This is a genomic window from Roseovarius sp. (assembly GCF_040223625.1).
Lineage (GTDB): Bacteria > Pseudomonadota > Alphaproteobacteria > Rhodobacterales > Rhodobacteraceae > Roseovarius.
Genome location: NZ_JAVKFX010000049.1, coordinates 54877 through 108153, shown reverse-complemented (window position 1 = coordinate 108153; position 53277 = coordinate 54877). Strand labels below are relative to the sequence as shown.

Here is a 53277-nt window from a genome sequence, read left to right as displayed (position 1 = left end):
GCCGTGGAACATCGGCCGCACGCCCAGCGAAGCGGCGCCGTGGTAGTGGCCCTTGTGCGGCCCGTCGAGCACGTCGACCAGCACTGCGTAGACGCCGAATTTCGGCGGGTGGAGGCCTTCGATCGACATGTTGGCGGTGGGGTAACCCAGGTCGCGGCCGCGCTGTTCGCCGCCGATTACAGGCCCGTCGATGCGGTGCCAGTGGCCCAGCATCCGCGCGGCGTCGCGCGGGCGGCCGTCGGAGAGGGCGTTGCGGATGGCGGTGGACGAGACCTCGCCATTGTCGCCCTCCAGCAGCTCGGCGATGGTGACGCCGAAACCCATCTCTTTGCCAAAAGCCACGAGATCGGCGGCATCGCCGGCGCGGCCCTTGCCGAAGCAGAAATCGGCGCCCACCACCACGTGCGAGAGGCCCAGCCCGTCGCGGATCACCTTCTCGGCGAATTCGCGCGGCGACAGGCCGGCGAGGGCGGCGTTGAAGTTCAGCTCGTAGAGCCGTTCGACGCCGAGCTTTTCCAGCCGGTGGGCGCGCGCCTCGGGGTTCATCAGGCGGAAGGGCGGGGCATCGGGCGCGAAATACTGGCGCGGGTGCGGCTCGAATGTCAGCACGCCCAGCGGCGCGCCGATGGCGTCTCCGGCCGCGCGGGCCTGCTCGATCACCGACTGGTGGCCGATATGGACACCGTCGAAATTGCCGATGGCGACGGAAGCGCCGCGGTCGGCCGGGTCGAGATAGGTGAAGTCGCGGATGATGCGCATGGCGTTTGCGTAGCCCCATGCGGGCGCGGGTGCAAGCCGCGATCCGGTGCGGATGGCGCTTGCCTCGGCGTCGGGGCGCTGCCAATCTGCCGGCCATGGACAGCGACAGGACATTCCGCCGCGCGACGACGCTCGACGAGCTTGACGCGATCACCGGGTTCTCGACCGACGAGGGCCAGCGGATCGGCCGCGCCTATCGCCCTGATCCGAGCGATATCTTCATCTCGCCCTATGCCAAGTGCGGTACGACATGGATGCAGCAGGTGGTGCACGGGTTGCGCTCGGGCGGGTCGATGGCGTTCGACGAGATCACGGAAGTGGTGCCGTGGCTCGAGCTGGCCCATGATATGGGGGTCGACGTGAACGCCCCGCAGGTGGCCGCGCCAAGGGCGTTCAAGAGCCACCTGGGCTGGGACGAGATTCCGAAGGGCGGGCGGTATATCGTGGTGTTTCGCGACCCGGTGGATGCGATGATCTCGCTCTACCGGTTCTTCGAGGGCTGGTGGTTCGAGGCCGGCGCGATCAGCGTGGACGATTTCGCCGCGTATTACCTGCGGCGCGGGGAGGATTACTGGGCGCACGCGGCCTCGTGGCTGCGGCAGCGGGGGCGCGAGGACGTGCTGCTGGTGACGTTCGAGGAGATGAAGCGCAACCTGCCCGGCGTGGTGGACCGGGTGGCGGCGTTCATGGGCGGGTACGATGGCGCGACGCGGGCGGTTGCCACGGAACAGGCCGGGTTCGCCTTCATGAAGCGGCACGGGGGCCAGTTCGACGATCACCTCGTGCGGGAGGCGCGCGATGCCGCCTGTGGCCTGCCGCCGGGCGGGGCCGCGACCAAGGTCGCCTCGGGTAAGAGCGGGGCGGAGATTTCGGACGATATCCGCCGCCGGTTCGACGACCGCTGGCAGGAGGTGATGGAACGGGAATTCGGCCTGCCCACCTACAGCGCCCTCGATCAGGCGCTGCAGGGGCGTTGAGCCGCGTCAGCCCTGGTTGGGCCCGCGCAACTCGCTGATGGCGAGGCGGATGCGCTTCCAGTCTTCCGCCTCGTCCGTCTTGCCGGCCTCTTCGCAATCGCGCATCCGTTGCGCCGCTTCGGCCAAGGCCTTGTTGCCGCGCGCGCTGAACAGGGCGCGGGCGTATTCGGTGGTCTGAATGGCGTCCATTGGGATGTCCTCCATCAGGGTTGGGGCACCACCATAGCACGTATGGTGCGTGTCAGGCAAAGCTGATGGGCGAGGGGCCGCTTTTCAAGGGGCGGGGCGCGGTGTCAGTCGAACTTGCCCGAAGGCGCAAGCACCGTGGCCTCGCCGATGAGCACCTTCTTGCCGTCGACCATGCAGCGGCAGTCGAGCTGGACGCGGCGCTTGGCGTGGTCGATGCCGATCACCTCGACCTCGGCATGGACCATGTCGCCGGGGCGGACGGGGCCGAGGAACTTGAGCGTCTGGCCCATGTAGACGGTGCCGTGGCCCGGAAGCTGTTCGCCGATCACGGCCGAGATCAGCCCGGCGGTCAGCATGCCGTGGGCGATGCGGCCCTCGAAGATGGTGTCCTGGGCGTATTCGTCGTCGAGATGCACCGGGTTCCGGTCGGTCGAGACCTGCGCGAACATCTCGATATCCTCGTCGGTCACGACCTTCCGCAGGTGGCGGGTCATGCCCATCTCGATTTCCTCGATGGTGATGGTTCCGCGCGGCATGTTGTCCAACATTCGACCCTCCGAGGTCTGCGAGTGCGTAACTTTCGGACCGATTCAGGGCCGATCTGGCAACTTAATTACTTCGCGGGTGCAGAAAATCAAGGGGTAATTTGTCAGCGCAACCGGCCGATGGTGTAGGTGGGCGACACTTTTTCCATGTCGAGATAGGCCTTTAGCGCCTCGGGATCGGGCTGGTGCGTCGTCCTGGTGGCCTCGGCCGCCAGCCCGCCGGCGATGAACAGGCTGTCGAGATCCTCGCCCATGGCGCCGGCAATGTCGGTATGGGCGCCGTCGCCCACGGCGAGGATCTGGTCGTTCGAGAAATCGCGGCCCAGCTCGGCCAGCCGGCGGTGGGCGAGGTCGTAGATCGGCGGGTGGGGCTTGCCGAAATAGAGGCTTTCACCGCCCATCTCGGTATAGAGCCGGGCCAGCGCGCCGGCGCACCATTCGCGGATATCGCCGCGGTCGACCACGATATCGGGGTTGGCGCAGAGGAGCTTCATGCCCTTCTGCTTGGCGAAGAGGAAATCGGCGCGCATCTCGTCGAGATCGGCGGAAGGGTCGAACGGGCCGCAGCAGACGATGCCCTCGGCCTCGGCCAGCGGCACGCTGGTCACCTCGACCGGGTCGTCGATGATCTTGAGCGGTTCGAAGAATTTCAGGTCGTGATCCTGGCCCACGAAATAGACCTTCCGGCCCACGGCGCCGCGGAACATGGCCATGCGCGCGCTGTCGCCGGAGGTGGCGATGGTGTCCCACGCATCCTCGGGGATACCGAACTTGACGAGCTGCCTTTCCACCCCCGTGCGGGCGCGGGGGGCGTTGGTGACCAGCACCACCACGCCGCCGGCTTTCCGGTAGTCCTGCATGGCCGCCACGGCCTCGGGGTAGGCGGTGACGCCGTTATGCAGGCATCCCCACAGGTCGACGAACATCGCCTTGTAGCGGCCGGAAATCTCGGAAAGGGCGGTGATGATCTGGGTCATGGGGCCTCGGCGCCTTGGGTCTGGAGAACGGGGCCAGATATGGCAGGCGCGGCAAGGCTTGGCCAGTGCGAGTTTGCCCCGGCATCGGGGTTGCCCGGCGGCCACGGGGGCGGCCGCCGGCAAGGGTGTCTCAGTGAACCGCGACGGGTTCCATGTCGTGCTGCTTGGCCAGCACGAAGGCCAGCGCCCGGTCGCGCACCAGCGCGAGGCGTTCGCCGTCGGCATTGTGCACAGCATAGAGCGTTTCCAGCCCCATGGCCTGTTGCTGCACGTCCGCGGGCAGGTCGTCGACCTTGACCGGGCGGACATAGACGATGGCCCGTTCTTCCTCGATGGCGGTGCCGTTGTCGAAATCGTATCTGGTATCCATACCGCTTATCCCTTCTTGATGTTGATGGTCTGCACCACCGTTTCCGGCTGGGCGCGCTTCAGGTCGATGTGCAGGAGGCCGTTTTCCATCAGGGCCTCGCCCACCTCGACCCCGTCGGCCAGCACGAAAGAGCGCTGGAACTGACGCGCCGCGATGCCGCGATGCAGGAACACCCGGTGATCCGAGTCGTCCCGCTGACGCCCGCGGATGACCAGTTGCCGGTCTTCCACGGTGATCGAGAGGTCGCCCTCGCCAAAGCCCGCCACGGCGAGCGTGATGCGGTAGGAGGTGTCCGACGTCTGCTCGATGTTGAAGGGCGGATAGCCCTCGTTGCCCGACTTGGCGCTGCGTTCCAGCATGCGCTCAAGCTGCTCGAAGCCAAGCATGTAGGGGTGCGACCCCAGGGATAGCTTTGTCATCGGTGCGTCCTTTTCGATTAAGCGACCGTCCGTCTTGTGCCCGGGCCCCTTTGCGGCGACCCTGCCAAGGAAATATGGTATCAGGGTGTTCCGGGCGCAAGGGCTTTGCGAAATGCGGCTTTGGCGGTATCTTGGGATGTCTGATCTTCAGGGGAATCGGCCCGGATGAACATGTTGAGCGACCTGTCGATGAAATCCGACGAGGTGCTGCGGGTGGAGCTGGAGGAGTTTCGCCGCCAGCACCGCGACCTCGACGAGGCGATCCACGCGCTCGAGGATCGCGGCACCAGCGACCGGCTGACCATCAAGCGGCTGAAACAGCAGAAGCTGCGCCTGAAGGACCGCATCTCGTGGATCGAGGACAGGCTTTACCCGGACATCATTGCGTAACGGCAAGTGATCGGTATAGTGCGCGCTCCTGACACCGGGGCGGATCGCGAGAGGGCGCAGCATGGCCGAAATTTCCGTGGGCATCATCATGGGCAGCCAGTCGGACTGGGCCACGATGAAGAAGGCGGCCAATATACTCGACGAGCTGGGCGTGGCCTACGAGGCGAAGATCGTCTCGGCCCATCGCACGCCCGACCGGTTGTGGGACTATGGCAAGGCGGCCGCCGGGCGCGGGCTGAAGGTGATCATCGCCGGCGCCGGGGGTGCGGCGCATCTGCCGGGCATGATGGCCTCGAAGACGCGCGTGCCGGTGATCGGCGTGCCGGTCCAGACCAAGGCGCTGTCGGGGGTCGACAGCCTGTATTCCATCGTGCAGATGCCCAAGGGGTTCCCGGTGGCGACCATGGCGATCGGCGAGGCCGGGGCGGCCAATGCCGGGCTGATGGCGGCGGCGATCCTGGCGACTGGCGATGCGGCACTGGCAGAGCGGCTGGACGCGTGGCGCGAGGCGCTGTCGGCCTCGATCCCGGAGGAGCCGCAGGATGGTTGACGCATTGGCACAGGGCAGCACGATCGGCATTCTGGGTGGAGGGCAGTTGGGCCGGATGCTGGCCGTGGCGGCAAGCCGTCTGGGGTTCAAGACCTGCATCTTCGAGCCCGGCGGCGATTGCCCGGCGAGCCATGTTTCGAACTACCATTTCCAGAAGTCGTACGAGGATGAGGCCGCGCTGCGCGCCTTCGCCGAGGCGGTCGATGTCATCACCTACGAGTTCGAGAATATCCCCACTTCGGCGCTCGATATCCTCGAGCCGCTGAAGCCGGTGCAGCCGGGGCGCAATGCGCTGCGGGTGAGCCAGGACCGGCTGGTGGAAAAGGCGTTCCTGGCCGAGCTGGGCCTGCAGACCGCGCCCTTCGCGGCGGTGGACGAGGCCGAGGACCTGGCGGAGGGGCTGTCGGAGATCGGCTTTCCGGCGATCCTGAAGACGCGGCGTTTCGGCTATGACGGCAAGGGGCAGGCGCGGATCAACGCGGCCTCGGAGGCCGAAGCGGCGCTGGAGGATATGGCGGGGCAGCCCGCCATCCTTGAGGGGTTCGTGAATTTCAGCCACGAGGTGTCGGTGATCGGGGCGCGGGGGCTGGACGGCTCTGTCGCCTGTTTCGACCCGGGCGAGAACGTGCACGAGGGCGGCATCCTGCGGACCACCACGGTGCCGGCAAGGCTGTCGACCAAGCAGCGGACGGATGCGGTGCTGCTGGCGGGGCAGATCCTCAACAAGCTCGATTATGTCGGCGTTATGGGGGTGGAGCTGTTCGTGACCGAGGCCGGGCTGGTGGTCAACGAGATCGCGCCGCGGGTGCATAACTCGGGCCACTGGACGCAGCAGGGCTGTACCATCGACCAGTTCGAGCAGCATATCCGCGCCGTGGCGGGCTGGCCGTTGGGCGATGGCGGGCGCTATGCCGACGTGGTGATGGAGAACCTGATCGGCGACGACATGAAGAAGGTGCCGGGGCTCGCGCGGGAGGCGGGTGCGGCGCTGCATCTTTACGGCAAGGCGGAGGTCAAGCCGGGGCGGAAGATGGGGCATGTGAACCGGATCGTGCCGGCTCGTCCGTCCTGACGGACGGCCTCGCGAGGGGAAGGGCATCGGTGAGTGAGCAGCACCTGACAGATTTGTTGAACGGATTGCGGCGGTGTCGCTGGACCTTCGTGGAGGAGTTGCCGGGGGACGAGTATCACTACTCCGGCTATTGGATCGTGGCTCGGCCGGACGGTTCGCGACAAATGACGTTGAAGTTCTCCGGTATTAGCAAATGCGGCGGTTTTTGTCATCCGATGGAAGAGGCGTACGCCTGCGCGGTTGTCGAACACCCGGAGGTCGAGGTCTATTTCGGCCGCGCGAACGAGGCCTGGAATGACAGGCTGGCAGAGTTCCTCGAAGACGTTCGGAACCTGCCGGAATGACAGATCCACCCAATCCTGAAGCCGGGCGGCGGGCCGGGTTGTCGGGATTGGATATTTTTACCAAGAAGAAGCCGGGGGTGGGCTGGAACCAAAGCGCGCCGCGCATCGGATCGCTCCGACGGCGGCGCGCGAAATGCGTGTTTGGTCGCATCTCTTTGGGCGGTCATCGGCTCCCCAGCCTTTGCCGCCGGACAAGGGTAGTCCCGAGAAGGTTAACAAAAGGTTAGCGCGGCTGGGGCCCTGCGGCTCAGCCCAGGAAGCGCGCAGCGGCCTCGCCCCGGAGATGGGTGATCCGGCCGCCCGAGATCGTGGCGCAGATATCGCGGGTCGTGGCGTCGAGGATGACGATATCGGCGCGCTGGCCGGGGGTGAGCCCGCCGCGATCGTCGAGGCCCAGCAGGCGGGCGGGGCCGGCGGAGACGAGGGACCAGGCGCCGGCGAGGTCGCAGACCCCGCCATCGGCCAGAAGGAAGGCGGCGCGGCGCAGGGAGGGGTAGTGGTAGTCCGAGGCCAGCGCGTCGCAGAGGCCCATGGCGGCGAGGTCGATGGCGCTGACATTGCCGTTATGCGAGCCGCCGCGCACCACGTTGGGGGCGCCGAGGATGACGCCGTCGCCGGTGGCGCGGGCGGCTTCGGCGGCCTCCTGCGTTTCGGGGAATTCGGCGAGGCGGACGCCCATGGCGTGCCAGTCGTCGCGCTGGGCTTGGGTGCGGTCGTCGTGGCTGCCCATGCGGATGCCTTGGGCGGTCAGGGCTTGTGTGAGGGTTTCGAGGGCGGCGGGTACCTCGCCAATGCGGGCGTGCAGGCCTTGCATGTATTCGAGATGTTTCTCGGGGTTGCGACCGATGCGGAGGGCCTGTCCGGTCAGGCGGGGCGGGCGTTTGCCCTTTTCCAGCGCGTCATGCGGCAGGTGGTCGTTGAAGACGACGTAAGGAATGGTGAAGCGGCGGAGCATGGCCTGCATGGCGTTGTAATCGTCGAGCATGGGCGTCTCGAACCGCAGTTGCGCGATCAGCGTGGTGTCGAGCCGGGGGCGCACGTCCTCGAGGCCCGAGAAGACGCGTTCGGCGAAGTCGGGCCCGCGCATGCCGCCCTCCCAGCTGTAGAATTGGGCAAGCACGGCGGTGGTGATGCCGTTCGCGGCCAGCTCCGCCTCGGCGGCGATCAGGCCCTGGCCGATATCCTTCATCGCGCCGCGCCGGGGCGCGAGGTGTTTCTCGAACCCGTCGCCATGGGCGTCGACGAGGCCGGGCAGGACGAGGAAGCCCGAAAGGTCGACTTCACGCGGCTGGCGCGCGTCGGTGACGCGGCCGCCGGCGAGGTTGAGGTCGGTATCAGCCAACCCCTCGGGCAGCAGCACGCGGGCCCCGGTGAGGCGGAGGGAGAGGCTCATTCGCTGCCGCCCCAGAACAGGTCGCCCAGGTCCATCTGGTGATCGAAGGCGCCGGTTTCGAGGAATTCGGTGACCTGTGCGATCACCATCGGGTTGTTCATCATGAAGGTGTGGGTGACGGGCAGTTCGATATGGTCGGCCATCCCCTCCACCCGCGTCGAGGCGACCGAGACCTTGCCGTCATCCGGCCCTTCGATCAGGGTCGAGAAATAGGGGTTGAGCGAGCGGGTGCCGGCGATCACGCCCAGCTCGAAATCCACCGGCGGCAGGCTGGCGGGGAGGCCGGCGGTGCCGGTGACAAGCTCCTGCGCGGCGGGGCCGTGGATCCACTGGAAGAGCTCGACCTCGCCCAGCTCGTCGACCAGTTCCGAGCCCTGGTTGGGGGGCGCGAGCATCACCACGCGGCCGAGCCGCTCGGGCCGGTGATCCTGAAGCCAGTAGCGCAGGAGGATGCCGCCCATGGAATGGGTGACGAAGTGCACCTGCGTGGTGCCGCAGACCCGCACGGCGAAGGGGAGGGTTTCTTCCGCGAGCTGTTCGATGGTCTGTTCGGTCGAGGGATAGTCGGAGCGGAAGGTGGTGTAGCCCTGTGCCTGCAGCGCCTCTTCCATCACGATGAAGGACGCCTCGGTGCGGGCGAGGCCGTGGAGCATCACGACGCAATCGGCGAGGGCCGGGGCGGGGAGGATGAGGGCAAGGGCGGTGGCGAGCGCTTTCATGGGGATTGAGATATAGCGATCGGCGGCGTTACAACAGCCCCTGTTGCGGAATGGAGGGGCGCGGGCATGGTACGTCTGGCGGTGCGGGCGGTGATCGTCGAGGGCGGGCGGCTGTTGCTGGTCAATGCCTATCCCGGCCGGCAGAGCGCGTTGTGGTGTGCGCCGGGCGGCGGGGTGGAGATGCACAGCTCGCTTGAGGATAATCTTGCGCGGGAAGTTTACGAGGAGACCGGGCTGACCATCTCGGTGGGTGATCCTTGCCTCGTGAACGAGTTTCACAGCGAGGCGCGGGGTTTCCACCAGGTCGACGTGTTCTTTCGCTGCCGGGTCGAGGCCGGCGAGTTGACCGATGCGTGGGTTGACCCCGAGGCCGTGGTCAACCGGCGGCGGTTCTTCACGCGGGCGGAGCTGGCGGGCATCGCGCTCAAGCCCGACAGCCTGCCGGATGTCGCGTTCGGGGGCGGGTTTCGGTATGATCCGCTGGAGGAGTTGGTGAAACCATGAACAAGGCCTTCACGAAAGAGGACGATGGCGGCGGGCCCGAGCGGCTGCCCGACCTGCCGATCAGCCCGCACCCGAACCACGTCACCCCGCGCGGGCTGGCCTTGCTGAAGGCGCGGGCCGAAGCGCTGGAGGCCGAGGTGGGACGGCTGCGGGCCGGGCAGGAGGAGGCGGGCGACCTGACCCCGCTGGCGGTGGCCGAGCGGGACTTGCGCTATGTCGAGGCGCGGATGTCGAGCGCCATTCTCGTGACCCCGCCCGAGGCGCCGGAGCGGGTGCAGTTCGGCACCACCGTGACGGTGGTGGACGAGGAGGACCGGGAGGCCAGCTATACCATCGTCGGCGAGGACGAGGCGGAGCCGGAGAAGGGGCTGATCACTCATGTCTCGCCGCTGGCGCGGGCCTTGATGGAGGCCGAGCCGGGGGACGTGGTGGACTGGGTCAAGCCCAACGGCACGGTGGCGCTGGAGGTTCTGGCGGTGCGCCCGGCGGAGGGCTGAGCCGCGTCAGCGGCGGCGCAGGACGGAGACCGCGACGCCGCCGAGAACGAGGGCCGAGGCCAGCACCGTGTCGCCCTCGAGCGTTTCGCCCAGCAGCAGCATACCGCCCGCGATGGCGATCACCGGCACGGTGAGTTGCGCCACCGCCGCGACGGAGGCGTCTAGCCGGGGCAGGACGCTGTACCACAGCGCGTAGCCCATGCCGGAGGTGACGGCGCCCGACAGGATGGCGAGCGCCACGCCGGGCATGGTGACGTCGACCGTGCCGACGGGCAGGGCGAGGCCGATCACCACGCCCACCGGGGTGGCCAGGATAAAGTTGGCCGCCGTCGCCTGAAGCGCGTCGTCGGCCCGGCGCCCGGCCAGCGAGTAGATGCCCCAGCCGACGCCCGCCGCGGCCATGAAAAGCCCGTGGCGGACGCTGACCTGCACCGGGCCCGCGGGCCAGAGGAGCCAGACCAGCCCAGCCAGCGCCAGCGCCGCGCCGATCCAGCGGCGGGGCGGCATCGCCTCGCGCGCCAGAAGGCCACCGGCGAACATGGTGACCTGCACCGTGCCGAACAGGATCAGCGCGCCGAGCCCGGCATCGAGCGCGCCATAGGCCAGCGAGAACCCGTACATGTAGACCAGCAGCGCCAGCATCCCCGCCGCCCGCGCCGGCCCGCCCAGCCGCAGCCCGCCGCGCAGGATGACGCAGAGCCCGGCCAGCATCACCGCCCCGGCAAACAGGCGGATCGTGCCGAAATCGGTCGGGCCGATATGCCCGCCCGCCAGCGCCATCCGGTTGAGGATCGAGTTGGCCGCGAAGGCCACCATCGTCAGCGCGGTGAGCAGGAGGAGCCGCATCAGAGCCCGTCGAACGGTTTGGGGTAGCGCAGGGCCTGTGCGGGGGCATCCTCGCCCGGCCCGGCCAGCAGCGTGTGCTCGAGCGGGTAGGGGGAGGTGAGCCTTGCCGCGCGGTCCTTTCGGAAGCCGGCCTTTTCGTAGAATTCCTCCTGCCCCAGGACGACCACGTACTGCCCCGTCAGCCGTGCCCATTCCGCCAGTTGCCCGATCATCCGGCGGCCATGGCCGTTCCCCTGCAGGTCGGGCGCCACTGCGACGGGGGCAAGGCACAGCCAGCCCTTCGGCGCGCGGAACGGCGAGAGGGCGTAATAGCCGATGACCCGCTCGCCCATCGGCAGCACCATCTCGCCCGCCATGTCGCCGGACGTGCGCAGCGCGTCCACCAGCCGGCTTTCGTCATTGCCGCCGAAGGCCGCGTCGAGCAGGTCGCGCACGGCGTCCTCCTCTCCCGGCTGCATCGGCCGGGTGAAGCCGGGAAAGGCGGGGGTCACGGGCGGCCCGCCATGTCGGTGAAGCCGGGTGTGCCGATCTCCTCGGGATGCGCTTCCAGGTGCCGCCGCTTGATCCCGTCGGACATGGTGCGCGAGCCGTCATGGCTCCAGCCCGGGGGCATGATGCAATACATCAGCCGGTCGCGCAGGGACAGGCCCGGCTGCGTGGCGTCGCGCCAGATCGCCACCCATTCGTGAAAGGCCACGCGCAGCGGGTTGAACGTGCCGATATTGTGGACGAGGCCGTAATCGACCTTCTCCTTCTCGTATTCGGGCACGAAGGTGCCGAACAGTTTGTCCCAGACGATGAACACCCCGGCATAATTGGCATCGAGGTAACGCGGGTTGCGCCCGTGATGCACGCGGTGGTGGCTGGGCGTGTTCATCACCGCCTCGAACCAGCGGGGCATCCGCCCGATCGCCTCGGTATGGATCCAGAACTGGTAGATCAGGTTCAGCCCGCCGCAGAACAGCACCATCGCCGGGTGGAACCCCAGCAGGATCAGCGGCGCGCGGACCAGCATCATGAAGGTGAACGTGCCCGTCCATGTCTGGCGCAGGGCGGTGGTGAGGTTGTAATGCTGGCTGGAATGGTGGTTCACGTGGCTGGCCCAGACCCAGCGGATGCGGTGGCCGAAGCGGTGGACCCAGTAATAGCGCAGGTCGTCGAGCACGAAGCACAGCAGCACCACCCAGAGGCTTGTGCCGAGGTCGAGCGGCGTGATCTCCCACAGCAGCATGAAGAAGCCATAGGCGATGAAGCCCAGCACGATGCCCGAGGCCACGTTGCCCGCCCCCATCAGCAGCGAGGTCAGCGCGTCGCGCGTCTCATACCGGCCGCCGCGGCGCTTGATCAGGATCCAGACCAGCTCGGCCAGGATCGCGGCGATGAAGAAGGGCACGGCGAAGTTCACCACGTCCGGATAGGTCAGCTCTTCGGTCATGGGCTGTCTTTCCTGTTCATCAGGGTCGGCCAGAGATCGGCCTCCTCGTCGTTCAGTCTTAACCGGATGCGGGGGGCGGCGAAATCGGGAAGATCGACGCGCAGCCCGTCCTTGGTGCGGTGGATCTCGGCGCCGCGCAGGTAACGGGCGGTCGTGTCCATCCCCATCGGCCAGACCACGCCGGCGCCATGCGCCGTCTCGATCAGGGCGGCGTGGCGGTCGTGGCTCAGGATCACCCGTGTCGGCGGGGTGTCGGGATACTCTCTCAGCCACGCGCGCCGGGCGGCCGCTTCATCCTCGAGGCGCGCCAGCTCCGACCGCCCCAGCAGATGCAGCAGGATCACGATCCCGGCAATGCCGATGACGACCATCGGCAGAAGTATCTGAAGCGGCATTCATGCCTCCCGGCCCCCTCGCGTCCAGTTAAGCCAAATGCCGGGGGCGCTTGTCAAAGGGGGCGTGGCGTCATTCCGCGTCAGCCGGGTTGCGAGGGGCGCACCGGTGGCGGCGATTTCTTCAACCGCGCCTCGCGCCAGGCCAGAAGCCCCGCGCCGCACAGGATGATCGTCGCACCGATCAGCGAAACGACATCGGGGATGACGCCGAAGACCAGCGCGTCGTAGATCGCGGCGAAGACCAGCGCGGCATAGAAGAACGGCGCGACGAAGCTGGCGTCGGCCCGCGCCATGGCGTTGACGAAACAGGCCTGCGCGGCGGCCATCAGCACGCCGATCGCGGCCAGCGCCGCCCATTGCCGCGGCTCGGGCCATTGCCACACGAAGACGGCGGCGCAGGCCGAGATCAGTAGGCCGATGGCGTTGTTGACCAGCAGGATCTGGAACGGCCCCTCGCGGCCGGACAGGCGCTTGATCAGGATCATCTCCGAGCCCATGAGCACCGCCGCACAGAGCGCGAGCATGGCGCCCAGTTCGACCACCCCGCCGCCCGGCCGGGTCAGGATGATGCCGCCCAGGATGGCGATGGCCGCCGCGCTCCAGCGGACGCGGCCGACGGTTTCGCCCAGCAGCGGGATCGCCAGCATCATCGCGAAGACCGGGTTGAGGAAGCTGATCGCGGTGGCGTCGCTCAGCGGGATGAAGGCGGCCGCCGCGAACATCAGCGTCACCCCGCCCCAGCCGAGGGCCGAGCGCGCGGCATGCAGCTTCAGGTCGGGCCGGGCGAAGCGCGGGCGCATCACGGCGGTGACCGCGCCGATGGCGAGGAAGGCGAACAGGAACCGCCCGTTGGAGATCTGCAGCGCGTGCATCTCGGGGCCCAGCGCGCCGGTGCCCAGCGCCTTGGCCAGAAGCGTTGTTCCGGCCGCGAACGCGGCCGCGCAGAGGGTCAGCAGGGCGGCAAGCGCCGGGTTCTGGTCGCGCGGTGTGAACATGGTCCGGGCTTCGCGCGAAATGCCGCGAGGGTCCAGAGGCGAAATTGTGCGCGGTACAAGTTTTCCCTTTCCCCGGCGGCAGTTCGCCGGTATGACCCCGGCCATGATCGCACGCCCCGCATACGCTGCCACCCGACACCGACGCACCCGCGCCTGACGTCCGACCGCGTTCGATCCCCGGCGCCGCCCCGTGCGCCACTCTCACATCACATTTGACTCAGGGGCCCGCCTGAGCAATCAAAGGGCCTCCATACCAGAGGATATCACCATGATCCCGTCCGTTCTGCCGACCTACAACCGCGCGCCGCTCTCCTTCGCGAAGGGCGAGGGCAGCTGGCTGATCGAGGATGACGGGCGCCGATTTCTCGACCTGGGCTCGGGCATCGCGGTGAACGCGCTGGGCCATGCCCACCCCGCGCTGGTGGCCGCCCTGACCGAGCAGGCGGGCAAGCTGTGGCACACCTCGAACCTCTACCAGATCCCGCAGCAGCAGGCGCTGGCCGACAAGCTGGTCGCCGCCACTTTTGCCGATACCGTTTTCTTCACCAATTCCGGCACCGAAAGTTGCGAACTGGCGGTAAAGATGGCGCGGAAGTATTTCCATGAGAAGGGCCAGCCCGAGAGGGTCGAAATCATCGGCTTCGAGGGCTCGTTCCACGGCCGCTCCTCGGCCGGGATCGCCGCCGCCGGGTCCGAGAAGATGACCAAGGGCTTCGGCCCCCTGCTGCCGGGCTTCCGCCACGTGGCGTGGGACGATCCGGAGGCGCTGAAGGCCGCGATCACCGACGACACCGCCGCCATCCTGATCGAGCCGGTGCAGGGCGAGGGCGGCATCCGTCCGCTGTCCGATCAGGCGCTGCGCGACCTGCGGGCGCTGTGCGACGAGCGCGACATCCTGCTGATCCTCGACGAGGTGCAATGCGGCATGGGCCGCACCGGCAAGCTGTTCGCCCATGAATGGGCCGGCATCACGCCGGATATCATGATGGTCGCCAAGGGCATCGGCGGGGGCTTCCCGCTGGGCGCCGTGCTGGCCACCGAGGAGGCCGCCTCGGGCATGACCGCCGGCACCCATGGCTCGACCTATGGCGGCAATCCGCTGGGCTGTGCCGTGGGCAACGCGGTGATGGATCACGTGGCCGACCCGGCCTTCCTCGAGGAGGTGAACCGCAAGGCGGGGCTTTTCCGGCAGAAGCTGGAAGGCCTTGTCGCGAGCCATCCGGAGGTGTTCGAGGCCGTGCGCGGATCGGGGCTGATGCTGGGGGTGAAGTGCAAGGCGCTCAACGCCGACGTGGTCAAGGCCGGCTATGACGCGGAGGTCATCACCGTGCCGGCCGCCGACAACGTCATCCGCCTGTTGCCGCCGCTTACCATTTCCGAGGAGGAGATCACCGAGGCCGTCAACCGCCTCGACGCCGCCGCCACCGAGATCGAGCTCACCGTGGCCAAGCAGACCGCCTAACTTTCACTTTTCTTAATTTACTCCGGGGGTCCGGGGGCTGGCCCCCGGATGCGCCGTCATCCAAGAGACGCAACACATGACCGATTTCCTCGACATCCACAAAACCGACCCCGCCGACCTTCGGCAGATCCTCGAGCAGGCCAGCGCCATGAAGACCGCCCGTGCCGGCCGCCATCGCGGTGCGCCAGATGACGAGCAGCCGCTGAAGGACCGGATGGTCGCGCTGATCTTCGAGAAGCCCTCGACCCGCACGCGCGTCAGCTTCGACGTGGGCGTGCGCCAGATGGGCGGGCAGACCATGCTGCTGTCGGGCGCCGAGATGCAGCTGGGCCATGGCGAGACCATCGCCGACACCGCCCGCGTGCTCAGCCGCTATGTCGACCTGATCATGATCCGCACCTTCGACGAATCCGTGCTGATGGAGATGGCGGAATACGCCGACGTGCCGGTGATCAACGGGCTGACCGACCGTACCCATCCCTGCCAGATCATGGCCGACGTGCTGACCTTCGAAGAGCATCGCGGGCCGATCGACGGCAAGAAGGTGGTGTGGTCGGGCGACGGCAACAATGTCTGTTCCTCCTTCCTGCATGCCGCGGCGCAGTTCGGCTTCGACCTGACCTTCACCGGCCCCGCCCAGCTTGACCCAGAGGACGAGTTCGTGGGGCTGGCCCGCCGCGCCGGCCGGACGATCACGATCGAGCGCGACCCCTACAAGGCGGTCGAGGGCGCCGACCTGATCGTCGCCGATACATGGGTGTCGATGCATGACAGCCAGTCCACCAAGGAACGCCGCCACAACATGCTGCGCCCCTACCAGGTGAACGAGGAGCTGATGGCCCATGCCAAGCCCGATGCCCTCTTCATGCATTGCCTGCCCGCCCACCGCGAGGAGGAGGTGACCAGCGCGGTGATGGACGGGCCGCATTCGGTGATCTGGGACGAGGCCGAGAACCGGCTGCATGCGCAGAAGGCGATCATGCGGTGGTGCCTGGGCGTGTGATCAGGGCCGCCGTCACCGGGCCCGGCCGCCTTCTGGCGGCGGGGCTGCTCATCCTGATGGGGATGATGTGGGGGCTGCAATTCGCCATGCTGAAGCTCACCTCGCAGGGTGGGTATTCCGAGATTTCCGTGGTGATGATCGCGCTGGTGCTGCTGTCGGTGGCCTTCCTCGCCATCTCGCACCTGCGCGGCGAGCATATCCGCAGCCTGCGGGGCGTGGTGCCCTTCCTGCTGATCACCTCGGTGCTGGGCTATGTCATCCCGCTCTTCGCCGCGCTGACCGCGGCGGGCGAGATCAGCACCGGGCTGCTCAGCCTGATCGGCTGTACCTCTCCGGTCGTGGCCGTCATCGTGGCGCTTCTGCTGCGGACCGAGCGGGTCTCGCCCCGGCGCATCGCGGCGGTGGCGCTGGGCGTGATGTCGGTCGCCGTGATCCTCGTGCCGCAGGTCGACGCGCCGGGTTTCGGCATGGCGCCGTGGATATTGCTGGCGCTGGTCGTGCCCATCTCCTACGGGATCGAGTCGGTCTATATCTCGCGCCACTGGCCCAAGGGCATGACCGCCATGCAGGCGGTGACGGGCGAGACCCTCACCGCCGCCGTGTTGGTCCTGCCGCTGTTCCTGGCGTTCTCGGGCGGCACCCTGCCGCTGTCGGATGGCTGGACGCTGGCCGAGACCGCGATCCTCGTCTTCGTGGGGGCGGGGGTGGTGGAAAGCCTGATCTATTTCTACCTGATCCGGCACACCGGCGGGGTCTTCGTGAATTTCGGCACCTTCGTGGCGCTATTCGCCGGCATCGGCTGGGGCATCGTGCTGTTCGGGGAAAGCCATTCGGCGATGGTCTGGGGGGCGGTGCTGTTGCTGGTGGGCTCGCTTTACCTTGTCAGCCGCGAGGGGTGATCCGCCGATCCGCTTGCACGTGGCCGCGTTTGCAATAGGCTGACCGTGGCGGAGCGGAAAAAGGCGCAAGCATGGCCAAGGCACAGATCGGCGTTTACGGGCTCGGCACGATGGGCAGCGCGCTGGCGCTGAACATGGCCGAGAAGGGGGTCACGGTCGCCGTGACCAACCGCGAGACCGACTGGATTGCCGCCTTCATGGCCGAGGCGGGTGCGCTGGCCGACAAGCTGCACCCGCATGAAAGGCTCGAGGATTTCGTGGCCGGGCTCGCCAGCCCCCGGGTGATCCTGTTCATGATCCCCTCCGGCGCGCCGATGGACGCGATGATCGAAGCGGTCGCGCCCCTGCTGGCGCCCGGCGACACGATCATCGACGGCGGCAATGCCGATTTCCACCAGACCCGCCGCCGCTCGGCCGCGCTGGCGGACCGGGATATCCACTTCGTCGGCATGGGCGTTTCGGGCGGCGAGAAGGGCGCGCGGCACGGCCCCTCGATGATGGTGGGCGGCACCGAACATAGCTGGCAACAGTTGGGAGCCATCTTGCGCGCCATCGCCGCGCAGTACGAGGGGGAGCCCTGCGTCGCCCATCTCGGCCCCGACGGGGCGGGGCATTTCGTCAAGACCGTGCATAACGGCATCGAGTATGCCGACATGCAGATGATCGCCGAGATCTACAGCCTGCTGCGCAACGGCGCGGCCTGGGCCCCGGCCGAGATCGGCGCGCTGTTCGCCGAGTGGAACAAGGGGCCGCTGCGCTCCTACCTTGTCGAGATCACCGCCGACATCCTGCAATATCACGACCCCGAAACCGGCCACCCGATGGTCGATGTCATCAAGGATGCCGCCGGGCAGAAGGGCACCGGCCGCTGGACGGTGATCGAGGCCCAGAAGATGGGGCAGGCCGCCAGCATGATCGAGGCCGCCGTGGGCGCGCGGGCGTGGTCGTCGGAGAAGGAGACGCGCCAGGCCGCGCAGGACAAGCTGGGCGGCGCACGGGGCGGGCTGGAGCTGGACGGCGCGACGCTGGCCGAGGCGATGATGGCGGCGCGTGTGCTGGGCTATGCGCAGGGCTTCCGCATCCTTGCCACCGCGTCGGCCGAGTATGGCTGGCAGCTCGATTTCGCCCGGATCGCCGAGATCTGGCGGGCGGGCTGCATCATCCGTTCGGCCCTGCTCGACGATATCGCCACGGCCTGCCGCGGAGACCTGCCGCATGGCGAGCTGATCCTCGCGCCGGCCTTCACCGAAACGCTCGGCCGCACGCTGCCGTCGCTGCGCACGGTCGTGCGCGGGGCGGTGGCGCAGGGGCACGCGGTGCCCGCGCTGTCGGCGGCGCTGCAATGGGCCGACACGATGCGGCAGGGTTTCGGCACCGCCAACATCATCCAGGCCCAGCGCGACTATTTCGGCCATCACGGGTTCGAGCGGCTGGGGCAGTCGGGCCAGCACCACGGGCCGTGGTGGGACTAGGCCGGCCTCAGTTGTCCGGCGCGCCGGGGGTGCGGCGGGTGCCTTCCATGGGCGTGTTCATCCACCGGTACAGCAGCGCCTCGTAGGCGGTGAGGCGCCGGATGGCGGTGGCCTTGTCCTCGGTCTCGTCCTCAAGCCGATAGAGCACCGTCGCCCCGGCCGGCACCGCCTCGCCCTTCAGCGTGGCAAGGGTGCGGCCGACGATTTCGGCCTCGTAGGTGAGGTTGGTGAGCCGGGCGTCGGCCGTGCGCTTGTTCTCGAGCGAGTCGAGCAGGTTGACGGTGCGCTGGCGAAGGAGCAGCAGCATCCGGAACAGGTGCATCGACATCTCCTGGCTGAAGCCATCGGCCACCACCTCGCCACCCGCCTGGTTCAGCCGGATGGCGTTCCGGAGCGCCCGGTCGGTGACCACCTTCAGGTAGGGCCGGTTGTAGACCACATAGCGTTCCGAGGGCTTGCGGGGGCGGCCATCGAGCTCAACAGTGACGGCGGGGGCGGTGAGCCGGGCGGAGGCGGGCAGGCTGCGGGTCGCGCTTTCGGGTTTCGGGCTGGCCGGGGCCGGGGCGGCCAACCCGGCCGTCAGGGCGACGGACAGCAGAAGCAACACACGGTCCTTCGAAGCAGCGTTCGTCTTGATCATCGAAGTCCCCAGCCCCCACCGGGACCACGCTACAATCCGCACCGCATCCGGTCAAACGGAGACGGTCGTGGCCCGCTCAGACGAGGACGGAGTTCAGCAGAAGGAAGATCGCCGCCGACATCGCCGCCGCCGCGGGCACGGTGATGACCCAGGCGGCGATGATGGTCATGAAGTGGCTGCGCCGCACAAGCTTGCGCCGGCGGCGCTCCTCGGGCGGCAGGCGGCGGGCGGGGCCGGCGCCCACGTTCAACGTGCGGCGGCGGCGTTCCATGTACCATTCGCGGAAGAAGCCCACGCCGAACACGCCGCCCACGGCGATGTGAGTAGAGCTGACGGGCAGGCCCAGCCAGCTTGCCACGATCACGGTGATGGCGGCCGAGAGCGCCACGCAATAGGCCCGCATCGGGTTGAGCTTGGTGATCTGGCTGCCCACCATCCGGATCAGCTTGGGCCCGAAGAGGAACAGGCCGAAGGAGATGCCCAGCGCCCCGATCACCATGACCCAGAGCGGGATCGCCACCTGTCCGGCGGCGGCGCCGAATTCCGAGGCGTGGACGATGGCGGCGAGCGGGCCCACCGCGTTGGCCACGTCATTGGCCCCGTGGGCAAAGGACAGAAGCGCCGCCGACACGATCAGCGGCAGCGCGAACAGCGTCTTGAGCGAGCGGTTGCGGTTCTCCAGCCCGCGCGACTGGCGCCGGACCAGCGGCACGGTAAGGGCCCAGCAGATCAGCCCGCCTATCAGCCCGATCAGCAGGGCGGTGCCCATGTCGATATGGATGACGCGTTTCAGCCCCTTCAGCGCCAGGTAGGCGGCAAAGGTACCGGCCATCACGCCCACCAGGATCGGCACCCAGAACCGCGCGGCGGCCAGCTTGTCCTCGCGGTAGATGATCCGGCTCTTGATCAGGGCGAGGAAGGCGGCGGCGAAGACCCCGCCGAGGACGGGCGAGATCACCCAGCTTGCGGCGATGGCGCTCATCGTGGGCCAGGAGACCGCGCCGAACCCGGCGGCGGCGATCCCTGCGCCCATCACCCCGCCGACGACCGAATGGGTGGTCGAGACCGGCGCGCCCACCTTGGTGGCCAGATTGACCCAGAGCGCGGCCGACACCAGCGCCGCCATCATCGCCCAGACGAAGCTTTGCGTCTCGGCCACGCTGGCCGGGTCGATGATGCCCTTGGAAATGGTCGAGACCACGTCGCCGCCCGCCAGAAGCGCGCCCGCCGTCTCGCAGATGGCGGCGATGACGATGGCCCCGCCCATGGTCAGCGCATTGGCGCCCACCGCCGGGCCCATGTTGTTGGCCACGTCGTTGGCGCCGATATTGAGCGCCATGTAGGCGCCGAACACCGCCGCGGCGATCACGATCAGGTTGCCGGGCTGGGTGCCGAAGAACAGCGCCGCCGCTAGGCCCGCGACCACGATGAAGGCCAGCGCGATGCCCAGCGCCGTCAGCGGGCGGGCGACATAGGCCGTGGCATACTCGACCTGCGAGATACGCCCGAGGTCCTTGTCGAGCGTCTTCCACTGGTTGGTGTCGGGCGAGTTGCTCACGCGGCGGGCCTTCCGGGTCATTCAGCTTCCGGGGCGCAGCGCTACCGGCACCGGGATGCCATTTCAACCGCCTCTGTCACAAAACAGTCACAAAAGCTTCAAAGTTGCAGCAAAAGCTCTTTCAGGCTGGGTTCTTCCACGCGGTTCGCGGCGGTGGCCGGGTCAAGCCAGAGCCGGGCGCGTTCGCGCGATTCCGGGTAGGAATCGTCCAGCTCTTCCACGTCGATGCGATAGACCTGCACCTCGACCGGGGCGACATAGCCGTCGTCGAGCCGCTTCTCGTAGTGGTACACCCCGACCGGCGCCTCGCTGACATTGGCCGACTTGACGCCGGCCTCTTCCCAGGCTTCCTCGCAGGCTGCCTCGGCGGCGTCCTTGCCATCCATCAGCCAGCCCTTGGGCATGACCCAGCGGCCGGTGTCGCGGCTGGTGATCATCAGGACTTCCGTCCCGTTTTCGCCCGCGCGACAGCACAGGGCGGCAACCTGAAGCTCCGGCGGGCGGCGGAAGAGGGGCTGCACCATCTCGGTCCAGGCTTTTTTCAATCCATCGTTCATTCGGTTTTTTGCTTCTGCTCAAGAATTTTTCTTATCCCGTTAATATAACAAAGATTTCCGGAATATCAATTCAGCCCCCGCGGCGCTTGGCGCGCAGGGTCGGGTCGGCCACGGTCGGATCCTCGGGCCAGGGGTGTTTCGGGTAGCGCCCGCGCATGTCCTTGCGCACGTCCGCATAGGAGGACGCCCAGAAGCCCGGCAGGTCCATCGTGGTCTGCACCGGGCGGCCGGCGGGCGACAGAAGCGTCACGCGCAAGGGCGTGCGGCCGACGGTGGGGTGGGTGGTCTGGCCGAACATCTCCTGCAGGCGGAGCGAGATTTCCGGGTGCTCGCCGGCATAGTCGATGGGGATGTCGCGGCCCAAGGGCGTGGTGAAATGGGCGGGCGCCTTGGCGTCGAGTTTTTGCATCCGGTCCCAGTCGAGCATGGCGCGCAGGGCGGGCAGGATGTCGAAGCGCTTCCAGTCCTGCGCGGTCTTCACGCCGGCCAGGTAGGGCAGGAGCCAGTCTTCGAGGCTGTCCATCAGGGCGGGTTCGGTCATGTCCGGCAGGTCTTCGCCCGCCTCGCGGAGCAGTTCGACCCGGGCGGTGAAGCGGCGGGCGGCGTCGGTCCAGCTCAGCCCGAGGTCGCGCACGCCTTCGAGCATGGCGCGGGCCACGGCGTCCGGCGGCGGGTCTTTCCAGACCCGGTCGTCGAGCGCCAGCGCGCCGAAGCGTTCCTGCTGGCGGGTCGCGACGCGGCGCTCGCGCCGGTCCCATTCGCAGATGTCCTGCCAGCCGATCTGGTCGGCGAAAAGCGCGCGCAGCTCGGCCTCCTCGATGCGGATCGCTTGCCGGATGCGGGCCTCGCGCCGGTCGCCGTCGAGATCGGTGGCCACGATCAGGCGGGTGCCCGACAGCGGGTCGCCCTCGGGGAGGACGGCGCCCTTGCCGCCCGACAGCACGTAGCGCGGCGCGTCGCCCTTGCGGCGCAGGCCGACGCGGTCGGGATAGGCCAGCGCGGCGGCCGCGGCGTCGCTCATCGCGCTACCTCCGGCGCGCGTCGCGGTTCTGGCGAGGCGCCTGGCCTCGGCCCGGATGCGTTCGATGACGGGGCGGCTGGGCTGGTGCGGCGAGCGGTCGGCGAAGCCTTTCGGATCGCGCACCGCCGCCAGCCTGAGCGACAGGTCGACGGGCGCGCCGCGCGGCAACGGGTCACGCTCGGCCAAGAGGGCGGCCAGCGGTGCCGCGTCGGGCCCGGCCACGGCCAGCATATGCGCGAGGCGCGGGTGCAGCGGCAGGGCGGCCAGCGCCTTGCCATGCGGCGTGATCCGGTTCTCGCGGTCGAGCGCCCCCAGCATCCGGAGCAGGGATTGGGCCTCGGCATAGCTGCCGGGGGCGGGGGGCGTGAGAAAGGCGAGGTCATCGGGCTGCGCGCCCCAGAGCGCCAGTTCCAGCGCCAGACCGGCGAGGTCTGCCGCCTCGATCTCGGCCGGGGGATAGGCGCGCAGCGCGCCCTCTTCGCCCCTGGTCCAGAGCCGGTAGCAGGTGCCTTCGGCCACCCGGCCCGCGCGGCCAGCCCGTTGCGTCGCCTCGGCCCGCGTGACCGGCTCGGTCACCAGCCGCGACATGCCCGAGGCGGGGTCGAACCTTGCCCGCCGGGATTTGCCGCCGTCGACGACCACGCGGATATCCTCGATGGTCAGCGAGGTCTCGGCGATGGAGGTGGCCAGCACCACCTTGCGGCCCGTTTCCACCGGCGCGATGGCGGCGCGCTGCTGGGCGAAGGGCAGGGCGCCGTAAAGGGGCCTGACCGCGCAATCACCGGGCAGGCGACCCTTGAGCAAACCCTCGACCCGGCGGATTTCGCCCTCGCCGGGCAGGAAGACGAGGATGCCGCCCTCGGTCTCGCCCGCCGCCTGCGCCACGAGGTCGGCCAACGCCGCGTCGAACCGCTCACCCTTGCGCAGGGGGCGGGGGAGGTGGCGGATATCGACGGGGAAGCTGCGACCCTCGGAAGTGATGACCGGCGCGCCCATCAGCTCGGCCACCGGTTCGGCGTCGAGCGTGGCGGACATGGCGACGAGGATCAGGTCGTCGCGCAGCGCCCCGGCGATCTCGAGGCAGAGGGCGAGGCCCAAATCGGCGTTGAGCGAGCGTTCGTGGAACTCGTCGAAGATCACCGCGCCGATGCCGGTGAGCTCGGGGTCGGACTGGATCATGCGGGTGAGAATGCCCTCGGTCACCACCTCGATCCGGGTGGCTTTCGAGACTTTCGCCTCGCCCCGCACGCGGTAGCCCACGGTCTCGCCTGCCGGCTCGCCCAGCGTCGCCGCCATCCGTTCTGCCGCCGCCCGCGCGGCCAGCCGCCGCGGTTCGAGCATCAGGATGCGGCCCCCGGTCAGCCCGGCCGACAGCATCTCCAGCGGCACGACGGTCGTCTTGCCCGCCCCCGGCGGCGCCTGCAGCACGGCCCGCCCGCCGCGCCTCAGCGCGTCGATCAGGGGCGGTATCGCCTCGTGGATGGGCAGCGTGGTCATGCGGCCGGGTTATCGGTGATCGCGACGCGAAATTCCATAGGCCGTGGCGCGGGGCCGTGAAGGCGGGATTTTGAGTATTTTAGCCAAGAAGAAGCGCAGGCGTGGCGCAATGGCGGTCAGCGCCGGTCCATCACCGCGGGGCCGAGCTTGGTGTCGAAGGCTACGCGTTCCGCGCGCATCACGTCGCCGGCGGGCACGTAGGTGACGGTGATGCCGACATTGCGCTTCTCGCGCTCGCTGTCGGAATAGCCCGCCACCCGCCGGTAGGAGCCGTTGCAGGTGATCGTGTCGCCGCTGGGCTGCCGGCCCTTGAGCGTGATGACTGCGTGGCGGTGACCGTCATAGACATCGGCCTCGAAACGGCAGACCTCGTCGCGGGGCTGGTCGCGCAGGGCGACGTAGAGCAGGGTCAGCGGGTCGATGGCGCTGGTCAGTTTCGAGGTATCGGCGGGCGGCGCGCTGCTGCCGGTGTCGCCCGAGATCAGTCGGGGCTGGCCCGGCGCGAACTGGACCTGCACGTTGGTCACCCGGCTGCCGTCGTCGATCGCCTCGGAATAGGTCTGGGGTCGGAATGCCCCGCCCGCCACGCGGCCCTGAACCGAGACGTCGGCGCGCACCTGCTTGAGCGCGCCCACCACGCCGGCAGTGCGGAACCGGGTGCGGGCGGCATAGGCCCGGTCGGTCACGTTGGCCGCGATCTCGATCGTGCCGGCCTTCAGCCCCAGAAGCCGGACCTCGAACCGCATCGAGGAGGGATCAGCGGCCTGCGCCGCGCCGGCCAGCAGGGCAAGGACGCCCGCAATCAGTGTTCGCATCACGTAACCTCATTCGCCGCGCGCCCCGCTCTGGACATCCGCGCCCCGGCCAAGGCATTAGGAACCGTAAGACCAATGCACGAGCGGCGGCCATGGATATTGCACAGCTAAGTGACAGAATTATCAAGGGGGATCGGCGCGCCTTGTCACGGGCGATCACCCTGATCGAGAGCGGACGGGCGGATCACCGCCTAAAGGCGGGCGAGCTGATGGAGGCGCTGAAGGGGCAGGGCGAGGCGATCCGCGTCGGCCTCTCGGGCACGCCGGGCGTCGGCAAATCCACCTTCATCGAGGCGTTCGGCACCATGCTGACGGCCGAAGGTCTGCGGGTGGCGGTTCTGGCGGTCGATCCCAGCTCGACCCGCTCGGGCGGCTCGATCCTGGGCGACAAGACGCGGATGGAACGGCTCAGCCGCGATCCCAACGCCTTCATCCGCCCCTCGCCCAGCCAGTCGCACCTGGGCGGCGTGGCGCGGCGCACGCGCGAGGCGGTGGCGGTCTGCGAGGCGGCGGGCTTCGACGTGGTGCTGATCGAGACGGTGGGCGTGGGCCAGTCCGAGACGGTGGTGGCCGAGATGTCGGACCTCTTCATCCTGCTGCTGGCGCCGGCGGGCGGCGACGAGCTGCAGGGGGTCAAGCGCGGCATCATGGAGATGGCCGACATGATCCTGATCAACAAGGCCGATGGCGACCTGAAACCGGCGGCCACGCGCACCTGTTCCGACTATACCGGCGCTTTGCGCCTGCTGCGCAAGCGGCCGCAGGACCCGGATGGGTTTCCCAAGGCGATGATGGTCTCGGCCCAGCAGGAGGAGGGGCTGAAATCGGCCTGGCAGGAGATGACCGCCCTGACCCACTGGCGCCGCGAGAACGGCCATTTCGCCGCCCGGCGCGAGGCGCAGGCGCGCTACTGGTTCAACGAGGAGGTGAAGCAGGGCCTGCTGGCGCAACTCGAGACGCCCGAGGCGAAGGCGGCGATGGCGCAGGCGGCCGAGGATGTGGCCGACGGCCGCGCCACGCCCACCAACGCGGCGCGGGAATTGCTGGAGAAGTTGCGGGGCTGAGCGCCGGAGCGGCTGTCTTACCCCGGCTCGGGCAGTTGCAGGTCCCCCTCCACGCCCGACATCGGCACCGGGGCATAGGTGGTCTTCTGCTCGGGCTCGATCCCCTTGGTCACGGTCAGGCGGAACACCGCGAAGAGCACGATCACCGCCTGCGCCGCGCTGAGCGTCATCAGGAAGCCGGTGGGCCCGAACGCATCCATCGCCGCGCCGCCGATGAACGGCCCGGCGGCGGCGCCGATCCCCTGCATCAGCACGATCCCGCCCGAGGCCGCCAGCAGCGAGTCGGCGGGCGCCCGGTCGTTGATATGCGCGACAACGACCGAGATCGTCGGCAGCAGCAGCCCGCCGATCAGGGCCGCGATGGCGATGCTGACGGCAAAGCCCTGTACGTTGACGCGCGACAGGATCGCGATGATGAGCGTGGCCGCCAGCGCCACGGTGATGCACACCCAGCGGCGGTCGATCCGGTCCGAAAGGGCGCCGATGGGGAATTGCAGCGCCAGCGCGCCGAAGGTCGCCGCGGCCATCAGGTAGGCGATCTCGGAGGCCGAGAAGCCGATCCGCTGGGCGAAGACCGGCGCCAGCCCGAGGAAGGTGCCGAGCGACGCGCCGGCCATGGCCATGGCGATCGCCCCGAAGGGCGAGATCTGCCACAGGAGCTTGATCGAGGGCCGCTGCTGGGCCACGTCCGGCACCGGCGCCTTCGCCTGGCTGAGCGCGGTGGGCACGAGGGCCATGGAGAGCCCGACCGAAACGACCAGAAACAGCAGGAAGCTTTCCGGCGGCGCCGCGTCGAGCAGAAGCTGGCCGCAGACCCCGGCGGCCATGCCCACCATGGCATAGACCGACAGAAGCCGACCGCGCTCATGACTGGCGACGGAGGCGTTGAGCCAGGATTCCACCGCGATAAGCAGCCCGGCAAAGCAGAAGCCGGTGATGGCCCGCACCAGCACCCATGTGACCGGGTCGATCAGGATCAGGTGCACCAGCGCCATGGCCGAGGCGACCGAGGCCAGCGCCGCGAAGGTGCGGATATGCCCCACCCGCTCGATCAGCCGCCCGGCCAGAAGGGAGCCGAGGCCCATGCCGACATAGAAGCCCGACATGACCAGACCGATGGCCGTGGCACCGAACCCCTCGATATCGGCCCTGAGCGCCAGCAGCGAGCCTTGCAGGCCGTTGCTCATCTGGAGCATGAAGAAACCGAGCAGCAGGGCGGAGAGGGTCACAAGGGTGCGTCGCATCGCTGGGTCAACTCATCCCCGGCGCTCCGTGTTCCTGAGCTGCCAACGCAAAAGGGCGCCCGAAGGCGCCCTCTCATCAATCCTTGGCTGGCTCTCAGACCGCCAGGTTCGGGATGATCTGCTTCTTGCGGCTCATCACGCCCGGCAGGACAACCGTGTCCCCCGAAACCGAGGCGCCGAAGCTCTTCTCGGCCACGGTTTTCACCAGGTCGTTCGGCACCAGCAGGGTGGCTTCTTCCTTGAGGATATCCACCACGAAGAGCAGCACCTGGTCGACGCCGTCTTCCGAGGCCACGCCGGTCATGCTCTCCACCAGGCTGTCCTTGCGCGACAGAACCATCTCGGGCGCGGTGGTTTCCAGAACCGAGACGCGGAATTTCTTGCCGCCCACCTCGTATTCCTTCGAATCCATCCGCAGCAGCTCGGCATCCGAGAAGGCCGACACGTCGGACTTGGCGGCGAACATCTCGGCGGCGTAATCCGACACCTTGATCCCGAGGTCGCGGGCCAGTTGCTCGGCCACGGCCTTGTCATGGTCGGTCGTGGTGGGCGAGCGGAACTCCAGCGTGTCCGACAGGATGCAGGTCAGCGCGGCGCCCTTGGCCCAGTCGGGCATGCGGTCGGCATCCTCGCCCATCAGGTCGACCATGATCGTCGCGGTGCAGGCCAGCGGGCGCACGGTGATGTCGATCGGGCCTTTCGTCTCGAGCCCGCCGACCAGCTTGTGATGGTCGATGATCGCCTGCACGTCGGCGCCGTTCACGTTGGCGGGCAGCTCGGCGGGGTTGTTGGTGTCGACGATCACGCAGGCCTGCCCGTCTTCGACGTCCGAGATGATGCGCGGCTTCGGCAGGTCCCAGCGCTCGAGCATGAAGGCGGCCTCGGTATTGGGCTCGCCCAGCAGCACGGCCTCGGCATCGATGCCCTTCACCTCCTTGAGGTACCACGCCCACAGGATGGGCGAACCGGTGGAATCGGTGTCGGGGGATTTATGGCCGAAAACAAGCGTCGTCATTTGGGGATTATCCTGTCTGCGATGAGAATTTGCGCGCCTTATAGGCATGTCGCGAAGGCTTGTCACTACCGATGCTGCGGTGCAGCATCATTTTGCCCGCCACCGTACGGATCGCCGTCTATCCCAGCTCCATCGTGGCAATCGCCTGCAGGGTGGGGCCGGTTTCGGGCGGCTGGCCGCGATACATGCGGGCCAGCTCTGCAGCGCTCATCGGGCGGGTGACGGGCGTGTCGGTCATGGCGGTCTCCTCCCGTAGCCCCGCAACGGGGTCGCCCTGCCACGCCGCCCGCTCAATCGCATTTCCCGCATTGGCAAGCCGCCCCCGGCCCGGCTACCCTGCGGCTCATGAGCAGACTGGCCGAAACCGCCCTCTACCCGCCCGTCAAGGCATGGCTCGAAGCGCTGGGCTACGAGGTCAAGGCCGAGGTCGGCCCGGCCGATGTCATGGCCTGCCGCGATGGCGAGGAGCCGCTGCTGGTGGAGCTGAAGACCGGCTTCTCCCTTACCCTCCTGCAACAGGCCGTGGCGCGGCAGGCGATCTCGGATGCCGTCTATGTCGCGGTCCCGCGCTGGCAGGGCAGGGCGGGGTGGCGCGCCTTCAAGGGCAATTTGGGCCTGTGCAAACGGCTGGGCGTGGGCGTGTTGAGCGTCCGGGCCGAGGATGGCTTCGTGCAGGTCCATGCCGACCCGGTGCCGTTCCGGCCGCGCAAGTCGCAACGCCGGCGTGCGCGGCTGCTGACCGAGTTCGCCCGCCGCGAGGGCGACCCCAACGCGGGCGGCACCCGCGGCGCGATCATGACCGCCTACAAGCAGGACACCCTGCGCATCGTCGCGCATTTGGCGGCAAACGGCGCCTGCCGCGGGGCGGAGGTGGCCAAGGCCACGGGCGTCACCCGCGCGACGCGGATCATGGCCGACAACCATTCCGGCTGGTTCATCCGGGTGGAGCGCGGGCTTTACGGGCTGAGCGACGCGGGCGGCCTCGCCGTCAGGGACGAAGCGGAAGCCTTTCAATCGTGAAGCCTTCCTGCTCCAGCAGGTAGAGGATGCCGATCTCGCCCGGCAGATGCCCGGCCCCCGCCGCGAGCACCACATTCTGCCCCGCCACCTCCGCCAGCAGCGTCTCGACCCACGCCGCATTGCGCTCGGTCAGGAAGACCTCCTCCAGCCGCGCGAAATCCTCCTCCGCCGTCGGTCCGCCGTATTTCAGCGACACGGCGCGCGAGAACTCCCACATCAGCGCCACCTCCTGCTGCAGGTAGCGCTCGCGGATCGTGTAGGACATGTCGTTCGCATCGCCCGGCCAGGCCAGCGTCATCCGGATCATCTCGATCTGCTTCTCGGCCGGCTCGGTGTCGAGCGTCGCCAGCACCTCGGCGAAATCCTCCAGCGAGCGCGTGCCGAGACCCTGCTCGGCGGCGTATTCGCCGACCATCTCGTCGATACCGCCGCCTTCCAGCCCGCCGTTCCGCGCCTCGCACGGGCCGATCCCCAGCATCATCGCCGCCCAGAGCGGCTTGAACTTTGCGGCCATGAAGCCGGGGATCATCCGCGCCTCCATTTCGGCCTTGAAATGCTGCCAGTCGGCCTCGCCCAGCAGGTCGGGCAGGGTCTCGCCCTCGGTGATGAACATGATCGACGGGTCGCGGGCGATCTCGGTCTGGAAGCCCTTCTGATCCTCCAGCGACATCTCCAGATAGACGGCATCCGCGGCATCGATCAGCGGCTTCAGACGTTCCAGATGGGCGTCGGTCTCGGCATGGCGGAAATGGTAGGTGCCGAAGATGGTGATCTCCGTCTCGCCCCTCTCGGCCCGCCACAGCAGGCCCTCGGGATAGGGAGTGGCGTCGGCGCGGGTCTGCACCGCCTGCCGTTCGGCCTCGGGCATGGCGTCGATCAGATCCTTGCCCTCGCACAGCGCAATGGCCGCAACGGGTTGAACAACCAACAGAATCACGGCAACAAGACGCAGCATGCAAACTCCTTTCGCCCCCCGTTCGGCGAAAGCCTATTGGCCCCATGCGCCGGCCGCAAACCCTCTTTCAAAAAAATGCATCACGGGATGTTGACAGCTTCGCGACCAGACCCTAGCTATTCGCCGTTAGCACTCACCACCGACGAGTGCTAATCGCCCGGGACGGGGCGATTGGAGGAAACTTTGAGCCAAGGAGCCAAAGCAATGGCATTTAAACCGCTGCATGACCGCGTGCTTGTCCGCCGCGTTGAGAGCGAAGAGAAAACCTCTGGCGGGCTGATCATTCCCGACAGCGCCAAGGAAAAGCCGCAGGAAGGCGAAGTCGTTTCCGTGGGCGCAGGCGCCCGTGACGAAGGCGGCGCGCGCGTCGAGCTCGACGTCAAGGCCGGCGACCGCATCCTGTTCGGCAAATGGTCGGGCACCGAGATCACGCTCGACGGTGAAGAGCTGCTGATCATGAAGGAAAGCGACATTCTGGGCATCATCGACGGTGACAAGGCCGCCAAGGCCGCCTGAACGCCCCGGTTCGTCTAACTGACCCAACGACAACAAGATTTCAGGAGCAACTGACATGTCTGCAAAAGACGTCAAATTCAACACCGACGCCCGCAACAAGATGATGCGCGGTGTCAACACGCTGGCCGATGCCGTCCGCGTGACCCTCGGCCCGAAAGGCCGCAACGTGGTTCTCGACAAATCCTTCGGCTCGCCCCGCATCACCAAGGACGGTGTTTCGGTCGCCAAGGAAATCGAACTGGAAGACAAGTTCGAGAACATGGGCGCGCAGATGGTGAAGGAAGTCGCCAGCCGCACCAATGACGAAGCCGGCGACGGCACCACCACCGCCACCGTGCTGGCCCAGGCGATTGCCAAGGAAGGCATGAAAGCCGTGGCCGCCGGGATGAACCCGATGGACCTCAAGCGCGGCATCGATCTTGCCACCGCGAAGGTCGTCGAGCACATCAAGAACCTCGCCCGCGAAGTGAAGGACTCGAGCGAAGTCGCCCAAGTCGGCACCGTGTCCGCCAACGGCGAATCGGAAATCGGCCAGATGATCGCGGACGCGATGCAGAAGGTCGGCAATGACGGCGTCATCACCGTCGAGGAGAACAAGGGCCTCGAAACCGAGACCGACGTCGTCGAAGGCATGCAGTTCGATCGCGGCTACCTGTCGCCCTACTTCGTGACCAACGCCGACAAGATGACCACCGAGCTGGAAGACTGCATGATCCTGCTGCACGAGAAGAAACTCTCGTCGCTCCAGCCGATGGTGCCGCTGCTCGAGTCGGTGATCCAGTCGCAGAAACCCCTGCTGATCATCGCCGAGGACGTGGAAGGCGAAGCGCTGGCGACCCTCGTGGTCAACAAGCTGCGCGGCGGCCTCAAAATCGCGGCGGTCAAGGCACCGGGCTTCGGCGATCGCCGCAAGGCCATGCTGCAGGACATCGCGATCCTGACCGGCGGCCAGGTCATCTCGGAAGACCTCGGCATGAAGCTGGAAAGCGTCACCATGGACATGCTTGGCCAGGCCAAGAAAGTGTCGATCACCAAGGACGAGACCACCATCGTCGACGGTGCCGGTGAGAAAGCCGAAATCGAAGCCCGCGTCAGCCAGATCCGCAAGCAGATCGAGGACACCACCTCGGACTACGACCGCGAGAAGCTGCAGGAACGTGTTGCCAAGCTGGCCGGCGGCGTTGCCGTCATCCGCGTCGGCGGCATGACCGAAACCGAGGTGAAGGAGCGCAAGGACCGCGTCGATGACGCGCTGAACGCCACCCGCGCCGCGGTTCAGGAAGGCATCGTTGTCGGCGGCGGCGTGGCCCTGGTTCAGGGTGCCAAGGCGCTCGACGGCCTCGAAGGTCAGAACCACGACCAGAACAACGGCATCGCCATCGTGCGCAAGGCGCTCGAAGCCCCGCTTCGCCAGATCGCCGAGAACGCCGGTGTCGACGGCTCGGTCGTGGCAGGCAAGATCCGTGAATCGGACGATCCGAAGTTCGGCTTCAACGCGCAAACCGAGGAATATGGCGACATGTTCTCCTACGGTGTCATCGACCCCGCGAAGGTCGTCCGCACCGCGCTGGAAGACGCCTCCTCGATCGCCGGTCTGCTGATCACCACCGAAGCGATGGTTGCGGACAAACCGCAAAAGGAAGGTAACGGCGCAGGCGCCGGCATGCCCGACATGGGCGGCATGGGCGGCATGATGTAATCTGCCGAAGTCTGCGCACGAAATACGAGGGGCCGCCTTTCGGGGCGGCCCTTTTTCTTTGTGGTGCCGCTGGCAGGGAAAAGCCGATGCGCCTTGATTGTATCTCAATTGAGATATACTCTTCCCCGAAGAGGAGATTTTGCCATGCCCGCCCAGACCTCGATGCTTCATGTCCGCGTAGACGACCAGCTCAAGGCGAAAGCCTCCGAAGCGCTTTCGGGGGTCGGCCTGACACTCTCCGACGCTGTGCGCATCCTGCTGACACGCGTGGCCGCCGAAGGGGGCCTGCCCGCCGGCCTGACGGCCGACCCGGACAGCTATGATGCCTGGTTTCGCGGCAAGGTGCAGGAGGCGCTGAGCGACACGCGCCCGGCCACGCCACACGATCAGGTCATGCAGGAGGCGCGTGCGCTGGTTGACCGGAAGCGCGGTGCCTGAACCGGAGTGGAAAGCCCCCGCGATCGCCGACCTGATGGCGATCGTCGACCACATTTCCGACGATAACCCGAACGCGGCGCTGACGCTGGTGGAAGATATCCGCAGGAAGGTGGCGCAACTCCCGGCCAATCCCCGCCGCGGCAGGAACGGAAGGGCCGAAGGGACACGGGAACTGGTCGTCCACCACAATTACATCGTGGTCTATGCGGTGGATGCGGCTCAGGTGATCGTTCTGCGCGTGCTGCACGCGGCGCAGATGTGGCCTTGAAATGCCTTTTTTTGAACCGGCAATCCCATACGTTGTCACGTAAGGCGCCCCTGTCGCCCCGACCAGGCCCGGTACTGCCCCGTCAGGCCGACAACAGCCCCCTCGAGAACCGACCCGCCCTCTGTCCCGCATCCTGCCGGATATCGGTTTCCGAGGTCTGGATGATCTCGCAGAGATCCTCGTGGATCCGCTCCAGCTCTTCCGTCGCCCCGGTCAGGGCAAGAAGCGGGCTGTCCTGCCCGGTCACCCGGACATAGAGCGCGGCAAACCCGGTGCGCCCGGACGGGCGGCGCAGGAACAGGCTCTCGATCTCGCCCAGGCGGATGCTGCGCACCACGCGGCCCTGGTCGTTCATGTTGATCTTGGTCAGCGACAGCGTCCCCCGCTTGGCATCCAGCGACAACTGCCGCCGGAAGCCCCGCGTGCCATAGGCATAGACGATCAGCCCGGTCGCCGTGAACAGCGTCGCCAGCAGGCTGTGCGAGACGATCTGGTCGGTCCCCGCGCCCAGCGGCAGCACCAGCCACAACAGGGTCGAGCCCGCCACCATCAGCCCGCCCGCCAGCCGCAGCACCAGTTCCGACATCGCCTCGACCTTGAAGCGTTCGAACCGTTCGCGCACCGTCAGGCCCAGCGCCGTCGCGGTCAGCGAAACGGTGCTCCAGTCGCCTTCGTAGATGTTGTTCAGCCGTCCCATGCTCTGCCGACCTTTTTTTGCCCGTGTGTTAACCACTTGACCGGAATTGGCGCGAAAAAACCGGCGAGATTATGACCGGCCAATATCCTTTTCGCGGCGCGCGCGGGGTAAATTTCTGCCCGCCCCGCGAAGCGCCGAGGGGGCCGCGCCCCTCAGACCTGCCGAGGCCGGACGATGTGGAACGACCCGCTCATGTAGGTCAGCGGCTTCTCGCCCGCGTTCGAGATGCCGGTGACATCGCCGATGCAGATGGCGTGGCTGCCATGCACGTGCCGGTGGTTGAGCGAACAGGTGAAGGCCGTCGCCCGCGCCAGGATCGGCCCGAACTCGGTATTGGTGAACTCCACCCCCTGGAACCGGCTGTCGCGCTCGTGGTCGAAGGCCCCGGCAAAGGCCTGCGCCATCTCGACCGCGTCCTCGGGCAGGACGTTGACACAGAACACCCCGTTGCCGCGCACCGCCCGGGCGATGCTGCTGTCGGCCTTCAGGCAGACCAGCACCGAGGGCGGATCGGCGGAAAGCGAGGTGAACGCGCTCACCGTGGCGCCCGCCTGGCCCGCCGGCCCGTCGGTGGTGACGACGGTGACCGTGGCCGCGACCTGCCGCATCGCCGTGATGAAGGCCTCGCGCGCGGCGTTCACGGGCGCGGGCCTTTCGCGGGCAGGGGGGCGGGGGCGGTCACGGGTGGTGGTCTCCTTGGTACGGGGCGCGCCGGGCCCTGTCGGTGACCACGGATAAAGGCGAAACCGGTCCCGGTAAAGCGCTTAGGCGGCCCGGACGTGCCGCCGAATTCCACCACCGCGTCGTGACCTTGCTCCTGGAAGACTGCCCGAGCGGCCTCTCTCCTGATCGCGCGCCTCGCGGCGCAGCCGGCCCGTTCGCGTTCGGGCCACGCAGGCCTTGGGGGCCAGCCCCCAAACCCCCGGAGTATTTTCGGAACGGTGAAGACCTGAGCGCGCGCCCTGCTTCTTCTGGCCCGAAATATCCCCGCCGGAGGCATCCGACAGCTCCGCCGGTGACTCCGGTCCCTATTGCGCGGGCCAGATGCCAAACCGCCGCGTCAGCACCTCGACGCAGGCCATGTTCGCCCCGTGCCGGCCGCGCCCGCCGATCACCGCATCCTGCAGCGCGTGCCCGTCCTCGAACGCCGGCGCCATTCCGGCACGCGCGCCGTCCGCCAGCCGGATCGGGAGGCCCTGCCGCGCCAGTTGCCCCGACAGCCAGATATCGTCGACCGCCCGGGCCTCGGCCGGCGGCACGACCTCCGCGCCCGAAAGCCAGCGCGGGTCGATCAGCACGCCCGAGAACCCCTGCGCGATATCCACGCAGCCCGGCCCCGCCGCGCCTTGCCGCTTCAGCCGCTCCACCGACCAGCCGCTCGCCGCCACCGCCGCGCCCTCCCGCCATTCCGCCAGAAGCGCCGCGGCCCAGCCCGGCGGCATCAGCCAGTCGTCGTCGCAATAGATCATCCGGTCCACCTGTCCCGCCAGCGCCCTTGCCGGGCCGATCGCCTTGGTCGCCGGGCCGAAATCCTCTGGCACCCTCAGCAGCTCGACCCCGTCGGGCAGGGCGGGCAGCGGGCCATCGCCGGGAAACCGCGCCCATCGCTCGGGCAGGCACAGCACCACCCGCGCCGGCGCCGGCTTTTGCGCCAGGAGCGAGGCCAGCACCGGCCCCAGCCGGGGCAGTCGCGGCGGAATGGAGGTGAGCGTCACGGCATACATGCCCAAGGCTCTAGCCGATGCCGGCCCCCGAAACCAACCCCGCCCCGGCCCCCGAGCCGGGGCCTCTGCCATATGAAAACGGGCGGCCCCGAGGGACCGCCCGCCAAACAATCGCAAATCCGCCGAGCCTCAGCCCGCGATCAGCCCCATCTGCTCGAGCTTCAGGATCACCTGGTGCGCGCAGTTGTCGACATCGGTGCCTTCCGTCTCGACCCGCAGTTCCGGGCTTTCGGGCACGTCATAGGGGTCGGAAATCCCGGTGAATTCCTTGATCTTGCCCTCGCGTGCCAGCTTGTAGAGCCCCTTGCGGTCGCGTTTTTCGCATTCCTCGATCGAGGTGGCGACATGCACTTCGCAGAAGGCGCCGTATTCCTCGATCATCTGGCGCACCTTGCGGCGGGTATGGGCATAGGGCGCGATCGGCGCACAGATGGCGATGCCGCCGTTCTTGGTGATCTCGGAGGCGACATAGCCGATCCGCTGGATGTTGAGGTCGCGGTGTTCCTTCGAGAAGCCCAGCTCGCTCGACAGGTTCTTGCGCACGATATCGCCATCGAGCAGCGTGACCGGGCGCCCGCCCATCTCCATCAGCTTGACCATCAGCGCGTTGGCGATGGTCGACTTGCCCGAGCCCGAGAAGCCGGTGAAGAACACGGTGAAGCCCTGGTCCGAGCGCGGCGGCCTGGTCCGGCGCAGCTCCTTGACCACTTCGGGGAAGGAGAACCAGTCGGGAATCTCCAGCCCTTCCGACAGGCGGCGGCGCAGCTCGGTGCCCGAGATGTTCAGGATCGTGACATTGTCCTTGTCCTCGATCTCGTCCATCGGCTCGTACTGGGCGCGCTCCTGCACATAGACCATGTGCTTGAAGTCGACCATCTCGATGCCGATCTCGTCCTGGTGCTCGCGGAACAGGTCCTGCGCGTCGTAGGGACCATAGAAATCCTCGCCCGCGCTGTTCTTGCCGGGGCCGGCATGGTCGCGGCCGACGATGAAATGGGTGCAGCCGTGGTTGCGGCGGATCAGCCCGTGCCAGACCGCCTCGCGCGGGCCGGCCATCCGCATGGCGAGGTTCAGCAGGCTCATCGTGGTGGTCGAACCCGGGTACTTGTCCAGCACCGCCTCGTAACAGCGCACGCGGGTGAAGTGATCCACGTCGCCCGGCTTGGTCATGCCCACGACGGGGTGGATCAGCAGGTTGGCCTCCACCTCCTTGGCGGCGCGGAAGGTCAGCTCCTGGTGCGCGCGGTGCAGCGGGTTGCGGGTCTGGAAGGCCACGACCTTGCGCCAGCCCAGCTTGCGGAAATAGGCGCGCAGCTCGTTCGGCGTGTCGCGGCGGCCGCGGAAATCGTAATGCACCGGCTGCTGGATGCCCACGACGGGCCCGCCCAGGTACACCTTGCCGGCGGTGTTGTGCAGGTAGTCAACGGCCGGGTGCGCATCGTCATCGGCGCCGAACACCTTCTCGGCCTCGCGCGTCTTGTCGGGTGTCCAGCGGTCGGTGACGGTCATGGTGGCGAGGATCACGCCCTCCTGGTCGCGCAGCGCGATGTCCTGGCCCGGCTCGATGCCTTCGGCAAACGCCTCGGAGACGTCCAGCGTGATCGGCATCGGCCAGAGCGAGCCGTCCGCCAGCCGCATGTCCTCGACGACGCCGTTATAATCGGCCTCGGTCAGGAATCCTTTGAGCGGGCTGAAGCCGCCGTTCATCAGAAGCTCGAGATCGCAGATCTGGCGCGGGCTCAGGTCCCAGCTTGTCAGGTCACCGGCTTCGACCTTCAGTTTCTGCGCGGAATCGTAGGAGACGTAGAGCTCGGGAATCGGAGCGAGGTTCGAATATGACATTGCTTCTCTCGTGTCGTCTGGACATTGGAAATTTCTAAGAACCCGCAACCACCGGGCCCAGCGTCACCGGCGCCTTAAACCGGCTTGAACCCCACATGCAAGCGCCCGCTTCGGGGGGCGGGCCGAAACCGGCGAAAAAGCCGCCATGTGCGCGGTGCATTGCCGTTCCAAAGGGCGCAGGGCGGGGTCATGGCCTCCACTCATTCGACCGCGACGACCTTCTCGGCGGGCGGAACCGGCAGATCCTCGAGCTCCGCAAGGAACCGCTCGGCATCGAGCGCGGCCATGCAGCCCATCCCGGCGCTGGTCACCGCCTGCCGGTAGATGTGGTCGGTCAGGTCGCCCGCCGCGAAGAGGCCGGGCACCGAGGTGCGCGTGCTGCCCGGCTCGACCTTCACGTAATCGCCGTGATGCATCTCGACCTTGCCCTTCAGCAGCTCGCTGGCGGGCGCGTGGCCGATGGCGATGAAGACGCCCTTGCAGGGGATTTCCCTGACCTCGCCGGTCTGGTTGTTCTTCACCTTCACGCCGGTCACGCCCTTGGGGGTGTCGTCGCCCAGCACCTCTTCCAGCTCGTGGAACCACAGCGGCTCGATCTTCGGATGCTTCAGCAGCCGGTTCTCGAGGATCTTCTCGGCCCGAAGTTCGTCGCGCCGGTGGATCAGCGTCACCTTGCTGGCGAAGTTGGTCAGAAACAGCGCCTCTTCCACGGCGGTATTCCCGCCGCCCACCACCACGATCTCCTCGCCGCGGTAGAAGAACCCGTCACAGGTGGCACAGGCCGAGACGCCGAAGCCCTTGAAGGCCTCCTCGCTCTCGATCCCCAGCCACTTGGCCCGCGCGCCGGTGGCCATGATCACGCTGTCGGCGGTATAGACCGTGCCGCTGTCGCCGGTGGCCTTGAAGGGCCGGCTGTCGGTGTCCAGATGGGTGATGATGTCGCTCACGATGTCACAGCCCATCGCCTTGGCATGGGCCTCCATCCGCACCATCAGGTCGGGGCCCTGCACCTCGGTATCGCCGGGCCAGTTCTCGACCTCGGTGGTGGTGGTAAGCTGCCCGCCCGGTTCGATCCCCTGAACCAGCACCGGCTCCAGCATGGCGCGGGCGGCATAGACACCGGCGGTATAGCCGGCCGGGCCTGACCCGATGATGAGGGTTTTGGTGTGACGTGTCTCGGCCATGATCGGAACCTGTGCTGTAAGGGTGTCTGCGACTCGGGGCACAGATATAGCGGCGGGGCCGGGGGCGCGAAACCCCTGCAAGCCCGCCATGCCGAAAGCGGGACGCAATCCCGCGAAACCTGGGCCCTTCGGCGCCGCCGTTCCCCACATGGGCTGCGCAACGAAACAACGCGGGCCCGCGGCCTGGGAAACGATCTTGCGCCAAGGCGAAACATTATTGCGCGTGCTGGCAGTGGTGTTATAACAATCGCGAACTTTCAGGAGGTCCAGAATGCCCGCGACCCGACTCGATGAGATCGACCGCAAGATCCTCGCCGAACTGCAGGCTGACGGCCGGATGACCAATGTCGAACTGGCCAAGCGCGTCGGCATCTCGGCCCCGCCGTGCCTCCGCCGGGTCCGCACGCTCGAGGAAAGCGGCTATATCCAGGGCTACCACGCCAAGGTCGACGCCCGCGAACTGGGCTTCGAGGTGCAGGTCTACGCCATGGTCGGTCTGCAAAGCCAGGCCGAGGCCGACCTGTCGTCCTTCGAGGCCCGCTGCCGCGCCTGGCCGCTGGTGCGCGAATGCCACATGCTGAACGGCGAGGTGGATTTCATCCTCAAATGCGTGGCGCCCGACCTCTCGACCTTCCAGCGCTTCCTGACCGAGGAACTGACCGCCGCCGAGAACGTGGGCAGCGTCAAGACCTCGCTGGTGATCCGCGGCGCCAAGGACGAACCGGGCGTGCCGTTCGACGTGCTGGAAGACCGGCTGAAGAAATCCGCGTGATCCGGGGCCGCCGGCCCGGGGCACGGCCCGCGACAATTCGGCCGCGCTTGGCCGGAAGCCACTATTCACCTTGCTAAATGCGCGATCAGCGGGTTTTTTATCGTCGCGACGGCAAGCCGGGGGCATTCCATCAGGTACAGGGCTGAAATCGACGGTCTCAGGGCGTTGGCCGTGGTGCCGGTGGTGCTTTACCACGCGGGTTTCACCGCGTTCGGCGGCGGCTATGTCGGCGTCGACGTCTTTTTCGTGATCAGCGGCTACCTCATCACCACGATCATCGCCGACGAGATCGACAGTGGCCGTTTCTCGCTCCGGCGCTTCTACGAGCGGCGCGCGCGGCGCATCCTGCCGGCGCTTTTCCTCGTCGTCCTCGTCAGCCTGCCCTTCGCGTGGTTCTGGCTCATGCCGCGCGACCTCGAGACCTTCACCTACAGCGTCCTCTCCGTCGCCACCTTTACCTCGAATTTCTTCTTCTGGAGCCGGACAGGCTATTTCGAGACCAGCGCCGAGCTTCAGCCGCTCCTGCACACCTGGAGCCTCGCGGTCGAGGAACAATACTACATCCTGTTTCCCCTCCTGATGATGCTGATCTGGCGCCGTTCGGTGATCCCGATCCTGGTGACGCTGACGATCGCCAGCCTCGTGCTGGCCGAATGGGCGTTGTCGCTCGACCGGGCCGCGGTCTTCTTCCTTCTGCCCACCCGCGCGTGGGAACTGCTCCTCGGTGCGCTGGCCGCGCTCTACCTGAGGACATCTGGCGCCCCCCGGCTCCGACCGGTCCTGTGCGACGGGCTGGCGGCCTCGGGCATCGCGCTGATCGCCTTCGCAATCCTGGTCTATGACGACGGCACCCGGTTCCCCGGCCTGAGCGCCCTCCCACCGACCGTCGGCACGGTGCTGGTGATCCTTTTCGCCCGTGACGGCGGCGTCGTGCAGCGCCTCCTCAGCCTGCGGCCGCTGGTGGGGATCGGGCTGATCTCCTATGGCACCTATCTCTGGCATCAGCCGGTCTTCGCGCTGGTCCAGCACCGCTTCGGCCGCATCGCGTTCGACCAGAATGTCTGGCTGCTGATCGGGCTCTCCTTCGCGCTGGCCTATGTAGGTTATCGCCTGGTCGAACAACCATTCCGCCGCCGCCTGCCGACCAGGGCGGTGGCCTGGTCGATGGTGGGCTCCGCCGTGGTCTCGGTCGGGGCGGCGGTGCTGATCTACATGCAGGTTGACAAGCGGCCCGAGACGGTGCCCTCCTACCGCTGGGCGCTGGAAAACGCCGACGCGGACCTGCTGCGCTATGTCGAGCGGCGCGAGCTTCGGATGGACTGCGGCGACCAGGATCGCTTCGGCGTGCAACGCTGCGAGTTCGGCGATCCGCAAACGGACCCGACACTGGTGCTCTGGGGCGACAGCCTCGCCGGTGCCCTGCTGACGGGGATGGAACGCATGGCGCGTGACAGGGGCCTGCGCGGCGTCGCCTTCGTGGCCAATGGCTGCCCGCCGGTGCCCGGCCTCGCCAACAGCTACGCGCGCCGCTGCAACGGCGACACCCATCAGGTCATTCTCGATCAGATCGACGCGCTGCCGGGCATCACCGACGTGGTGATCACCGGCAACATCATCGGCGCCGCCAGCGCAGGCAACGTCACCATCGACGGCGGGGAACCCTCCTACGCCGCCGTCCGCGACAAGATGGCCGAGGCGGTCGCCCGCCTGCACGCCGCGAACCTGCGCGTCATATTCCTCGAACAGGGCCCCGTCTTCGCAGAGAATGTGGCGGTTTACCTGCTGCAGAACCTGCGCCTCGGCATTCAGGAGGTGCCGACCATCGAAACGTCGGAGCTTCTTGCCACGCGTGTCGAACTGCGCGGCCTCGCCGACCTGCCGGACCTTTACATCGACCCGACGGAGATTTTCTGCGGCGACACGCACTGCACCTCGGTCGACGCCGAGGGCGACCTCGTCGTCTACGACCACAACCACGTGACCCGCAAATATTCCGAGCGTCTGGCCCGACTCATCGCCGAAAGGGCCGGTTTCTGAACGATTGCCCGCCGGGCGCGCGCCCGGGCGCTCCACAGAAACGAAACGGGGCGCGACCCCCGTCGCGCCCCGTTTCGGTTGTGGCAGCAAACGTCGTGAGGGCAGGCCATCTCGGCCGCGTTCTCGATCCCCTTCAGCGGCAGCCGTTCCTGCGCCAGCGGGCCGAAATCGCGCGGCTGCTTGATATGCGGGAAGAAGGACAGGAACAGGCTCAGCATGTTCGGCCCCATGCTCCGCTCGAAACCCGGGCCGGGGTGATAGCTCTCGGCTTCCATCCCGCCGGCGGAAATGATCGCGTGGCGCCGCAGGCAGAGGTGATGCACCGTCACCGGCCGCGGCGGGGTGATCTCGATCGCGTTGTACCCGTCGACCATCTGCCCGGCGGGCGTCAGCGTCCGTTCGCTGCCGAACCGCTCGGCATAGCCGCTGGGCCGCAGCAGGAACCGCGCGCCGGGCCCGGCCATGATGTCGGCCTGCGGCCGGCCGAAGCCGAAGCTGTCGGCCATGATCCGGGTCAGGCTGCTGCCATGGGGATGCTGGTCCGAGCGCGGCATCAACGTCATCGACCCCACCCACAAAAGCTGCATCGGCCCCTGGTCGGTAGTCTGCAGCTTCATGCCCGGCTCGAGATCCTCGACCGCGACCTGGCCTTGCGTGGTATTGATCAGCGTGCCGTGCGCAAAGGCCGAGAAGGCGGATTCGAAGATCGGCATCGCCGGCCCGATCTGGTCGGAAACGCGGACCTGCCCGTCGGGCATGAGCGAGGAAATACGGTACTTGCGCATCGCCAGCGTCTTGCGGGCCTGCTGCGGAACGGTGCCGCGGTCGCGATGTGCAGAAGACTTGTTACCGGAACGCGCGGAAAAATGCGCGGAATCGTAGGGGGATACCATTATTGAGTCACCTTTATCAGGTTGTCTCAACCGCGTCGGCCCCCACCGACAACGACAGAAGGACTTGTTACCATTCACGTTGCGATGACAAACAATTGGCGCAATTGCCCAAGTTTAGTCAAATTTGACCAATCACTGTCATGTGCTCGCCGACAATCGCTTAAACTTCGTTAAGATTGTCGGTCACGTGTCGACGATTTCGCCACAATTCGGCATTTCCGGCCAATGCGAATCGCGCAACTTTGCCACAATTGGCAGCGTCGCTCAGGCGGTGCGCACGACCTTGACCGGTGCGGGGCCCTGGCCCTCGCGGCGCAGCACCGTGGCGCGCATCCCGCGCTGGAACGGCAGCGCCGGCGTCGCCTGCTTGCTGGTTTCGATGACGGATTTCATCCAACGTTTCTTCATTGTCCCTTACCCTTTCACTGTGACGGACCGCGAGTGCGGCGGTGCGAACGCTGCGCTGTCCCTCGTTCCGTTGCCGGCAATATCGCCGGGGTTTGCGGCCACGATTTGACGCGGGTGTGGGATTCGTCGGTCATTTGCCGGGCAGGGCGGTCCAAATCGGGAAATCCTGCCCAATTCCGGCCACATGCCTGAAACCATTGCGGGAATTGCCCTGGTCGCCAGCCGCCCCCGCGCCGGTCCGGTGGCGATTGTGGCAGGATCGGGCATACCTGGCCTCGGCCATGCCCCAATTACAGCCGGATCGCCGCCAGCAGCCGCCCGTAATCGGCCTCGCCCGCATGGGTCGCCCGCCGGTAGGAATAAAACCGCCCGGCATCGGAATAGGTGCAATGCCGCGTCCATTCCGCGTGGCCCACGCCGGCCTTGCGCAACCGGTGCAGCCCGAAAGAGGGCAGGTCGAACAGGTATCTGTCGCCCTCGCCATTGGCGAAGAAGCGGTGGTTGTCCGGGTCGTCGGCCATGAAGTCGTCAAGGAACTCGGGGCCCACCTCGTAAGCCTGCTGGCTGATCGACGGCCCGATCACCGCGACGATGTTCCGGCGCGTCGCACCCAGCGCTTCCATCTGCTCCACCGTTTCTTCCAGCACCCCGTCCAGCGCCCCGCGCCAGCCCGCATGGGCCGCGCCGATCACGCCCGCCTGCCGGTCGGCGAACAGCACCGGCTGGCAATCGGCCGTCAGGATCGCCAGCGCCAGCCCCGGCACCTTAGTCACCATGCCGTCGGCCTTGGGCCGCTCCTCCTGCGGCCCCTCCACCACCTCGACCCGCGCCGAATGCACCTGGTGCACGTTCACGAGGTTCTCCGGCCCGACCCCCAGCGCATCGGCCGCCCGCGTCCGGTTGATCCGCACCACGTCGGCCTGATCGGAAGACCCCATCCCGCAATTCAGCCCCGAGAACACGCCGGACGACGCCCCGCCCTTGCGGGTAAAGAACCCGTGGCGCAGCGGGGCAAGGGCGTCGGCGGTGATGATCTCGAGCGTCATGTGTCCAATCCGGGCGGCAGGGCCGCTCCTTCGGGGGTCAGGGCCATTACCTTGAAGAGCGTCCCCATTTCATGCGGGTGGGTCAAGCGGCGATGCGCGGCAATGTGGGTTTCCAGCCGATCGCCCTCAAGCCCCTTGGCCAGCGCCTGCGCCCGCGCGGTGATCCCCAGCCGTTCGAGGAACACACCCTGCGGCGTCAGCCGGCTGTACCGGCAGGGCACGGCGCGGGCCAGCGCCTCGAAATCCACATGCGCGGTCAGGTCGGCCCCCCCCGGCTCGGCCAGCGGGTCTATCGCCTCGTGCCCCTTCACCGCCTGCCACGTGTCGCCCAGCGACCGCCAGTCGCCGTAATCCACGATCAGAGCGGCGCCGCCATGTTTCGCGATCCGCCCGCCGATCTCGGCCGCGATGCTCTCGCCCATGGGCGAGAATTCCACGATATCCCCGTCGCGCGTATCCTCCAGCCGGTGCTCCAGCGGCGCCATCGCCTTCGGATCGCTCAGCCCGATCGCCAGCGCCTCGCCCTCGAGCCCGACCAGCCGTTCCCGCCAGCGTTCGCCCTCGCGCTGCACCTGCCGCACGGGCAGGGCGTCGAAGAACTCGTTCGCGACCACGAAAAGCGGCAGCTCCGGCAGGTCGGCCACGCTCTCTCGCCACGCGATCCCCGGCCATTTGACCGTCTGCGCCTGCACCTGCCTGAGCGCCGGCGACGTTTCGACAAGGTTCACCCGCGCCGCCTCGTGAAACCCCGGCACGCCCTTGGTGGCCCGCAGCACATCCGCCATCAGCGTCCCGCGCCCCGGCCCCAGCTCGGCCAGCACGACCGCCTCCGGCGCCCCCTGGTCCATCCACGCCTGCGCCAGCGAAAGCCCGATCAACTCGCCGAACATCTGGCTCATCTCCGGCGCCGTGGTGAAATCGCCCGCCGCGCCCAGCGGATCGCGCGTGGCGTAATAGCCATGCTCGGGATGCATCAGGCAGGCGGCCATGTACTCCGCCATCGTCATCGGCCCGTTGGCCCTTATCTGGCTGACAAGAAGCTCCTTCAGCGCGGTCATGCCGGCCTGCGCGCCCGGATCACCAGGTAGGCGGCCAGCGCGAACATCGGCAGCGACAATATCTGCCCCATGGTCAGCCCGTAGCCGCCCACGTGGAGGGCCAGCCCCAGCGGGTTGCCCTCCGAGACGAACTGCGCATCCGGCTGCCGCACGAACTCCACCAGGAACCGCGCCAGGCCGTAGCCGGCGAAGAACACCCCCGTCACCGTGCCCACCCGTTTCAGCGCGCCCTTCCGGAACACCAGCCACAACAGCACGGCACCGAGGATCAGCCCCTCCAGCAACGCCTCGTAAAGCTGCGAGGGATGCCGCGCACAGGCGCCCACCACGTCCGGACAATACTGCGCCATCTCGCCGGGAAAGATCACCCCCCACGGCAGGTCGGTCGGCCGGCCCCACAATTCCGCATTGATGAAATTCGCGATCCTTCCCAGCAGCAACCCCACCGGCGTCGCCATGCACAGCACGTCCGCCACCGACAGCCACGCAATCCGCTGCCGCCACGAGAAGCCCACGCAGGCGATGATCACCCCCAACAGCCCGCCATGGAACGACATGCCGCCTTGCCACAGCATCAGGATCTCGGCCGGGTTCTGAACGAAATAGGCAGGCTTGTAGAACAGCACGTAGCCCAGCCGCCCGCCAAGGATGACGCCCAGCACCACCCATGTCAGCAGGTCCTCGACCTGGCTCTCCCGCATCACCGGCGTGTCGTTCTTCCACAGGTGCGGCCGGCGCAGCGTCGCCACCACCAGCCGCCAGCCGATGACGATGCCCACGATATAGGCCATCGCGTACCAGCGCAGCGCGAATTCCATGCCGAAGATCGGCAGGGTGAAGATCTCGGGCGACAGATCGGGGAATTGGATGGCGGCCTGCATTTGTGTCTCTCTGCCTCTGTCGCCACGGGGAAGTCAACGGGGAAGTCAACCTTGCGCGGCGGGGTTTTGCGGCCCATATAGATTTCAAATGTAACGCCGGAGCAATCCCCATGCAGACCCGCAACAAGGTATTCGACGACATCTCGCAGCTCATGACCAACGCCATGGGCGTGGCCCAGGGCGCGCGGGAAGAGGCCGAGACGGCGATGAAATCGATGATCGACCGCTGGCTCGCCGACCGCGATTTCGTGACCCGCGAGGAATTCGACGCCGTCCGCGCCATGGCCCAGAAGGCCCGTGAGGAGAATGAGGCGCTCAAGGCGCGGATCGAGGCGCTGGAGAAGTAAGCGTCGGGCGGGCATTGCCCCGCCACTGTCGCAACCCGCCACACTCGGCGCGGCGTCGGGGCCGCGCTGACGACGCCGTAGGGTGGGTGCCAACCCACCTTTTTCCCGCACCAGGCCCCGCCCGGAACAAAGGCGAGCCAAAGGCTCGCCGCCGGGCAGCGCCCGTCCGCCCGCGTCGCACCGAAGGTGCGCCATGTATAGGCGGCACGCCTCCGGCGTGACGGGCGGGCGCTTCTGCCACGGCACCATGCAGAGCCACCGTCGGAGGCTGGCCGTCCCATAAATCAACGATCACCCCCGTCGGCGCGCCCACCCCCGGACGGGCGCCGCCCGCCGTGCCAGACCACACCCGCTCTACCCGGAAACCGGCGACTGCTGATGCGCCAGCAACCGCCACCCGTCGCCACCCTTCACATAGGCACTCATGCAAAGCGCCACGTAAGCCGCCTCGCCCTCCCGCTTGCCCGTCGCCCGGTAGGTCAGCACCACCGTGTCCCCCGTCCCGGTCGCCTCCCGCTCGTCGAACCGCACCTCGGCCCAGCGCGGCGCCTGTTTCAGCCCCTCGACGATCTCGTCCCCGGCAAGGATGCCCACCGGATCGGGAAACACCATCCGCGCATCCGGCGCCATCGCGCGGCCATAGAATTCCGGCCCGTCGAGCCAGAAGCTCTTCTCCATCTTCCACAGCTCGTCATGTGCCATGCCAGTCCCCTTTCTTTCCAAGCCAACCGGCAGCCTTGCCCCCCGGTTCCCGGTGCACTGCCCACCGCAAGGGTGAGCTCCCCCGTCCCGGCCCCCGAGCCGGGACCTCGCTTCGACCGGAGGCCCCGGGTCAGGCCCGGGGCGGGAAAACCTTACAGTGGCCGGGAGCGATCCCCCCACATGACACCCCCATCTCATCTTGATGAAGATTTGACGTCATCCACAACTTATTGAGGTTATCCCCAACAAATAGCTTTACAGGCCGCAATCCACTCGCCACGATATATGGTAGGGACAGAGGGAATAAGCCCCCGTTCTAGAGCAGGCACCTAGCGCTTGGGGCGCTGCCAAGCCCCCGCGCTACAACTCACAAGAGGTGGCGGCATGGCATTATCCGAGCAGTTTCTGAGTGAAGATCTTCACCCCATCGACATCGTCGAGCATCTCGCCGAGCATCACGACTGGGATTTCGACCGGATCGGAGACGATCAGATCGCCATGGCCGTCGAGGGCCAGTGGCGCACCTATTCGGTCACGCTGGCATGGTCCGCCTATGACGAGACCCTGCGCATGGTCTGCACCTTCGAGATGGAGCCGCCGGAAGACAAGCTGCCGGTGCTCTACCAGACCCTCAACGAAGTCAACGACCAGTGCTGGGCCGGCGCCTTCACCTACTGGGCCGAGCAGAAGCTGATGGTCTACCGCTACGGCCTCGTCATGGCCGGCGCGCCCAGCGTCTGCCCCGAACAGGTCGACACGTTGATCAACGCCGCCGTCCTCAGCGCCGAGCGTTTCTACCCGGCCTTCCAGCTTGTCGTCTGGGGTGACCGTACCCCGCGCGACGCCATGCAGGTGGCCATCGCCGAGGCCTACGGCACCGCCTGATTACACGGCAACACACCGCACCCGGCGGGCAATCCCCTGCCGGGTTGCCCCAGCCCCGTTTCCCGCCATTGAATCCCCCGGGATGCGGGCGTAACACTCGCCCCTGACACGCCGTTCGGAACTGGCAAGGGGGACAGGGGATGACCACGGACAACGTAGCCCGCAACGGGCTGGTGCTGCTGGGTTGCGGCAAGATGGGCTCGGCCATGCTGGCAGGCTGGCTGAAGCGGGGACTGCCGCCGCAAAGCGTCTGGGTGATCGACCCGAAACCCTCCGACTGGCTGCAATCCACCGGCGTCACGCTAAACGGCGACCTGCCGGAACAGCCCGCCATCGTGCTGATCGCCGTGAAGCCCCAGATGATGGGCGACGCGCTGCCCGCCATCGCCGCCATGGGCGGGGGCAAGACGCTTTTCGTCTCCGTCGCTGCCGGCACGCCGATTTCCGCCTTCGAGGCCGCGCTCGGCGATGACAGCCCGATCATCCGCGCCATGCCCAACACGCCCGCCGCCGTGGGCCGGGGCATCACCGCCATCATCGGCAACGCGCACGCCACGCCCGCCCATCTCGACACCGCCGAGGAGCTGCTGACTGCGGTGGGGCAGGTGGTCCGCCTCGACAGCGAGGACCAGATGGATGCCGTCACCGGCGTCTCGGGCTCCGGTCCGGCCTATGTCTTCCACATGATCGAATGCCTGGCCAGGGCGGGCGAGGCGCAAGGCCTCTCCCCCGCCCTCGCCATGCAACTGGCCCAGGCCACCGTCGCCGGGGCCGGGGCACTGGCCGAAGAGGCCGAGGAGACCCCCGATCAGCTTCGCGTCAACGTCACCAGCCCCAACGGCACCACCCAGGCCGGGCTCGAAGTGCTGATGGACGAGGAGACCGGCCTCCCCCCGCTGATGAAGAAAACCGTGGCCGCCGCCACCGACCGCTCGAAAGAACTCCGCAATGGCTGACGAGATTACCTTCGACGACTTCCTCAAGGTCGACATCCGCGTGGGTCGAGTGATCCGCGCCGAACCCTTCCCCGAGGCCCGCAAACCCGCCATCAAGATGTGGATCGATTTCGGCCCCGAGATCGGCGAGCGCAAGACCTCGGCCCAGCTGACCGCCCATTACACGCCCGAAAGCCTGACCGGCCGTCAGGTCATGGGCGTGGTCAACTTCCCGCCCCGCCAGATCGGCCCCTTCATGTCCGAGGTGCTGGTGCTGGGCGCATCCGACGCCGAGGGCGGCATCGTCCTCATCGCCCCCGACCAGGAAGTCGCCGAAGGGGAGCGGATGCACTGATGCGCGTCCTCTTCACCACACGCCTGCCCGACGCGGTCATCGAACGCGCCGAACAGCATTTCGACGTCGAGATCCGCGAAGACACGCGCCCGCTGAAAGTGGGCCAGATGCGCGCGGCCCTCACCCTCTATGACGGCGTCCTGCCCACGCTGGGCGATTTCTTCACGGCCGAGGCCTTCGAAGGGGCCGAAGGCTCCCGCTGCAAGGTGCTGGCCAATTTCGGCGTCGGCTACAACCACATCGACGTGGCCGCCGCCCGCGCCGCGGGGCTGATGGTCACCAACACCCCCGGCGCCGTCACCGACGCCACCGCCGATATCGCGCTGACGCTGATGCTGATGACCGCCCGCCGCGCGGGCGAGGGCGAGCGCCTGCTGCGCGCCGGCAAGTGGACGGGCTGGACCCCGACGCAACTCCTCGGCCTCCACGTCACCGGCAAGACCGTCGGCATCATCGGCATGGGCCGCATCGGCCAGGCCATCGCCCGGCGCTGTCACTATGGCTTCGGGATGAACGTGGTTTATTTCAACAGATCGCCCAAATCGGTGGATATCGAGGCCCGGCAGGTTGAAACCCTACAAGAACTGGCTGGTCTTTCCGATTTCGTCGTGACCGCCGTGCCGGGCGGCGGCGACAACAAATACCTTGTCGGCGAGGAGCTCTTCGCCGCCATGCAACCCCACGCCCGCTTCATCAATATCGCCCGCGGCGACGTGGTCGACGAGGACGCGCTGATCGAGGCGCTGCAGACCGGCCGGATCGGCGGCGCCGGGCTCGATGTCTACGAGAACGAACCGGACGTGCCCGCGCCGCTGACCAGGATGGAGAACGTGGCCCTCCTGCCGCATCTCGGCACCGCCGCGCTGGAAGTGCGCGAGCGGATGGGCTTCCTCGCCGTCGACAACCTCGTGGCCGCGCTCAACGGGGATACCCCGCCCAACCTCGTCAACTGACCCGGCGTTACGGCGGCCCTCCGCCGGTTCCGCTTGACCTCGGGTCGCTCCTACGTTGATCTGGGCGGCACACCTGATGAGAGCCACAATGTTCAAACCTGCCATCACGGGCACCGGGGTCTTCACCCCCGACCAGACCATCACCAACGCCGAACTGGTCGACGCCTTCAACGCCTATGCCGACAAGTTCAACGCCGAGAATGCCGAGGCGATCTCGGCGGGCGAGGTCGAGCCAAAGCCGCCATCCTCCACCGGCTTCATCTTCTCGGCCTCCGGCATCGAACAGCGCTACGTGATGGACAAGACCGGCATCCTCGACCCCGACGTGATGCACCCCCACCTCCGCCCCCGCTCGAACGAGGAGCCGGGGATCATGGCCGAAATGGCGCTCGACGCCTGCGGCAAGGCGCTGGCCCAATCGGGCCGCACGGCGGAGGAGGTCGACCTCATCATTTGCGCCGCCTCCAACCACGAGCGGCCCTATCCGGCCATCGCCATCGAGATCCAGCAACTCCTCGGCGCCGGCGGCTTCGCCTTCGACATGAACGTCGCCTGCTCCTCGGCCACCTTCGGCATCCAGGCGGCCGCCGACATGATCCGCGCCGGTTCCGTCCGTTGCGCCATCGTCGTCAGCCCGGAAATCTGCTCCGGCCACCTCGAATGGCGCGACCGCGACTGTCACTTCATCTTCGGCGATGTCTGCACCGCCATGGTGCTGGAACGTGCCGAAGACGCGAAAGGCCCCCATTTCCTCGTCCATTCCACCCGCTGCGCCACGCAATTCTCCAACAACATCCGCAACAACAACGGCTTCCTCCGCCGCACCCGCGAGGGGCACATGGAGGACCGCCGCGACATGCTCTTCGTTCAGGAGGGGCGCAAGGTGTTCAAGGAGGTGCTGCCGCTGGTTTCGAAACACATCGCCGACCATATGGCCGAGGAGGGCGTCGCCGCCGACCAGCTAAAACGCCTCTGGCTGCACCAGGCCAACAAGACGATGAACGATTTCATCGGCAAGAAGGTCATGGGCCGCACGCCCGACCCGGAAGAACAGCCCAACATCCTGCAGGACTACGCCAACACCTCCTCGGCGGGCTCGATCATCGCGTTTTCGAAATATTCCGACGACCTCCAGCCCGGCGATGCCGGGCTGATCTGCTCCTTCGGGGCAGGGTACTCGGTCGGCTCGGTCCTGGTCGAGCGGGCCTGAGCCAACCCCGGGCTTAAATCTCCGGCGCCTTCGGATCGGGCAGGATCCCGTCCGACTGCCGCGGCTTGCGGTGGTTGAAGCTCGGGTCGTCCCGCTTGATGGCGCGCGAGATCCAGAACCCCAGCGGATAGGCGGTGACCAGGCCGATCACCCCGCAGACAAGGAAAGCCCAGAAGGAATAATATCCCAGCGTGAACGCCCCGATCAACGCGGCCCCTGCGACACAGGCACCGGCCAGAACGGCAAGATAGATGGCCAGACGGTCCATGACGGTTCTCCTTTCACGCAAAACCAACGTGCAAGGGCCACCACCGGTTCCCGCTAACCCCGGTCGCCCACCGCCTCGCGCCAATGCCGGCGGCACAGGCTCACATAGGTCTCGTTCCCCCCGATCTGCACCTGCTCGCCCTCGGTCAGCACCCGTCCCCCGGCATCCTGCCGCGCCACCATCGTCGCCTTCTTCCCGCAATGACATATCGTGCGCACCTCGCGCATCTCGTCGGCCAGCGCCAGAAGCGCGGCCGAGCCCGGAAACAGCTCCCCCCGGAAATCCACCCGCAAGCCATAGCACATCACCGGCACGCCAAGGTCGTCCACCGCCCGGGCCAGCTGCCACACCTGGGGCTTGGTCAGGAACTGCGCCTCGTCGATGAAGGCACAGGCCACAGGCCCCTCGTCCAGCCGCGCGCGCAACGTCTCGAACAGGTCCGTCTCCGGCCCGAACACCGCCGCCCGCTGGCCGATCCCGATGCGCGAGGCGATGGTCGCCTCGCCCGCCCGGTCATCCACCCGCGCGGTCATCAGGAACGTCCCCATCCCCCGCTCCTGGTAGTTATGCGCCGCCTGCAGAAGCAGCGTTGACTTGCCCGCGTTCATCGTCGAGTAGTGGAAATAGAGCTTGGCCATGCCCCGCCTTATGCCGATCGCGCGGCCGGATGCAATCGCCAACTCGGCCCTCCGCCACCCGGCCCAGATACCGAAGAAGGAACCCCCATGTCCGACATCACCCGCCACCACACCGGCCAGCGCATGAGCCAGATCGTCACCCATAACGGCACCATCTACCTGGCCGGGCAGGTCGGCGAAAAGGGCGACAGCGTCGCCGACCAGACCCGCTCCTGCCTCTCCAAGGTCGAGAAACTGCTGGCCGAGGCCGGCTCCAACACCACCCGCATCCTGCAATGCACGATCTGGCTCGCCGACATGGCCGATTTCGCCGAGATGAACGAGGTCTGGGATGCCTGGATCCCCGAGGGTCATGCCCCCGCCCGCGCCTGCGGCGAGGCAAAGCTCGCCCACCCCGAGCTCAAGGTCGAGTTCCTGATCACCGCGGCAGGCTGAGGCGCTTGCGGCATTTCCACATCGCGGATGAATTTGCGCCCCTTCGCCACGTGGTGATGGGGCGCGGTGCCGGCTATCACCGCGACGGCGCCCGCGTCGAGGTGGTGAACGAAACCCACCGGCACACGCTCGCCCGGCACGGCCATCCCACCGAAGCGCAGGTCGTGGCCGAGTTCACCACCTTCCGCACCGCGCTGGAAGGGTCGGGCGTCACCGTCCACATCCCCGACCTCGCCCCGGAAACCGTGCAGGATCAGACCTGCCCCCGCGACATCGGCTTCGTCATCGGCGACACCTTCGTCACCGCCGCCATGCGCAACGCCAGCCGGACCGAGGAGATCCGCGGGCTCGACCGCCTCCTCGCCAGCTTCACCGGCCCCCGCCTTTCCGTGCCCGGCGGCCTCACCCTCGAAGGCGGCGACGTGATCGTCGCCGGCCCCGACATCTTCGTGGGCGTCGGCCAGCGCAGCGACCCCGAAGGCGCGGCCTTCCTGCGCCGGGAATTCGGCGACATCTACTCCGTCCACCCGGTCCCCACCCGGCCCCTGTCGCAGGGCGAAGACGTGCTCCACCTCGATTGCGCCTTCCAGCCGCTGGGCCTCGGCCACGCCCTCATCTACCCTGCCGGGCTCGACACCATCCCCGCCGCCATGCGCCACCACTATGACTGGATCGAGGTCACCCGGGACGAGGCCGCCGCCCTCTCCACCAACGTCCTCTCCCTCGCCCCCGATCACCTGGTCGCCCGCGACCACCCGGCCTGCGCCCGCGTCAACGCCGCCCTCCGCGCCGCCGGCTACCGGGTCGACGAGCTTCCCTTTAACGCCGTCCCCTCCACCGGCGGCGCCTTCCGCTGCGCCACGCTGCCGCTCGCCCGCGGCTGAACACGGATTTACCCCACCCGATGCTTGCGCTATCAGGCAGGCCGACCCGTTCACGAAAGGCACAGCCCATGTCCGGCCACGGCACCCCTACACCGATGACCTCCCACGCCTCCACCGGCCTTTCGGGCGAAGCCGCCATCCCCGGCGACAAGTCGATCTCCCACCGTTCCCTCATCCTCGGCGCGCTGGCGGTGGGGGAGACCACCATCACCGGCCTTCTCGAAGGCGAAGACGTGCTCGACACCGCCAAGGCCATGCGTGCCATGGGGGCCGAGATCACCCGCGACGGTGACGGCACATGGCATGTCCACGGCGTCGGCACCGGTGGCTTCGCCGAGCCCGACCAGGTCATCGACTGCGGCAATTCCGGCACCGGCGTGCGGCTGATCATGGGCGCCATGGCCACCTCGCCGATCACTGCCACCTTCACCGGCGATGCCAGCCTCAACAAGCGCCCCATGGCCCGCGTCACCGACCCGCTCGCCCTCTTCGGGGCACAGGCCGTCGGCCGCTCCGGCGGCCGCCTGCCCATGACCATCGTCGGCGCGCGCGCGCCCCTTCCGGTGCGCTACGAGGTGCCCGTGCCCTCGGCACAGGTGAAATC

62 protein-coding genes (2 of these 62 cut by a window edge) are annotated in these 53277 nt (G+C 67.6%); 28 read left to right on the top strand and 34 right to left on the bottom strand.

Annotation, left to right across the window (positions count from 1 at the left end; genetic code table 11):
• Positions 1–759, bottom strand: the 5' portion of a protein-coding gene (locus RLN94_RS15465) for a bifunctional riboflavin kinase/FAD synthetase (protein ID WP_350128193.1). Its footprint begins 180 nt before the window's first position; the window shows 759 of its 939 coding nt (coding positions 1–759); its start codon is at positions 757–759; the stop codon falls past the left edge of the window.
• Positions 760–854: 95 nt separating this feature from the next.
• Here RLN94_RS15465 and RLN94_RS15460 point away from each other — a divergent pair, with 95 nt between their 5' ends.
• A complete protein-coding gene (locus RLN94_RS15460; RefSeq protein ID WP_350128196.1) occupies positions 855–1736 on the top strand; it encodes a sulfotransferase domain-containing protein in 882 nt (293 codons plus the stop codon).
• Between the two features lie 6 nt (positions 1737–1742).
• Here the strand turns inward: RLN94_RS15460 and RLN94_RS15455 are convergent, their stop codons facing one another.
• The 5 genes from RLN94_RS15455 to RLN94_RS15435 all read right to left on the bottom strand — a co-directional run bounded on the left by RLN94_RS15455 (position 1743) and on the right by RLN94_RS15435 (position 4236).
• Positions 1743–1925: a hypothetical protein gene (locus RLN94_RS15455; protein ID WP_300895034.1), complete on the bottom strand. Its 183-nt coding sequence runs from the start codon at positions 1923–1925 to the stop codon at positions 1743–1745.
• A gap of 104 nt (positions 1926–2029) precedes the next feature.
• On the bottom strand, positions 2030–2473 hold the full coding sequence (locus RLN94_RS15450; RefSeq protein WP_057817713.1) for a MaoC family dehydratase: 444 nt from the start codon (positions 2471–2473) through the stop codon (positions 2030–2032).
• Positions 2474–2574: 101 nt separating this feature from the next.
• The gene (locus RLN94_RS15445; protein ID WP_350128200.1) at positions 2575–3447 is read right to left on the bottom strand and encodes a TIGR01459 family HAD-type hydrolase; all 873 of its coding nucleotides are present in this window, start codon (positions 3445–3447) and stop codon (positions 2575–2577) included.
• Positions 3448–3577: 130 nt separating this feature from the next.
• On the bottom strand, positions 3578–3817 hold the full coding sequence (locus tag RLN94_RS15440; RefSeq protein ID WP_350128203.1) for a DUF1150 family protein: 240 nt from the start codon (positions 3815–3817) through the stop codon (positions 3578–3580).
• Between the two features lie 5 nt (positions 3818–3822).
• On the bottom strand, positions 3823–4236 hold the full coding sequence (locus RLN94_RS15435) for an Hsp20 family protein (RefSeq protein ID WP_300895038.1): 414 nt from the start codon (positions 4234–4236) through the stop codon (positions 3823–3825).
• A gap of 165 nt (positions 4237–4401) precedes the next feature.
• Between RLN94_RS15435 and RLN94_RS15430 the strand changes: the two genes are divergently transcribed.
• From RLN94_RS15430 to RLN94_RS15415, 4 genes are all read left to right on the top strand, one after another.
• On the top strand, positions 4402–4626 hold the full coding sequence (locus tag RLN94_RS15430) for a YdcH family protein (RefSeq protein ID WP_350128206.1): 225 nt from the start codon (positions 4402–4404) through the stop codon (positions 4624–4626).
• Positions 4627–4687: 61 nt separating this feature from the next.
• Positions 4688–5176, top strand: a complete 489-nt coding sequence (gene purE / locus RLN94_RS15425) for a 5-(carboxyamino)imidazole ribonucleotide mutase (RefSeq protein WP_350128209.1) — start codon at positions 4688–4690, stop codon at positions 5174–5176.
• The gene (locus RLN94_RS15420) at positions 5169–6248 is read left to right on the top strand and encodes a 5-(carboxyamino)imidazole ribonucleotide synthase (RefSeq protein ID WP_350128212.1); all 1080 of its coding nucleotides are present in this window, start codon (positions 5169–5171) and stop codon (positions 6246–6248) included. Before purE ends, RLN94_RS15420 begins: the two co-directional genes overlap by 8 nt.
• A 29-nt stretch (positions 6249–6277) precedes the next feature.
• Complete coding sequence (locus RLN94_RS15415; protein WP_350128215.1) at positions 6278–6592, top strand: hypothetical protein; 315 nt, start codon at positions 6278–6280, stop codon at positions 6590–6592.
• Between the two features lie 247 nt (positions 6593–6839).
• On the opposite strand, the gene RLN94_RS15410 is transcribed toward RLN94_RS15415, so the two are convergent.
• Positions 6840–7985 carry an alpha-D-ribose 1-methylphosphonate 5-triphosphate diphosphatase gene (locus RLN94_RS15410; RefSeq protein WP_350128218.1) on the bottom strand — a complete coding sequence of 382 codons (1146 nt, stop codon included), beginning with the start codon at positions 7983–7985 and terminating at the stop codon, positions 6840–6842.
• A complete protein-coding gene (locus RLN94_RS15405) occupies positions 7982–8704 on the bottom strand; it encodes an alpha/beta fold hydrolase (RefSeq protein WP_350128221.1) in 723 nt (240 codons plus the stop codon). Before RLN94_RS15405 ends, RLN94_RS15410 begins: the two co-directional genes overlap by 4 nt.
• A gap of 66 nt (positions 8705–8770) precedes the next feature.
• Here RLN94_RS15405 and RLN94_RS15400 point away from each other — a divergent pair, with 66 nt between their 5' ends.
• Both RLN94_RS15400 and RLN94_RS15395 read left to right on the top strand, forming a co-directional pair.
• Entirely contained in the window at positions 8771–9208 is a 438-nt protein-coding gene (locus tag RLN94_RS15400; protein WP_350128224.1) for an NUDIX domain-containing protein, read from the top strand.
• Positions 9205–9705 carry a GreA/GreB family elongation factor gene (locus RLN94_RS15395; protein ID WP_350128227.1) on the top strand — a complete coding sequence of 167 codons (501 nt, stop codon included), beginning with the start codon at positions 9205–9207 and terminating at the stop codon, positions 9703–9705. The genes RLN94_RS15400 and RLN94_RS15395 overlap by 4 nt, the downstream gene beginning before the upstream one ends.
• Positions 9706–9711: 6 nt before the next feature.
• Here RLN94_RS15395 and RLN94_RS15390 read toward each other — a convergent pair whose 3' ends face one another.
• The 5 genes from RLN94_RS15390 to RLN94_RS15370 all read right to left on the bottom strand — a co-directional run bounded on the left by RLN94_RS15390 (position 9712) and on the right by RLN94_RS15370 (position 13376).
• Entirely contained in the window at positions 9712–10551 is an 840-nt protein-coding gene (locus RLN94_RS15390) for a DMT family transporter (RefSeq protein ID WP_350128230.1), read from the bottom strand.
• On the bottom strand, positions 10551–11042 hold the full coding sequence (locus RLN94_RS15385) for a GNAT family N-acetyltransferase (RefSeq protein WP_350128233.1): 492 nt from the start codon (positions 11040–11042) through the stop codon (positions 10551–10553). The genes RLN94_RS15390 and RLN94_RS15385 overlap by 1 nt, the downstream gene beginning before the upstream one ends.
• A complete protein-coding gene (locus RLN94_RS15380) occupies positions 11039–11986 on the bottom strand; it encodes a sterol desaturase family protein (protein WP_350128236.1) in 948 nt (315 codons plus the stop codon). The genes RLN94_RS15385 and RLN94_RS15380 overlap by 4 nt, the downstream gene beginning before the upstream one ends.
• Positions 11983–12381, bottom strand: coding sequence for a hypothetical protein (locus tag RLN94_RS15375; protein ID WP_350128239.1), 399 nt, complete (start codon positions 12379–12381; stop codon positions 11983–11985). The genes RLN94_RS15380 and RLN94_RS15375 overlap by 4 nt, the downstream gene beginning before the upstream one ends.
• A gap of 80 nt (positions 12382–12461) precedes the next feature.
• Positions 12462–13376, bottom strand: a complete 915-nt coding sequence (locus RLN94_RS15370; protein WP_350128242.1) for a DMT family transporter — start codon at positions 13374–13376, stop codon at positions 12462–12464.
• 268 nt (positions 13377–13644) lie between these two features.
• Between RLN94_RS15370 and RLN94_RS15365 the strand changes: the two genes are divergently transcribed.
• The 4 genes from RLN94_RS15365 (at position 13645) to gnd (ending at position 18212) form a co-directional block, all read left to right on the top strand.
• The gene (locus tag RLN94_RS15365; RefSeq protein WP_350128245.1) at positions 13645–14838 is read left to right on the top strand and encodes an aspartate aminotransferase family protein; all 1194 of its coding nucleotides are present in this window, start codon (positions 13645–13647) and stop codon (positions 14836–14838) included.
• A gap of 76 nt (positions 14839–14914) precedes the next feature.
• Positions 14915–15841 (top strand): ornithine carbamoyltransferase, encoded by a 927-nt coding sequence (gene argF / locus RLN94_RS15360; protein WP_350128248.1) that lies wholly within the window; start codon positions 14915–14917, stop codon positions 15839–15841.
• The gene (locus tag RLN94_RS15355) at positions 15826–16740 is read left to right on the top strand and encodes a DMT family transporter (protein WP_350158624.1); all 915 of its coding nucleotides are present in this window, start codon (positions 15826–15828) and stop codon (positions 16738–16740) included. The genes argF and RLN94_RS15355 overlap by 16 nt, the downstream gene beginning before the upstream one ends.
• 71 nt (positions 16741–16811) lie before the next feature.
• On the top strand, positions 16812–18212 hold the full coding sequence (gene gnd / locus RLN94_RS15350) for an NADP-dependent phosphogluconate dehydrogenase (protein ID WP_350128254.1): 1401 nt from the start codon (positions 16812–16814) through the stop codon (positions 18210–18212).
• A gap of 7 nt (positions 18213–18219) precedes the next feature.
• Here gnd and RLN94_RS15345 read toward each other — a convergent pair whose 3' ends face one another.
• The 5 genes from RLN94_RS15345 to RLN94_RS15325 all read right to left on the bottom strand — a co-directional run bounded on the left by RLN94_RS15345 (position 18220) and on the right by RLN94_RS15325 (position 24300).
• Entirely contained in the window at positions 18220–18852 is a 633-nt protein-coding gene (locus RLN94_RS15345; protein WP_350128257.1) for a hypothetical protein, read from the bottom strand.
• A gap of 76 nt (positions 18853–18928) precedes the next feature.
• A complete protein-coding gene (locus RLN94_RS15340) occupies positions 18929–20431 on the bottom strand; it encodes an inorganic phosphate transporter (protein WP_350128260.1) in 1503 nt (500 codons plus the stop codon).
• Positions 20432–20508: 77 nt separating this feature from the next.
• On the bottom strand, positions 20509–20967 hold the full coding sequence (locus RLN94_RS15335; protein ID WP_350128263.1) for an NUDIX hydrolase: 459 nt from the start codon (positions 20965–20967) through the stop codon (positions 20509–20511).
• 70 nt (positions 20968–21037) lie between these two features.
• A complete protein-coding gene (gene hrpB, locus RLN94_RS15330) occupies positions 21038–23485 on the bottom strand; it encodes an ATP-dependent helicase HrpB (protein WP_350060405.1) in 2448 nt (815 codons plus the stop codon).
• 116 nt (positions 23486–23601) lie between these two features.
• The gene (locus tag RLN94_RS15325) at positions 23602–24300 is read right to left on the bottom strand and encodes a DUF3108 domain-containing protein (protein WP_350060407.1); all 699 of its coding nucleotides are present in this window, start codon (positions 24298–24300) and stop codon (positions 23602–23604) included.
• A gap of 92 nt (positions 24301–24392) precedes the next feature.
• Between RLN94_RS15325 and meaB the strand changes: the two genes are divergently transcribed.
• Positions 24393–25364, top strand: coding sequence for a methylmalonyl Co-A mutase-associated GTPase MeaB (gene meaB / locus RLN94_RS15320; protein WP_350060409.1), 972 nt, complete (start codon positions 24393–24395; stop codon positions 25362–25364).
• Positions 25365–25381: 17 nt separating this feature from the next.
• Here the strand turns inward: meaB and RLN94_RS15315 are convergent, their stop codons facing one another.
• Together RLN94_RS15315 and RLN94_RS15310 are read right to left on the bottom strand one after the other, a co-directional pair.
• Positions 25382–26608: an MFS transporter gene (locus tag RLN94_RS15315; protein ID WP_350060411.1), complete on the bottom strand. Its 1227-nt coding sequence runs from the start codon at positions 26606–26608 to the stop codon at positions 25382–25384.
• Positions 26609–26702: 94 nt separating this feature from the next.
• Positions 26703–27623, bottom strand: a complete 921-nt coding sequence (locus RLN94_RS15310) for a manganese-dependent inorganic pyrophosphatase (RefSeq protein ID WP_350128268.1) — start codon at positions 27621–27623, stop codon at positions 26703–26705.
• Between the two features lie 345 nt (positions 27624–27968).
• On the opposite strand from RLN94_RS15310, the gene RLN94_RS15305 reads away from it, so the two are divergent.
• Positions 27969–28643, top strand: a complete 675-nt coding sequence (locus RLN94_RS15305) for a DUF2161 domain-containing phosphodiesterase (RefSeq protein ID WP_350128271.1) — start codon at positions 27969–27971, stop codon at positions 28641–28643.
• Here the strand turns inward: RLN94_RS15305 and RLN94_RS15300 are convergent.
• Positions 28612–29598 carry a TraB/GumN family protein gene (locus tag RLN94_RS15300; protein ID WP_350128274.1) on the bottom strand — a complete coding sequence of 329 codons (987 nt, stop codon included), beginning with the start codon at positions 29596–29598 and terminating at the stop codon, positions 28612–28614. The two genes, RLN94_RS15305 and RLN94_RS15300, sit on opposite strands and share 32 nt — an antisense overlap.
• A 204-nt stretch (positions 29599–29802) precedes the next feature.
• Between RLN94_RS15300 and groES the strand changes: the two genes are divergently transcribed.
• The 4 genes from groES (at position 29803) to RLN94_RS15280 (ending at position 32519) form a co-directional block, all read left to right on the top strand.
• Positions 29803–30114, top strand: coding sequence for a co-chaperone GroES (gene groES / locus RLN94_RS15295; RefSeq protein WP_300895066.1), 312 nt, complete (start codon positions 29803–29805; stop codon positions 30112–30114).
• A gap of 55 nt (positions 30115–30169) precedes the next feature.
• Positions 30170–31813: a chaperonin GroEL gene (groL, locus tag RLN94_RS15290; protein WP_350158628.1), complete on the top strand. Its 1644-nt coding sequence runs from the start codon at positions 30170–30172 to the stop codon at positions 31811–31813.
• A 144-nt stretch (positions 31814–31957) separates the two neighbouring features.
• On the top strand, positions 31958–32251 hold the full coding sequence (relB, locus tag RLN94_RS15285) for a type II toxin-antitoxin system RelB family antitoxin (protein ID WP_350129843.1): 294 nt from the start codon (positions 31958–31960) through the stop codon (positions 32249–32251).
• On the top strand, positions 32220–32519 hold the full coding sequence (locus tag RLN94_RS15280) for a type II toxin-antitoxin system RelE/ParE family toxin (RefSeq protein WP_350158629.1): 300 nt from the start codon (positions 32220–32222) through the stop codon (positions 32517–32519). The genes relB and RLN94_RS15280 overlap by 32 nt, the downstream gene beginning before the upstream one ends.
• 82 nt (positions 32520–32601) lie before the next feature.
• Here RLN94_RS15280 and RLN94_RS15275 read toward each other — a convergent pair whose 3' ends face one another.
• The 5 genes from RLN94_RS15275 to trxB form a co-directional block, all read right to left on the bottom strand.
• Positions 32602–33216 carry a hypothetical protein gene (locus RLN94_RS15275; protein WP_350129849.1) on the bottom strand — a complete coding sequence of 205 codons (615 nt, stop codon included), beginning with the start codon at positions 33214–33216 and terminating at the stop codon, positions 32602–32604.
• A gap of 152 nt (positions 33217–33368) precedes the next feature.
• Positions 33369–33857 (bottom strand): flavin reductase family protein, encoded by a 489-nt coding sequence (locus RLN94_RS15270; RefSeq protein ID WP_350129852.1) that lies wholly within the window; start codon positions 33855–33857, stop codon positions 33369–33371.
• Positions 33858–34244: 387 nt separating this feature from the next.
• Positions 34245–34940: a glycosyltransferase family protein gene (locus RLN94_RS15265; RefSeq protein ID WP_350129854.1), complete on the bottom strand. Its 696-nt coding sequence runs from the start codon at positions 34938–34940 to the stop codon at positions 34245–34247.
• Positions 34941–35069: 129 nt separating this feature from the next.
• A complete protein-coding gene (locus RLN94_RS15260) occupies positions 35070–36782 on the bottom strand; it encodes a bifunctional sulfate adenylyltransferase/adenylylsulfate kinase (RefSeq protein ID WP_350129857.1) in 1713 nt (570 codons plus the stop codon).
• A gap of 200 nt (positions 36783–36982) precedes the next feature.
• Positions 36983–37966, bottom strand: a complete 984-nt coding sequence (trxB, locus tag RLN94_RS15255; RefSeq protein WP_350129860.1) for a thioredoxin-disulfide reductase — start codon at positions 37964–37966, stop codon at positions 36983–36985.
• 271 nt (positions 37967–38237) lie between these two features.
• Between trxB and RLN94_RS15250 the strand changes: the two genes are divergently transcribed.
• On the top strand, positions 38238–38738 hold the full coding sequence (locus RLN94_RS15250) for an Lrp/AsnC family transcriptional regulator (protein ID WP_350129863.1): 501 nt from the start codon (positions 38238–38240) through the stop codon (positions 38736–38738).
• Between the two features lie 63 nt (positions 38739–38801).
• The gene (locus RLN94_RS15245) at positions 38802–40775 is read left to right on the top strand and encodes an acyltransferase family protein (protein ID WP_350169222.1); all 1974 of its coding nucleotides are present in this window, start codon (positions 38802–38804) and stop codon (positions 40773–40775) included.
• Here RLN94_RS15245 and RLN94_RS15240 read toward each other — a convergent pair.
• From RLN94_RS15240 to lgt, 5 genes are all read right to left on the bottom strand, one after another.
• The gene (locus RLN94_RS15240; RefSeq protein ID WP_350169201.1) at positions 40700–41668 is read right to left on the bottom strand and encodes a Hint domain-containing protein; all 969 of its coding nucleotides are present in this window, start codon (positions 41666–41668) and stop codon (positions 40700–40702) included. The genes RLN94_RS15245 and RLN94_RS15240 overlap by 76 nt on opposite strands.
• A 264-nt stretch (positions 41669–41932) precedes the next feature.
• Positions 41933–42076 (bottom strand): hypothetical protein, encoded by a 144-nt coding sequence (locus RLN94_RS15235; RefSeq protein WP_350129869.1) that lies wholly within the window; start codon positions 42074–42076, stop codon positions 41933–41935.
• A 290-nt stretch (positions 42077–42366) separates the two neighbouring features.
• On the bottom strand, positions 42367–43122 hold the full coding sequence (gene pgeF, locus RLN94_RS15230; protein ID WP_350129872.1) for a peptidoglycan editing factor PgeF: 756 nt from the start codon (positions 43120–43122) through the stop codon (positions 42367–42369).
• On the bottom strand, positions 43119–44180 hold the full coding sequence (locus RLN94_RS15225; RefSeq protein ID WP_350129875.1) for a class I SAM-dependent methyltransferase: 1062 nt from the start codon (positions 44178–44180) through the stop codon (positions 43119–43121). The genes pgeF and RLN94_RS15225 overlap by 4 nt, the downstream gene beginning before the upstream one ends.
• Entirely contained in the window at positions 44177–45061 is an 885-nt protein-coding gene (lgt, locus tag RLN94_RS15220) for a prolipoprotein diacylglyceryl transferase (protein ID WP_350129880.1), read from the bottom strand. Before lgt ends, RLN94_RS15225 begins: the two co-directional genes overlap by 4 nt.
• 110 nt (positions 45062–45171) lie before the next feature.
• Between lgt and RLN94_RS15215 the strand changes: the two genes are divergently transcribed.
• Complete coding sequence (locus RLN94_RS15215; RefSeq protein ID WP_057817815.1) at positions 45172–45408, top strand: accessory factor UbiK family protein; 237 nt, start codon at positions 45172–45174, stop codon at positions 45406–45408.
• 354 nt (positions 45409–45762) lie between these two features.
• On the opposite strand, the gene RLN94_RS15210 is transcribed toward RLN94_RS15215, so the two are convergent.
• Positions 45763–46110 (bottom strand): nuclear transport factor 2 family protein, encoded by a 348-nt coding sequence (locus RLN94_RS15210; protein ID WP_350129885.1) that lies wholly within the window; start codon positions 46108–46110, stop codon positions 45763–45765.
• Positions 46111–46494: 384 nt separating this feature from the next.
• Here RLN94_RS15210 and RLN94_RS15205 point away from each other — a divergent pair, with 384 nt between their 5' ends.
• The 5 genes from RLN94_RS15205 (at position 46495) to RLN94_RS15185 (ending at position 50448) form a co-directional block, all read left to right on the top strand.
• A complete protein-coding gene (locus RLN94_RS15205; RefSeq protein ID WP_300895084.1) occupies positions 46495–46995 on the top strand; it encodes a type III secretion system chaperone family protein in 501 nt (166 codons plus the stop codon).
• A 140-nt stretch (positions 46996–47135) separates the two neighbouring features.
• Positions 47136–47951, top strand: coding sequence for a pyrroline-5-carboxylate reductase (gene proC / locus RLN94_RS15200; protein ID WP_350129889.1), 816 nt, complete (start codon positions 47136–47138; stop codon positions 47949–47951).
• Positions 47944–48285 (top strand): tRNA-binding protein, encoded by a 342-nt coding sequence (locus RLN94_RS15195; protein WP_350129892.1) that lies wholly within the window; start codon positions 47944–47946, stop codon positions 48283–48285. The genes proC and RLN94_RS15195 overlap by 8 nt, the downstream gene beginning before the upstream one ends.
• Positions 48285–49238, top strand: a complete 954-nt coding sequence (locus RLN94_RS15190) for a 2-hydroxyacid dehydrogenase (protein WP_350129895.1) — start codon at positions 48285–48287, stop codon at positions 49236–49238. Before RLN94_RS15195 ends, RLN94_RS15190 begins: the two co-directional genes overlap by 1 nt.
• Before the next feature lie 88 nt (positions 49239–49326).
• Positions 49327–50448 (top strand): beta-ketoacyl-ACP synthase III, encoded by a 1122-nt coding sequence (locus RLN94_RS15185; RefSeq protein ID WP_350129898.1) that lies wholly within the window; start codon positions 49327–49329, stop codon positions 50446–50448.
• Positions 50449–50461: 13 nt separating this feature from the next.
• On the opposite strand, the gene RLN94_RS15180 is transcribed toward RLN94_RS15185, so the two are convergent.
• On the bottom strand, positions 50462–50716 hold the full coding sequence (locus RLN94_RS15180) for a hypothetical protein (RefSeq protein ID WP_350129901.1): 255 nt from the start codon (positions 50714–50716) through the stop codon (positions 50462–50464).
• Between the two features lie 53 nt (positions 50717–50769).
• Complete coding sequence (locus RLN94_RS15175) at positions 50770–51354, bottom strand: thymidine kinase (RefSeq protein WP_350129925.1); 585 nt, start codon at positions 51352–51354, stop codon at positions 50770–50772.
• Positions 51355–51441: 87 nt separating this feature from the next.
• On the opposite strand from RLN94_RS15175, the gene RLN94_RS15170 reads away from it, so the two are divergent.
• From RLN94_RS15170 to aroA, 3 genes are all read left to right on the top strand, one after another.
• On the top strand, positions 51442–51789 hold the full coding sequence (locus tag RLN94_RS15170; protein WP_350129904.1) for a RidA family protein: 348 nt from the start codon (positions 51442–51444) through the stop codon (positions 51787–51789).
• Between the two features lie 5 nt (positions 51790–51794).
• Positions 51795–52673, top strand: a complete 879-nt coding sequence (locus RLN94_RS15165; protein ID WP_350158631.1) for a dimethylarginine dimethylaminohydrolase family protein — start codon at positions 51795–51797, stop codon at positions 52671–52673.
• Between the two features lie 68 nt (positions 52674–52741).
• Positions 52742–53277, top strand: the beginning of a protein-coding gene (aroA, locus tag RLN94_RS15160) for a 3-phosphoshikimate 1-carboxyvinyltransferase (RefSeq protein WP_350129910.1). Its footprint extends 811 nt past the window's final position; 536 of the gene's 1347 nt are visible here — the first part of the coding sequence; its start codon is at positions 52742–52744; the stop codon falls past the right edge of the window.

Bases quoted from the DNA above. Each gene is read 5' to 3' on its own strand.
- RLN94_RS15460 (WP_350128196.1), top strand. From the start codon at position 855: ATGGACAGCGACAGGACATTCCGCCGCGCGACGACGCTCGACGAGCTT.
- RLN94_RS15455 (WP_300895034.1), bottom strand. From the start codon at position 1,925: ATGGACGCCATTCAGACCACCGAATACGCCCGCGCCCTGTTCAGCGCG.
- RLN94_RS15450 (WP_057817713.1), bottom strand. From the start codon at position 2,473: ATGTTGGACAACATGCCGCGCGGAACCATCACCATCGAGGAAATCGAG.
- RLN94_RS15445 (WP_350128200.1), bottom strand. From the start codon at position 3,447: ATGACCCAGATCATCACCGCCCTTTCCGAGATTTCCGGCCGCTACAAG.
- RLN94_RS15440 (WP_350128203.1), bottom strand. From the start codon at position 3,817: ATGGATACCAGATACGATTTCGACAACGGCACCGCCATCGAGGAAGAA.
- RLN94_RS15435 (WP_300895038.1), bottom strand. From the start codon at position 4,236: ATGACAAAGCTATCCCTGGGGTCGCACCCCTACATGCTTGGCTTCGAG.
- RLN94_RS15430 (WP_350128206.1), top strand. From the start codon at position 4,402: ATGAACATGTTGAGCGACCTGTCGATGAAATCCGACGAGGTGCTGCGG.
- purE (WP_350128209.1), top strand. From the start codon at position 4,688: ATGGCCGAAATTTCCGTGGGCATCATCATGGGCAGCCAGTCGGACTGG.
- RLN94_RS15420 (WP_350128212.1), top strand. From the start codon at position 5,169: ATGGTTGACGCATTGGCACAGGGCAGCACGATCGGCATTCTGGGTGGA.
- RLN94_RS15410 (WP_350128218.1), bottom strand. From the start codon at position 7,985: ATGAGCCTCTCCCTCCGCCTCACCGGGGCCCGCGTGCTGCTGCCCGAG.
- RLN94_RS15405 (WP_350128221.1), bottom strand. From the start codon at position 8,704: ATGAAAGCGCTCGCCACCGCCCTTGCCCTCATCCTCCCCGCCCCGGCC.
- RLN94_RS15400 (WP_350128224.1), top strand. From the start codon at position 8,771: ATGGTACGTCTGGCGGTGCGGGCGGTGATCGTCGAGGGCGGGCGGCTG.
- RLN94_RS15395 (WP_350128227.1), top strand. From the start codon at position 9,205: ATGAACAAGGCCTTCACGAAAGAGGACGATGGCGGCGGGCCCGAGCGG.
- RLN94_RS15390 (WP_350128230.1), bottom strand. From the start codon at position 10,551: ATGCGGCTCCTCCTGCTCACCGCGCTGACGATGGTGGCCTTCGCGGCC.
- RLN94_RS15380 (WP_350128236.1), bottom strand. From the start codon at position 11,986: ATGACCGAAGAGCTGACCTATCCGGACGTGGTGAACTTCGCCGTGCCC.
- RLN94_RS15375 (WP_350128239.1), bottom strand. From the start codon at position 12,381: ATGCCGCTTCAGATACTTCTGCCGATGGTCGTCATCGGCATTGCCGGG.
- RLN94_RS15370 (WP_350128242.1), bottom strand. From the start codon at position 13,376: ATGTTCACACCGCGCGACCAGAACCCGGCGCTTGCCGCCCTGCTGACC.
- RLN94_RS15365 (WP_350128245.1), top strand. From the start codon at position 13,645: ATGATCCCGTCCGTTCTGCCGACCTACAACCGCGCGCCGCTCTCCTTC.
- argF (WP_350128248.1), top strand. From the start codon at position 14,915: ATGACCGATTTCCTCGACATCCACAAAACCGACCCCGCCGACCTTCGG.
- gnd (WP_350128254.1), top strand. From the start codon at position 16,812: ATGGCCAAGGCACAGATCGGCGTTTACGGGCTCGGCACGATGGGCAGC.
- RLN94_RS15345 (WP_350128257.1), bottom strand. From the start codon at position 18,852: ATGATCAAGACGAACGCTGCTTCGAAGGACCGTGTGTTGCTTCTGCTG.
- RLN94_RS15340 (WP_350128260.1), bottom strand. From the start codon at position 20,431: ATGACCCGGAAGGCCCGCCGCGTGAGCAACTCGCCCGACACCAACCAG.
- RLN94_RS15335 (WP_350128263.1), bottom strand. From the start codon at position 20,967: ATGAACGATGGATTGAAAAAAGCCTGGACCGAGATGGTGCAGCCCCTC.
- hrpB (WP_350060405.1), bottom strand. From the start codon at position 23,485: ATGACCACGCTGCCCATCCACGAGGCGATACCGCCCCTGATCGACGCG.
- RLN94_RS15325 (WP_350060407.1), bottom strand. From the start codon at position 24,300: ATGCGAACACTGATTGCGGGCGTCCTTGCCCTGCTGGCCGGCGCGGCG.
- meaB (WP_350060409.1), top strand. From the start codon at position 24,393: ATGGATATTGCACAGCTAAGTGACAGAATTATCAAGGGGGATCGGCGC.
- RLN94_RS15315 (WP_350060411.1), bottom strand. From the start codon at position 26,608: ATGCGACGCACCCTTGTGACCCTCTCCGCCCTGCTGCTCGGTTTCTTC.
- RLN94_RS15310 (WP_350128268.1), bottom strand. From the start codon at position 27,623: ATGACGACGCTTGTTTTCGGCCATAAATCCCCCGACACCGATTCCACC.
- RLN94_RS15305 (WP_350128271.1), top strand. From the start codon at position 27,969: ATGAGCAGACTGGCCGAAACCGCCCTCTACCCGCCCGTCAAGGCATGG.
- RLN94_RS15300 (WP_350128274.1), bottom strand. From the start codon at position 29,598: ATGCTGCGTCTTGTTGCCGTGATTCTGTTGGTTGTTCAACCCGTTGCG.
- groES (WP_300895066.1), top strand. From the start codon at position 29,803: ATGGCATTTAAACCGCTGCATGACCGCGTGCTTGTCCGCCGCGTTGAG.
- groL (WP_350158628.1), top strand. From the start codon at position 30,170: ATGTCTGCAAAAGACGTCAAATTCAACACCGACGCCCGCAACAAGATG.
- relB (WP_350129843.1), top strand. From the start codon at position 31,958: ATGCCCGCCCAGACCTCGATGCTTCATGTCCGCGTAGACGACCAGCTC.
- RLN94_RS15275 (WP_350129849.1), bottom strand. From the start codon at position 33,216: ATGGGACGGCTGAACAACATCTACGAAGGCGACTGGAGCACCGTTTCG.
- RLN94_RS15265 (WP_350129854.1), bottom strand. From the start codon at position 34,940: ATGTATGCCGTGACGCTCACCTCCATTCCGCCGCGACTGCCCCGGCTG.
- RLN94_RS15260 (WP_350129857.1), bottom strand. From the start codon at position 36,782: ATGTCATATTCGAACCTCGCTCCGATTCCCGAGCTCTACGTCTCCTAC.
- trxB (WP_350129860.1), bottom strand. From the start codon at position 37,966: ATGGCCGAGACACGTCACACCAAAACCCTCATCATCGGGTCAGGCCCG.
- RLN94_RS15250 (WP_350129863.1), top strand. From the start codon at position 38,238: ATGCCCGCGACCCGACTCGATGAGATCGACCGCAAGATCCTCGCCGAA.
- RLN94_RS15240 (WP_350169201.1), bottom strand. From the start codon at position 41,668: ATGGTATCCCCCTACGATTCCGCGCATTTTTCCGCGCGTTCCGGTAAC.
- RLN94_RS15235 (WP_350129869.1), bottom strand. From the start codon at position 42,076: ATGAAGAAACGTTGGATGAAATCCGTCATCGAAACCAGCAAGCAGGCG.
- pgeF (WP_350129872.1), bottom strand. From the start codon at position 43,122: ATGACGCTCGAGATCATCACCGCCGACGCCCTTGCCCCGCTGCGCCAC.
- RLN94_RS15225 (WP_350129875.1), bottom strand. From the start codon at position 44,180: ATGACCGCGCTGAAGGAGCTTCTTGTCAGCCAGATAAGGGCCAACGGG.
- lgt (WP_350129880.1), bottom strand. From the start codon at position 45,061: ATGCAGGCCGCCATCCAATTCCCCGATCTGTCGCCCGAGATCTTCACC.
- RLN94_RS15215 (WP_057817815.1), top strand. From the start codon at position 45,172: ATGCAGACCCGCAACAAGGTATTCGACGACATCTCGCAGCTCATGACC.
- RLN94_RS15210 (WP_350129885.1), bottom strand. From the start codon at position 46,110: ATGGCACATGACGAGCTGTGGAAGATGGAGAAGAGCTTCTGGCTCGAC.
- RLN94_RS15205 (WP_300895084.1), top strand. From the start codon at position 46,495: ATGGCATTATCCGAGCAGTTTCTGAGTGAAGATCTTCACCCCATCGAC.
- proC (WP_350129889.1), top strand. From the start codon at position 47,136: ATGACCACGGACAACGTAGCCCGCAACGGGCTGGTGCTGCTGGGTTGC.
- RLN94_RS15195 (WP_350129892.1), top strand. From the start codon at position 47,944: ATGGCTGACGAGATTACCTTCGACGACTTCCTCAAGGTCGACATCCGC.
- RLN94_RS15190 (WP_350129895.1), top strand. From the start codon at position 48,285: ATGCGCGTCCTCTTCACCACACGCCTGCCCGACGCGGTCATCGAACGC.
- RLN94_RS15185 (WP_350129898.1), top strand. From the start codon at position 49,327: ATGTTCAAACCTGCCATCACGGGCACCGGGGTCTTCACCCCCGACCAG.
- RLN94_RS15180 (WP_350129901.1), bottom strand. From the start codon at position 50,716: ATGGACCGTCTGGCCATCTATCTTGCCGTTCTGGCCGGTGCCTGTGTC.
- RLN94_RS15175 (WP_350129925.1), bottom strand. From the start codon at position 51,354: ATGGCCAAGCTCTATTTCCACTACTCGACGATGAACGCGGGCAAGTCA.
- RLN94_RS15170 (WP_350129904.1), top strand. From the start codon at position 51,442: ATGTCCGACATCACCCGCCACCACACCGGCCAGCGCATGAGCCAGATC.